Origin of the sequence: Clavibacter capsici, from assembly GCF_001280205.1 — a bacterium.
GTDB lineage: Bacteria > Actinomycetota > Actinomycetes > Actinomycetales > Microbacteriaceae > Clavibacter > Clavibacter capsici.
Genome location: NZ_CP012573.1, coordinates 1,872,734 through 1,929,289 on the forward strand (window position 1 = coordinate 1,872,734; position 56,556 = coordinate 1,929,289).

At 72.0% G+C, this 56,556-nt stretch carries 53 protein-coding genes, 4 tRNA genes and 1 pseudogene (2 of these 58 only partly in view); 14 read left to right on the plus strand and 44 right to left on the minus strand.

The window, feature by feature from the left end; all coding sequences use genetic code 11:
* The 14 genes from secF to AES38_RS08830 form a co-directional block, all read right to left on the minus strand.
* Positions 1–752, minus strand: the 5' portion of a protein-coding gene (gene secF / locus AES38_RS08765; RefSeq protein WP_053774643.1) for a protein translocase subunit SecF. 259 nt of this gene lie to the left of the window's left edge; only the first 752 of its 1,011 coding nucleotides appear in the window; its start codon is at positions 750–752; its stop codon lies beyond the left edge, outside the window.
* A complete protein-coding gene (gene secD, locus AES38_RS08770) occupies positions 752–2,560 on the minus strand; it encodes a protein translocase subunit SecD (protein WP_053774644.1) in 1,809 nt (602 codons plus the stop codon). Before secD ends, secF begins: the two co-directional genes overlap by 1 nt.
* A gap of 129 nt (positions 2,561–2,689) precedes the next feature.
* Complete coding sequence (gene yajC, locus AES38_RS08775) at positions 2,690–3,079, minus strand: preprotein translocase subunit YajC (RefSeq protein WP_242430910.1); 390 nt, start codon at positions 3,077–3,079, stop codon at positions 2,690–2,692.
* 76 nt (positions 3,080–3,155) lie between these two features.
* A complete protein-coding gene (gene ruvB, locus AES38_RS08780; RefSeq protein ID WP_053774646.1) occupies positions 3,156–4,235 on the minus strand; it encodes a Holliday junction branch migration DNA helicase RuvB in 1,080 nt (359 codons plus the stop codon).
* Positions 4,232–4,876 carry a Holliday junction branch migration protein RuvA gene (gene ruvA, locus AES38_RS08785; RefSeq protein ID WP_053774647.1) on the minus strand — a complete coding sequence of 215 codons (645 nt, stop codon included), beginning with the start codon at positions 4,874–4,876 and terminating at the stop codon, positions 4,232–4,234. Before ruvA ends, ruvB begins: the two co-directional genes overlap by 4 nt.
* Positions 4,877–4,893: 17 nt before the next feature.
* Positions 4,894–5,502: a crossover junction endodeoxyribonuclease RuvC gene (gene ruvC / locus AES38_RS08790; protein WP_053774648.1), complete on the minus strand. Its 609-nt coding sequence runs from the start codon at positions 5,500–5,502 to the stop codon at positions 4,894–4,896.
* A 51-nt stretch (positions 5,503–5,553) separates the two neighbouring features.
* A complete protein-coding gene (locus tag AES38_RS08795; protein ID WP_043669748.1) occupies positions 5,554–6,321 on the minus strand; it encodes a YebC/PmpR family DNA-binding transcriptional regulator in 768 nt (255 codons plus the stop codon).
* Between the two features lie 76 nt (positions 6,322–6,397).
* Positions 6,398–7,027 (minus strand): pyridoxal 5'-phosphate synthase glutaminase subunit PdxT, encoded by a 630-nt coding sequence (gene pdxT, locus AES38_RS08800; protein WP_053774649.1) that lies wholly within the window; start codon positions 7,025–7,027, stop codon positions 6,398–6,400.
* A complete protein-coding gene (gene pdxS / locus AES38_RS08805; RefSeq protein ID WP_053774650.1) occupies positions 7,017–7,919 on the minus strand; it encodes a pyridoxal 5'-phosphate synthase lyase subunit PdxS in 903 nt (300 codons plus the stop codon). Before pdxS ends, pdxT begins: the two co-directional genes overlap by 11 nt.
* Before the next feature lie 13 nt (positions 7,920–7,932).
* Positions 7,933–8,532 carry an HIT family protein gene (locus tag AES38_RS08810; protein WP_053774651.1) on the minus strand — a complete coding sequence of 200 codons (600 nt, stop codon included), beginning with the start codon at positions 8,530–8,532 and terminating at the stop codon, positions 7,933–7,935.
* Positions 8,520–10,571 (minus strand): threonine--tRNA ligase, encoded by a 2,052-nt coding sequence (gene thrS / locus AES38_RS08815; RefSeq protein WP_053774652.1) that lies wholly within the window; start codon positions 10,569–10,571, stop codon positions 8,520–8,522. The genes AES38_RS08810 and thrS overlap by 13 nt, the downstream gene beginning before the upstream one ends.
* A gap of 138 nt (positions 10,572–10,709) precedes the next feature.
* Positions 10,710–10,784, minus strand: a tRNA-Val gene (locus AES38_RS08820).
* Between the two features lie 13 nt (positions 10,785–10,797).
* Positions 10,798–10,868 (minus strand) — tRNA-Cys (locus AES38_RS08825).
* Between the two features lie 50 nt (positions 10,869–10,918).
* Positions 10,919–10,990 (minus strand) — tRNA-Gly (locus AES38_RS08830).
* Between the two features lie 280 nt (positions 10,991–11,270).
* Here AES38_RS08830 and AES38_RS08835 point away from each other — a divergent pair.
* Positions 11,271–11,343 (plus strand) — tRNA-Val (locus tag AES38_RS08835).
* Positions 11,344–11,382: 39 nt separating this feature from the next.
* Here AES38_RS08835 and AES38_RS08840 read toward each other — a convergent pair.
* Entirely contained in the window at positions 11,383–12,342 is a 960-nt protein-coding gene (locus AES38_RS08840) for a sugar-binding transcriptional regulator (RefSeq protein WP_053774653.1), read from the minus strand.
* Positions 12,343–12,457: 115 nt separating this feature from the next.
* Between AES38_RS08840 and AES38_RS08845 the strand changes: the two genes are divergently transcribed.
* Positions 12,458–14,218 carry a glycerol-3-phosphate dehydrogenase/oxidase gene (locus AES38_RS08845; protein WP_053774654.1) on the plus strand — a complete coding sequence of 587 codons (1,761 nt, stop codon included), beginning with the start codon at positions 12,458–12,460 and terminating at the stop codon, positions 14,216–14,218.
* 127 nt (positions 14,219–14,345) lie between these two features.
* Positions 14,346–14,837, plus strand: coding sequence for a glutathione peroxidase (locus tag AES38_RS08850; RefSeq protein ID WP_053774655.1), 492 nt, complete (start codon positions 14,346–14,348; stop codon positions 14,835–14,837).
* A gap of 37 nt (positions 14,838–14,874) precedes the next feature.
* Here the strand turns inward: AES38_RS08850 and AES38_RS08855 are convergent, their stop codons facing one another.
* Positions 14,875–15,390 carry a mycothiol transferase gene (locus tag AES38_RS08855; protein WP_053774656.1) on the minus strand — a complete coding sequence of 172 codons (516 nt, stop codon included), beginning with the start codon at positions 15,388–15,390 and terminating at the stop codon, positions 14,875–14,877.
* 89 nt (positions 15,391–15,479) lie between these two features.
* On the opposite strand from AES38_RS08855, the gene AES38_RS08860 reads away from it, so the two are divergent.
* Positions 15,480–15,896 carry a YchJ family protein gene (locus AES38_RS08860; RefSeq protein ID WP_053774657.1) on the plus strand — a complete coding sequence of 139 codons (417 nt, stop codon included), beginning with the start codon at positions 15,480–15,482 and terminating at the stop codon, positions 15,894–15,896.
* An 18-nt stretch (positions 15,897–15,914) separates the two neighbouring features.
* Here the strand turns inward: AES38_RS08860 and dhaM are convergent, their stop codons facing one another.
* The 3 genes and pseudogenes from dhaM to dhaK all read right to left on the minus strand — a co-directional run bounded on the left by dhaM (position 15,915) and on the right by dhaK (position 18,306).
* The gene (gene dhaM, locus AES38_RS08865; protein WP_053774658.1) at positions 15,915–16,652 is read right to left on the minus strand and encodes a dihydroxyacetone kinase phosphoryl donor subunit DhaM; all 738 of its coding nucleotides are present in this window, start codon (positions 16,650–16,652) and stop codon (positions 15,915–15,917) included.
* Positions 16,649–17,302, minus strand: coding sequence for a dihydroxyacetone kinase subunit DhaL (gene dhaL / locus AES38_RS08870; protein WP_053774659.1), 654 nt, complete (start codon positions 17,300–17,302; stop codon positions 16,649–16,651). The genes dhaM and dhaL overlap by 4 nt, the downstream gene beginning before the upstream one ends.
* Positions 17,303–17,305: 3 nt before the next feature.
* A pseudogene (dhaK, locus tag AES38_RS08875) lies at positions 17,306–18,306 on the minus strand (dihydroxyacetone kinase subunit DhaK).
* Positions 18,307–18,531: 225 nt separating this feature from the next.
* On the opposite strand from dhaK, the gene AES38_RS08880 reads away from it, so the two are divergent.
* Entirely contained in the window at positions 18,532–19,338 is an 807-nt protein-coding gene (locus AES38_RS08880) for an MIP/aquaporin family protein (RefSeq protein ID WP_172404156.1), read from the plus strand.
* A 29-nt stretch (positions 19,339–19,367) separates the two neighbouring features.
* Complete coding sequence (gene glpK, locus AES38_RS08885; RefSeq protein WP_053774661.1) at positions 19,368–20,885, plus strand: glycerol kinase GlpK; 1,518 nt, start codon at positions 19,368–19,370, stop codon at positions 20,883–20,885.
* Positions 20,886–20,976: 91 nt separating this feature from the next.
* Here glpK and AES38_RS08890 read toward each other — a convergent pair whose 3' ends face one another.
* On the minus strand, positions 20,977–21,723 hold the full coding sequence (locus tag AES38_RS08890) for an SOS response-associated peptidase (protein WP_053774662.1): 747 nt from the start codon (positions 21,721–21,723) through the stop codon (positions 20,977–20,979).
* Positions 21,724–21,769: 46 nt separating this feature from the next.
* Positions 21,770–22,825, minus strand: a complete 1,056-nt coding sequence (trpD, locus tag AES38_RS08895) for an anthranilate phosphoribosyltransferase (protein WP_053774663.1) — start codon at positions 22,823–22,825, stop codon at positions 21,770–21,772.
* A gap of 80 nt (positions 22,826–22,905) precedes the next feature.
* On the opposite strand from trpD, the gene ctaE reads away from it, so the two are divergent.
* The 6 genes from ctaE (at position 22,906) to AES38_RS08925 (ending at position 29,772) form a co-directional block, all read left to right on the plus strand.
* Positions 22,906–23,544, plus strand: coding sequence for an aa3-type cytochrome oxidase subunit III (gene ctaE / locus AES38_RS08900; protein ID WP_081001874.1), 639 nt, complete (start codon positions 22,906–22,908; stop codon positions 23,542–23,544).
* 26 nt (positions 23,545–23,570) lie between these two features.
* Entirely contained in the window at positions 23,571–24,371 is an 801-nt protein-coding gene (qcrC, locus tag AES38_RS08905) for a cytochrome bc1 complex diheme cytochrome c subunit (RefSeq protein ID WP_053774664.1), read from the plus strand.
* Between the two features lie 45 nt (positions 24,372–24,416).
* Positions 24,417–25,526, plus strand: coding sequence for a cytochrome bc1 complex Rieske iron-sulfur subunit (qcrA, locus tag AES38_RS08910; RefSeq protein WP_053774665.1), 1,110 nt, complete (start codon positions 24,417–24,419; stop codon positions 25,524–25,526).
* Positions 25,510–27,141: a cytochrome bc1 complex cytochrome b subunit gene (gene qcrB / locus AES38_RS08915; protein WP_086526434.1), complete on the plus strand. Its 1,632-nt coding sequence runs from the start codon at positions 25,510–25,512 to the stop codon at positions 27,139–27,141. The genes qcrA and qcrB overlap by 17 nt, the downstream gene beginning before the upstream one ends.
* 116 nt (positions 27,142–27,257) lie before the next feature.
* Positions 27,258–28,145 carry a methyltransferase domain-containing protein gene (locus AES38_RS08920; RefSeq protein ID WP_053774667.1) on the plus strand — a complete coding sequence of 296 codons (888 nt, stop codon included), beginning with the start codon at positions 27,258–27,260 and terminating at the stop codon, positions 28,143–28,145.
* Positions 28,146–28,407: 262 nt separating this feature from the next.
* The gene (locus AES38_RS08925) at positions 28,408–29,772 is read left to right on the plus strand and encodes a PP2C family protein-serine/threonine phosphatase (RefSeq protein ID WP_053774668.1); all 1,365 of its coding nucleotides are present in this window, start codon (positions 28,408–28,410) and stop codon (positions 29,770–29,772) included.
* Positions 29,773–29,938: 166 nt separating this feature from the next.
* Here the strand turns inward: AES38_RS08925 and AES38_RS08930 are convergent, their stop codons facing one another.
* The 6 genes from AES38_RS08930 to AES38_RS08955 all read right to left on the minus strand — a co-directional run bounded on the left by AES38_RS08930 (position 29,939) and on the right by AES38_RS08955 (position 35,507).
* The gene (locus AES38_RS08930; protein ID WP_053774669.1) at positions 29,939–30,376 is read right to left on the minus strand and encodes a GNAT family N-acetyltransferase; all 438 of its coding nucleotides are present in this window, start codon (positions 30,374–30,376) and stop codon (positions 29,939–29,941) included.
* 4 nt (positions 30,377–30,380) lie between these two features.
* Positions 30,381–30,797 carry a cytochrome c oxidase subunit 4 gene (locus AES38_RS08935; protein ID WP_053774670.1) on the minus strand — a complete coding sequence of 139 codons (417 nt, stop codon included), beginning with the start codon at positions 30,795–30,797 and terminating at the stop codon, positions 30,381–30,383.
* A gap of 1 nt (position 30,798) precedes the next feature.
* Complete coding sequence (ctaD, locus tag AES38_RS08940; RefSeq protein WP_172403702.1) at positions 30,799–32,544, minus strand: aa3-type cytochrome oxidase subunit I; 1,746 nt, start codon at positions 32,542–32,544, stop codon at positions 30,799–30,801.
* Between the two features lie 12 nt (positions 32,545–32,556).
* Positions 32,557–33,468, minus strand: a complete 912-nt coding sequence (gene ctaC, locus AES38_RS08945) for an aa3-type cytochrome oxidase subunit II (RefSeq protein ID WP_053774671.1) — start codon at positions 33,466–33,468, stop codon at positions 32,557–32,559.
* 122 nt (positions 33,469–33,590) lie between these two features.
* A complete protein-coding gene (gene erpA / locus AES38_RS08950; protein WP_012038530.1) occupies positions 33,591–33,953 on the minus strand; it encodes an iron-sulfur cluster insertion protein ErpA in 363 nt (120 codons plus the stop codon).
* Positions 33,954–34,085: 132 nt separating this feature from the next.
* Complete coding sequence (locus tag AES38_RS08955; RefSeq protein ID WP_053774672.1) at positions 34,086–35,507, minus strand: dipeptidase; 1,422 nt, start codon at positions 35,505–35,507, stop codon at positions 34,086–34,088.
* 40 nt (positions 35,508–35,547) lie between these two features.
* On the opposite strand from AES38_RS08955, the gene AES38_RS08960 reads away from it, so the two are divergent.
* A complete protein-coding gene (locus tag AES38_RS08960; protein WP_081001876.1) occupies positions 35,548–36,141 on the plus strand; it encodes a DUF3043 domain-containing protein in 594 nt (197 codons plus the stop codon).
* 27 nt (positions 36,142–36,168) lie between these two features.
* On the opposite strand, the gene AES38_RS08965 is transcribed toward AES38_RS08960, so the two are convergent.
* From AES38_RS08965 to hisD, 3 genes are read right to left on the minus strand one after another with little or no spacing between them, the layout of a single operon-like run.
* On the minus strand, positions 36,169–37,203 hold the full coding sequence (locus tag AES38_RS08965; protein ID WP_053774673.1) for a quinone-dependent dihydroorotate dehydrogenase: 1,035 nt from the start codon (positions 37,201–37,203) through the stop codon (positions 36,169–36,171).
* 53 nt (positions 37,204–37,256) lie between these two features.
* On the minus strand, positions 37,257–37,730 hold the full coding sequence (gene nrdR, locus AES38_RS08970) for a transcriptional regulator NrdR (RefSeq protein ID WP_053774674.1): 474 nt from the start codon (positions 37,728–37,730) through the stop codon (positions 37,257–37,259).
* A 17-nt stretch (positions 37,731–37,747) separates the two neighbouring features.
* Positions 37,748–39,052: a histidinol dehydrogenase gene (gene hisD / locus AES38_RS08975; protein ID WP_053775745.1), complete on the minus strand. Its 1,305-nt coding sequence runs from the start codon at positions 39,050–39,052 to the stop codon at positions 37,748–37,750.
* Positions 39,053–39,113: 61 nt separating this feature from the next.
* Here hisD and AES38_RS08980 point away from each other — a divergent pair, with 61 nt between their 5' ends.
* Positions 39,114–39,629 (plus strand): flavin reductase family protein, encoded by a 516-nt coding sequence (locus AES38_RS08980; RefSeq protein WP_053774675.1) that lies wholly within the window; start codon positions 39,114–39,116, stop codon positions 39,627–39,629.
* 37 nt (positions 39,630–39,666) lie between these two features.
* Here AES38_RS08980 and dnaE read toward each other — a convergent pair whose 3' ends face one another.
* The 14 genes from dnaE to AES38_RS09050 form a co-directional block, all read right to left on the minus strand.
* On the minus strand, positions 39,667–43,128 hold the full coding sequence (gene dnaE / locus AES38_RS08985) for a DNA polymerase III subunit alpha (protein WP_053775746.1): 3,462 nt from the start codon (positions 43,126–43,128) through the stop codon (positions 39,667–39,669).
* A gap of 128 nt (positions 43,129–43,256) precedes the next feature.
* Entirely contained in the window at positions 43,257–44,174 is a 918-nt protein-coding gene (locus AES38_RS08990; RefSeq protein WP_053774676.1) for an RluA family pseudouridine synthase, read from the minus strand.
* A gap of 132 nt (positions 44,175–44,306) precedes the next feature.
* On the minus strand, positions 44,307–44,960 hold the full coding sequence (locus tag AES38_RS08995; RefSeq protein ID WP_053774677.1) for a DivIVA domain-containing protein: 654 nt from the start codon (positions 44,958–44,960) through the stop codon (positions 44,307–44,309).
* 139 nt (positions 44,961–45,099) lie between these two features.
* On the minus strand, positions 45,100–45,399 hold the full coding sequence (locus tag AES38_RS09000) for a YggT family protein (RefSeq protein WP_053774678.1): 300 nt from the start codon (positions 45,397–45,399) through the stop codon (positions 45,100–45,102).
* Positions 45,400–45,466: 67 nt separating this feature from the next.
* The gene (locus AES38_RS09005) at positions 45,467–45,964 is read right to left on the minus strand and encodes a cell division protein SepF (RefSeq protein ID WP_053774679.1); all 498 of its coding nucleotides are present in this window, start codon (positions 45,962–45,964) and stop codon (positions 45,467–45,469) included.
* Positions 45,965–46,011: 47 nt separating this feature from the next.
* The gene (locus tag AES38_RS09010; RefSeq protein ID WP_081001878.1) at positions 46,012–46,743 is read right to left on the minus strand and encodes a YggS family pyridoxal phosphate enzyme; all 732 of its coding nucleotides are present in this window, start codon (positions 46,741–46,743) and stop codon (positions 46,012–46,014) included.
* Positions 46,740–47,879, minus strand: coding sequence for a cell division protein FtsZ (ftsZ, locus tag AES38_RS09015; protein WP_053774680.1), 1,140 nt, complete (start codon positions 47,877–47,879; stop codon positions 46,740–46,742). The genes AES38_RS09010 and ftsZ overlap by 4 nt, the downstream gene beginning before the upstream one ends.
* A gap of 137 nt (positions 47,880–48,016) precedes the next feature.
* The gene (locus tag AES38_RS09020) at positions 48,017–49,159 is read right to left on the minus strand and encodes a cell division protein FtsQ/DivIB (protein ID WP_244629146.1); all 1,143 of its coding nucleotides are present in this window, start codon (positions 49,157–49,159) and stop codon (positions 48,017–48,019) included.
* A gap of 248 nt (positions 49,160–49,407) precedes the next feature.
* Positions 49,408–50,838, minus strand: a complete 1,431-nt coding sequence (gene murC / locus AES38_RS09025; protein ID WP_053774681.1) for a UDP-N-acetylmuramate--L-alanine ligase — start codon at positions 50,836–50,838, stop codon at positions 49,408–49,410.
* Positions 50,839–50,877: 39 nt separating this feature from the next.
* Positions 50,878–51,978 (minus strand): undecaprenyldiphospho-muramoylpentapeptide beta-N-acetylglucosaminyltransferase, encoded by a 1,101-nt coding sequence (gene murG, locus AES38_RS09030; protein ID WP_053774682.1) that lies wholly within the window; start codon positions 51,976–51,978, stop codon positions 50,878–50,880.
* Positions 51,975–53,261 carry a putative lipid II flippase FtsW gene (gene ftsW, locus AES38_RS09035; protein ID WP_053774683.1) on the minus strand — a complete coding sequence of 429 codons (1,287 nt, stop codon included), beginning with the start codon at positions 53,259–53,261 and terminating at the stop codon, positions 51,975–51,977. The genes murG and ftsW overlap by 4 nt, the downstream gene beginning before the upstream one ends.
* Positions 53,218–54,762, minus strand: a complete 1,545-nt coding sequence (murD, locus tag AES38_RS09040) for a UDP-N-acetylmuramoyl-L-alanine--D-glutamate ligase (protein ID WP_053774684.1) — start codon at positions 54,760–54,762, stop codon at positions 53,218–53,220. Before murD ends, ftsW begins: the two co-directional genes overlap by 44 nt.
* A gap of 2 nt (positions 54,763–54,764) precedes the next feature.
* On the minus strand, positions 54,765–55,874 hold the full coding sequence (gene mraY / locus AES38_RS09045; protein ID WP_043675665.1) for a phospho-N-acetylmuramoyl-pentapeptide-transferase: 1,110 nt from the start codon (positions 55,872–55,874) through the stop codon (positions 54,765–54,767).
* On the minus strand, positions 55,868–56,556 hold the end of the coding sequence (locus tag AES38_RS09050) for a UDP-N-acetylmuramoyl-tripeptide--D-alanyl-D-alanine ligase (protein WP_053774685.1). The gene runs 721 nt beyond the window's last position; the window shows 689 of its 1,410 coding nt (coding positions 722–1,410); its start codon lies off the right edge, out of view — the gene reads right to left on this strand; its stop codon occupies positions 55,868–55,870. Before AES38_RS09050 ends, mraY begins: the two co-directional genes overlap by 7 nt.

Here is a 56,556-nt window from a genome sequence, read left to right on the forward strand (position 1 = left end):
GTGTTGATGGACCGCACCAGGGTCTGGTTCACGGCGAGGTTCACGGACTGCGCGAACGTGCGCCGTGACTCCTGCCCGTCCTCGGCCGTGTTCTCGCGGATCTTGTCGAACACCACGACCGTGTCGTAGAGCGAGTACCCGAGGATCGTCAGGAAGCCGATCACGGCGGCCGGCGTCACCTCGAAGCCCGTGATGCCGTAGATGCCGGCGGTGAGGACGAGGTCGTGCAGCAGGGCGACGATCGCCGCGACCGACATCTTCCAGGTGCGGAAGTACACCGACATGACGACGGCGGCGAGCACGAGGAACACCACGAGGCCCCACAGCGCCTGGCGGGTGATGTCCTGGCCCCACGACGGCCCGATGAAGGACTCGGTGACGCTGGACGTCTCGACGCCGTACGCGGTCGCCAGCGCCTGGCGGACGGCCGAGCTGTCCTCCGGCTGGAGCTGGTCGGTCTGCACGCGGACGCCGTCGCTGCCGACGGACGAGATCCGCGCGGGCACGGGCGTCACGGTGGCGACCGCGTCGCTCGCGATGTCCTGCGACTGCGACTGCACGCCGCTCACCGTGTACTCGGATCCGCCCGTGAACTCGATGCCGAACGTGAAGCCGCCACGGACCAGGGGCCCGAGGATCGAGATGAGGATGCACACGGCGGCGATGCCGTACCAGAGGCGGCGGCGCCCGACGATGTCGAACGAGCGCTTGCCCGTGTAGAGGTCGTTGCCGAACTCGGAGAAGCCAGCCATCAGTCGTCCCTGCTCGTGTCGTCGGCCCGCGGCGCGTCGATCGTCGCGGTCTTCGTGGATCCGGGCGCGCGGCCCTCCGCCGCCTTGCGCTCGGCGATGGTCTGCCGGCGGGCGGCCTCCTTGGCGGCGGCGGCTCCCCGTCCCGAGGTGGCGGTGGGCGTGCGGAAGGTGGCGCGTCCGCGGTAGACCGCGCCGAGCGCCCGCGGGTCGAGTCCGCTCATGCGGTGGCCCTCGGCGAAGAAGCGCCGGTTCGCGAGCAGCTGGAGGATCGGGTGCGTGAAGAGCGACACCACGATGAGGTCGATGATCGTCGTGAGCCCGAGCGTGAGCGCGAAGCCCTTGACGTTGCCGACCGCGAGGATGAACAGCACCGCGGCCGCGAGGAAGTTGACCGTGTCGGACGCGATGATGGTGCGCAGCGCCCGCTTCCAGCCCTGCTCCACGGACGAGACGAGGCCGCGCCCGTCGCGCAGCTCGTCCTTGATGCGCTCGAAGTAGACGATGAACGAGTCCGCGGTGATGCCGATGGCCACGATGAGCCCCGCCACCCCGGCGAGCGACAGCCGGTACCCCTCCCGCCAGCTGAGCAGCGTGATGAGGAGGTAGGTGATCACCGCGGCGATGACGAGCGAGGCGACGGTGACCATGCCGAGCGCCCGGTACTGCACCAGCGAGTAGAGCACCACCAGCGCGAGCCCGATGAGGCCCGCGATCAGGCCGCTCGTGAGCTGCGAGGAGCCCAGCGTGGCCGAGATGACGTCGGAGCTCTGCAGCGTGAAGCTGAGCGGCAGGGCGCCGAACTTGAGCTGGTCGGCCAGCGCCTTGGCGCTCTCCTGCGTGAAGTTGCCCGTGATGGAGGGCTTGCCGTTGGTGACGACGCCCTGCGTGACCGGCGCCGAGATGACCTCGTTGTCGAGCACGAACGCGAACTGGTTGCGCGGCGACTCGAGGGTGATGAGGCGGGTCGACATGTCGCCGAACTGCTTCGTGCCGTCGCCGTCGAACACGAGGTTGACCGACCACGTGCCGGTGCTGACGCCCTGGCTGGACTGCTGCAGGCCGCTCGTGGCGTCGGAGATGGTGCTGCCGTCGACCTCGACCGGGCCGAGCACGTACTTCGCGGCGCCGTCGTCGGAGCAGGCGATGATCGCGCGGTCGGCGGGGGCGGACTGCCCGTCGCTCTCCGGGGCGGTGGCGCAGTCGTACGCGGCGAACTCGGCCTGGAGGCGCGGGGTGACCCACGAGACGTCGCTCGGGCCGGTGGGCTCGGCGGTGGGCTCGTCGGAGAGCGTCGCGGGATCGGGCGTCTCGGCGGCGGCGGGCGTCTCGGCGGCCGGCGTCGAGCCGTCGGCGGGCGCGGAGCCGTCGGTCGGGGTCGGCGTGGGCGTGGGGCCCGCCGATGCGGTGCCGGGCGCGCCCACGAGCACGGGACGCAGCTCCAGCTTCGCGGAGGACTGCAGGCGCTGCATCGTCGCCGCGTCGGGCTCGCCCGGCAGGCTCACGACGATGTTGCTGCCGCCCTGCGTGGTGATCTCCGCCTCGGAGACGCCGCTCGCGTCGACGCGCTGGCGGATGATCGACACCGCCTGGGCGAGCTGCTCGCTCGTGGGGCCGGAGGACGCGCCGTCGAGCTGCGGCGCGAGGATGATCTGCGTGCCGCCCTCGAGGTCGAGCGCGAGCTTCGGGGCCCAGGACCCGTTGCTGAAGGCGACGCTGGCCGCGTTGCCGCCGGCCAGGAGGCCGATGATCACGAGCAGCCAGACGAGCTTGCGCCGGGCCTTGCGTACCGGTGTGGGCGACTTGGCCACCTGGACACTCGACTTTCTTCACGGGACGCCCGCCGCGACGACGCGGTTCCCGGATGGAGGGTGGGAGCTGGCCCGGGCGCGTTCCGGCCCGGGTTCGGCGGGCGGCCCGAGGGGCGCCCGCCCGGTGGGTCAGGGGCGCGCGGTGGGCGCGTCGCCGTCGTCGAGGCGGCGGGCGGAGTCCGGCGTGCCGGTCTCGTCCACGACGTCGGCGGCGGGGGCCTCGTCCACGAGCGCGGACGCGTCGTCGGCGACCGGGGTGGTCGGCTCGACCACGCGCGCGATCGTCTGGCGGTGGAGCTTCAGCACCGTGCCGGGCGAGACCTCGAGGTACGCGAGGTTGTTCTCCTCGTCGAACGACACGAGCGTCCCGTAGATGCCGGAGGCCGTCATGACCTCGGCGCCGGGCACCATCTGCGTCTGCAGCTCGGCGAGGTCCTTCTGGCGCTTCCGGCTGTTGCGGAACATGAAGAAGATGAGCAGCGCCAGGACGGCGAACATGATCAGGGTGAACGGGTCCATGCGGGACGGGCCTTTCAGGGGCTGGGGGTGTACGGACACGACGAACCGGCGACGTTCCGCGGGAGGCCAGCTTGAATCATAAGGCATCGCCGAACAGGGCCTCGGCGGCTCCCGACGTGCCGGACGCCCGAGCGGGAGGGGCCGGTGCGGCCGGCGCCTCGAGGCCGAAGTGCCGCCAGGCGGCCGGCGTCGCCACCCGCCCGCGCGGCGTGCGCGTCACGAGCCCGATGCGCACGAGGAAGGGCTCCACGACCGACTCGATGGTCTCCGCCTCCTCCCCGACGGACACCGCGAGGGTGTTGAGCCCGACGGGACCGCCGCCGAAGCGCGTGAGGATGCCGCGCATCACGGCGCGGTCGAGGCGGTCGAGGCCGAGCGGATCCACGTCGTAGAGGTCGAGGGCGGCGCGCACCGACGCGAGGCCCGCCTCGGTGCCGTGCACGAGCGCGTAGTCGCGCACGCGGCGGAGCAGCCGATTGGCGATCCGGGGCGTCCCCCGGCAGCGGCCGGCGATCTCCGCGACGGCCTCGTGCTCGATCTCGAGGTGCAGCATGCGCGCGGCGCGCTCGATGACCTGCTCGAGCTCGTGCGTCTCGTAGAACTCGAGGTGCGCCGTGAAGCCGAAGCGGTCGCGCAGCGGGCTCGGCAGCATGCCCGAGCGCGTGGTCGCGCCGACGAGCGTGAACGGCGACAGCTCGAGCGGGATCGAGGTGGCGCCCGCGCCCTTGCCGACCATGATGTCGATGCGGAAGTCCTCCATCGCGAGGTACAGCATCTCCTCGGCGGAGCGCGCCATGCGGTGGATCTCGTCGACGAAGAGGATCTCGCCCGGCACCAGTGCCGAGAGCACGGCGGCGAGGTCGCCCGCGTGCTGGATCGCCGGCCCGCTCGTGAGGCGCAGCGGTCGGCGGCTCTCCTCGGCCACGATCATCGCGAGCGTGGTCTTGCCGAGACCGGGAGGGCCCGCGAGCAGGATGTGGTCGGGCGAGCGGTTCTGCATCGCGGCGGCGGTCAGCAGCAGCTCGAGCTGCCCGCGGACCTTGACCTGCCCGACGAACTCGGAGAGGGAGCGCGGACGCAGCGCGCCCTCGAAGGCCAGCTCGGCGTCGGACTCCGGGACGGGGCTCGACGCGTCGCCGTGCTCGATCCCGCTCACCGGTCCGCCGCCTGGCCGGCCGGCGAGGCGCCCGCGGGCTGCTGCGGCCCGAGCATCCCGAGCGCGACGCGCAGGAGGCGGGGCATGTCGGCGGGTGCGCCCTGCTCGGCCGCGGCGGCGGCCGCGTCGTCGACCGCCGTGCGGGCGACGCGCTCGGACCAGCCGAGGCCGATGAGGGCGGTGACGACGTCCGCCGTCACCGTGGAGGCCGCCGAGGCCCCGGTGCGCGCGCGCGGACGCGTGACGACCAGCTTGCCCGCCAGCTGCAGGACGATGAGCTTCGCCGTCTTCGGCCCGATGCCGGAGACGCGGCGGAAGGCGGCGTCGTCCTCCGCGGCGACGGCCTCGGCCATGGCCTCCGGATCCAGGTGCTCGAGCACCGCGAGGGCCGACTTCGGCCCGACGCCCGTGACCCCGCAGAGGAGCTCGAAGGCGCGGAGCTCGTCGGGCTCGGGGAAGCCGAAGAGGGTGAGCGAGTCCTCGCGGACGACGAGGGACGTGAGGACGGTGGCCTCGGATCCGTGCCGCAGCTCGAGCGCGTGCCGCGGCGTCACCGAGACGCCGTAGCCCACCCCGTGCACCTCCAGCAGGAGGGTCTGACCGGAGACGGACAGCACGGTGCCGCGGAGGGAGGAGATCACGACGTCAACCCTACGAGCTAGCGCCGACCCCGCTGCGCACGCTCGGCAGCGAGCCACGCAGCCTGCGCCGCCGTCGGTCCGGCGGCCGCGCCGGCGGCCGACGACGGCGTGCGCGTCGCCGGCGCGGGCGTCCCGGCGATGCCGGCGCGGGACATCCCGGCGCGCCACCCGGCGCAGATCGCGAGGGCCAGGGCGTCCGAGGCATCGGCGGGCGTCGGCAGCTCGTCGAGCCCGAGGATCCGCGCGACCATGGTCGCGACCTGCCTCTTGTCGGCCTGCCCGTACCCCGTGACGGCGGCCTTCACCTCGCTCGGCGTGTGCATGGCGACGTCGAGCCCGCGGCGGGCGGCGCCCACGAGCGCCACGCCCGTGATCTGCGCGACGCCCATCACGGTCGACAGGTTGTCCTGCGCGAAGACGCGCTCGATGGCGACGACCGACGGCCGGTGCCGGTCGACGAGCTCCTCGATGCCGTCGCCCACCGCGAGCAGGCGGTGGTGCAGCTCGTCCGTCGGGCTGGTCCGCACGACCTGCACGGCGACGATCCGGGCGGAGCGGTCGGCGAACACGTCGACCACCCCGACGCCGCAGCGGGTCAGGCCGGGGTCGATCCCGAGGATCCGCACGGACGGGCCGCTGCCGCCCGCGCCGCTCCCCCGCGCCCCGGCGATGAGGACCTACTCCTCGTCGTCGTCGTCCAGCGCGGCCTGCACGTCGGCGGGCACGTCGCTGTTGATGTAGATGTTCTGGACGTCGTCCAGGTCCTCCATGGCGTCGACGAGCTTGTTGACCTTGCGCGCGGTCTCGAGGTCGACCTCGACCTTGACCTGCGGCACGAACTCGACGTCGGCGGAGTCGTAGTCGATGCCCGCCGCCTGCAGCGCCTCGCGGACCGCGACCATGTCGCTCGGCTCGCACTGGATCTCGAACACCTCGCCGTGGTCGGTCACGTCCTCGGCGCCCGCGTCGAGCACCGCCGCGAGCACGTCGTCCTCGGTCGGGGTCTCCGCGTGCGGCACCGCGAGGACGCCCTTGCGGTGGAAGTTGTAGGCGACGCTGCCCGGGTCGGCCATGGTGCCGCCGTTGCGGCTCATCGCCGTGCGGACCTCGGCGGCCGCGCGGTTCTTGTTGTCCGTGAGGCACTCGACGAGCATCGCGACGCCGTTGGCGGCGTACCCCTCGTACATGATCGTCTGGTAGTCGACGACCTCGCCGAGCAGGCCCGCGCCGCGCTTGACGGCGCGGTCGATGTTGTCGTTCGGGACGCTGGTCTTCTTGGCCTTCTGCACAGCGTCGACGAGGGTCGGGTTGCCGGACATGTCGGCCCCGCCGATCTTGGCCGCGACCTCGATGTTCTTGATCAGCTTCGCGAACGACTTGGCGCGACGCGAGTCGATGATCGCCTTCTTGTGCTTCGTGGTCGCCCACTTGGAATGTCCGGACACGGGTGGTTCTCCTAACGCGGCGTCTGCTCGCTGTCAATGATGGACCATCGGGCGGCCCCGCCGAGGGGCCGGCAGGTCAGAGGGTGCGGCCCGACTCCTCGACCATGTCGAGGAAGAGGCGGTGGAAGCGGAGGTCGCCCGTGACCTCCGGGTGGAACGAGGTGCCGAGGAGCGCGCCCTGGCGGACGGCCACGACGCGGCCGTCGTCGAGCGCCGCGAGGGCGGATGCCGCCGGTCCGACGGAGGCGACCACGGGCGCGCGGATGAAGACGGCGTGCACGGGCGGATCCCCGAGCTCCGGCACGTCGAGGTCCACCTCGAACGACGCCGTCTGCGACCCGAACGCGTTGCGGCGGACCGACACGTCGAGCCCGCCGATGCTCCGCTGCCCGTGGATCGCGTCGACGATCTCGTCGGCCAGCATGATCAGGCCCGCGCACGTGCCGTAGACGGGCAGGCCGTCGTCGATGGCGTCGCGCAGCGGCCCGGCGACGCCGAGCTGCCGCGACAGCTTGTCCATGACGGTGGACTCGCCGCCGGGGATCACGAGGCCCGAGATGCCCGGGAGGTCCTTCGGCTGCCGGACGAGGCGCGTCCGCGAGCCGAAGCCCTCGAGCACGCGGACGTGCTCGCGGACGTCCCCCTGGAGGGCGAGGACGCCGACGACCGGACCGTCGCCCTGCGGAGCCGCCGTGCTACCAGCCACGCTCGGCGAGGCGGTGCGGGGCGGGGACGTCGGCGACGTTGATCCCGACCATGGCCTCGCCCAGCCCGCGCGACGCCTGGGCGATCGCGTCGGGGTCCTGGTAGAGCGCGGTCGCCGTGACGACGGCCTTGGCGCGCGCGGCCGGGTTGCCGGACTTGAAGATGCCGGATCCGACGAACACGCCGTCGGCGCCGAGCTGCATCATCATCGCGGCGTCCGCCGGGGTGGCCACGCCGCCCGCGGTGAACAGCACGACGGGGAGCTGGCCGGTCTGCGCGACCTCGAGCACCAGGTCGTAGGGCGCCTGCAGCTCCTTCGCCGCGACGTAGATCTCGTCGTGCGTGAGGGCGCTGAGGGCGCGGATCTCCGACTTGATCGTGCGGATGTGCTTGGTGGCCTCGGACACGTCGCCCGTGCCGGCCTCGCCCTTGGAGCGGATCATGGCCGCGCCCTCGGTGATGCGGCGGAGCGCCTCGCCGAGCGTCGTGGCACCGCAGACGAAGGGGACGGTGAAGCCCCACTTGTCGATGTGGTTCACGTAGTCGGCCGGGCTCAGCACCTCGGACTCGTCGATGTAGTCGACCTCGAGGGACTGGAGGACCTGCGCCTCGACGAAGTGGCCGATGCGGGCCTTCGCCATGACGGGGATGGAGACCTCGGCCTTGATCTGGTCGATGAGGTCGGGGTCGCTCATCCGGGCGACGCCGCCCTGCGAGCGGATGTCGGCGGGGACGCGCTCGAGCGCCATGACGGCGACCGCTCCCGCGTCCTCCGCGATGCGCGCCTGCTCGGCGTTGACGACGTCCATGATGACGCCGCCCTTGAGCATCTCCGCGAGTCCGCGCTTGACGCGGCTCGAGCCGACCTGTCCGGGGGTGTTGGTGTCAGTCATTGTGGTCCCTATCCTATTCGCCCGCGGGGGCGGGCCAGGCTGCTGCGATGGATGCGCGGACGTCGCCCAGCAGCTGCGGCAGCGCCTTGGTCTTCGCGATGATCGGCAGGAAGTTCGCGTCCTGCCCCCACCGCGGCACGATGTGCTGGTGCAGGTGCTCGGCGATGCCGGCCCCCGCGACCTGCCCCTGGTTCATGCCGATGTTGTAGCCGTCGTTCCGCGACACCTCGCGGACGACCCGCATGGCGGTCTGCGTGAGCGATCCGATCTCGGCGACCTCCTCCGGGCTCGCGAGGTCGTAGGTCGCGATGTGGCGGTACGGGCAGACGAGCAGGTGCCCGCTGTTGTACGGGAAGAGGTTCAGCAGCACGAAGGCGTGCTCGCCGCGCGCCACGATGAGCGCGTCCTCGTCCGACATCGACGGCGCGATGCAGAACGGGCACTCGTCGCGGTCCGGCTGCTGCCCCTTCTGGATGTAGACCATGCGGTGCGGCGTCCACAGGCGCTGGAACTCGTCCGGCACGCCCGCGAGGTGACCGGGGTCGTCGACGCGGGCGCCCGTCGCCTCGTCCTCTCCCCCGGGCTCGTGGTCCGACAGGGTCAGACGGGCCACGCGGTCACCACCTGCTCGCGGCGCGCGATGGCGCCCGTGATCCGCTCGACGGCCTCGTCCACGGGCACGCCGTTGACCTGCGTGCCGTCGCGGAAGCGGAAGCTCACGGATCCGGCGGCCCGGTCGTCCTCCCCCGCGATGAGCTGGTACGGCACGCGGAGCTTCGTGTGCGTGCGGATCTTCTTCGGCATGCGGTCGTCCGAGGTGTCGAGCTGCGTGCGCACGCCCGCCGCCCGGAGGCGGTCGAGGACGCCGCCGAGGTACTCCTCGTAGTCCTCCGCCACGGGGATGCCGACGACCTGCACGGGCGACAGCCACACCGGGAACGCGCCTGCGTAGTGCTCGGTGAGCACGCCGAAGAAGCGCTCGATGGAGCCGAACAGCGCACGGTGGATCATCACCGGCTGCGTGCGCGTGCCGTCGTTCGCCGTGTACTCGAGCCCGAAGCGCTCGGGCAGGTTGAAGTCGAGCTGGATGGTGGACATCTGCCAGGTGCGCCCGATGGCGTCGCGCGCCTGCACCGAGATCTTCGGCCCGTAGAACGCGGCGCCCGCGGGATCCGGCATGAGCTCGAGGCCCGTGTCGACCGCGACCTGGCGGAGCGTCTCGGTGGCCTCCTCCCACACCTCGTCGGAGCCGACGAACTTCTCCGGGTCCTTCGTGGACAGCTCGAGGTAGAAGTCGTCGAGGCCGTAGTCCCGCAGCAGCGAGAGCACGAACTCGAGCGTGCCCTTCAGCTCGTCGGCCATGCGCTCGCGCGTGGTGAAGATGTGCGCGTCGTCCTGCGTCATGCCGCGCACGCGGGTGAGGCCGTGGATCACGCCCGACTTCTCGTTGCGGTAGACCGTGCCGAACTCGAACAGGCGCAGCGGCAGCTCGCGGTAGGAGCGCTGGCGCGACCGGTAGATCAGCACGTGCATGGGGCAGTTCATGGGCTTGAGGTAGTAGTCCGCGCCCTGGCGCGTGATCTCGCCCTCGTCGTTCCGCGCCTCGTCGAGGTGCATGGCGGGGAACATGCCGTCCTTGTAGAAGTCGAGGTGGCCGCTCGTCTCGAACAGGTTCGACTTCGTGATGTGCGGCGAGTAGACGAACTCGTATCCGGCCGTCTCGTGCCGACGGCGCGAGTAGTCCTCCATCTCGCGGCGGATGATGCCGCCCTTGGGGTGGAAGACCGCGAGGCCGGAGCCGATCTCGTCCGGGAAGGAGAAGAGGTCGAGCTCGGCGCCGAGGCGGCGGTGGTCGCGCTTGAGCGCCTCCTCGATGCGGCCCTGGTAGGCGCGCAGCTCGTCCTTGGTGGGCCAGGCCGTGCCGTAGATGCGCTGCAGCTGCGGGTTCTTCTCGGACCCGCGCCAGTAGGCGGCCGCGACGCGCGAGAGCGCCCAGCCGTTGCCGACCATGCGCGTGCTCGGCAGGTGCGGGCCGCGGCAGAGGTCGCGCCAGAAGACCTCGCCGGTCTTGCCGTCGACGTTCTCGTAGACCGTGAGCTCGGCGCCGCCGACCTCGACGGACTCGCCGTCCTCGCCGAGCTCCTCGGAGGATCCGCCCTTGAGGCCGATGAGCTCGAGCTTGTACGGCTCGTCGGCCATGAGCTCGCGGGCCTCCTCCTCGGAGACGACGCGGCGCGTGAAGCGCTGGCCCTGGCGGACGATGCGCTCCATGTTCTTGGAGATGGCCTTGAGGTCCTCCGGCGTGAAGGGCTCGGCCACGTCGAAGTCGAAGTAGAAGCCGTCGGTGACGGGCGGCCCGATGCCGAGCTTCGCCTCCGGGTTGATCTGCTGCACGGCCTGCGCCATCACGTGGGCAGCCGAGTGGCGGAGGATCGCGAGGCCGTCCGGCGAGTCGATGCGGACGGGCTCGACGACGTCGCCGGGCGCCACGTCGGCCGCGAGGTCCTTGAGCTCGCCGCCGATGCGCATGGCGACGACGGCGCGGTCGCTGAACAGGGTGAACCCCGTGCCCGCCTCCGTCGCCTCGACCGGCGCGGTCGTCTCCGCGGGCGCGGCCTCGTCGTGGATCTCGGGCTGGGCGGCGTCTACCACTGCGGGCTCCTTGCGGGACGGGAACGGAACCGATCCAGACTACCGGCGCGCGACGCGGCCTCCTCGACGGGAGGGGCGCGGCGGGCGCGGGGCGTCCCGGGAAAAGCAGAAGGCCCCGGTCTCCCGGGGCCTTCTGGGTGGTGAGCGATACTGGGATCGAACCAGCGACCTCTTCCGTGTCAGGGAAGCGCGCTACCGCTGCGCCAATCGCTCATGCACTTGCTCGAGGTGGGGACGGGATTTGAACCCGCGTGGACGGCTTTGCAGGCCGCTGCCTCGCCTCTCGGCCACCCCACCACCGGTGGTTCCCACCTTGTGAAAGGGACCCCCTTCGGGGCCCCTGTTCGAGCGGATGACGAGATTCGAACTCGCGACCCTCACCTTGGCAAGGTGATGCGCTACCACTGCGCCACATCCGCATTTCGCTCGCTGCTCCCGGCTTCCCGGCAACCCTGCGTGCTCGATGACTCTAGCCGATCTCCCGTCGCGGGTGCAAAACGGCGCCCCGCCGACGTGCCCGGAAGCCCCGTTCACACGCCCTCTCCCCCGTGTTCACGCGGATCGGGTGGACGGGCCCTCCGACGCCGTCCGGGCGTGTCGCGGTGCGGTCGACCTTGGGACCCTCTCGCGCGACCCGGGTGACCGCGACGGCCCCCGCGGTATGGCATCATGGATCCGCACCGTCCGCGGTGCGAGCACGGGCGATTGGCGCAGTTGGTAGCGCGCTTCCTTCACACGGAAGAGGTCATCGGTTCGAGTCCGGTATCGCCCACCGTCATCTCCTCATCCTCCGCGGCTCCAGCGGAGGCCGCTACGCCAGCAGGGCGCGGGCCGTCCCCTCGTCGAGCACGATGTCCGTCACGAGGCCCGCGGCGAGCGCTCCCCGCACGCTGCGGACCTTCGAGGCCCCCGCGACCACGCACACGCGCCGCGGCGCCCTGCGGATCGTCGCCAGGTCCGGTCCGCTCGCCCGCGCGTTGATCGCGATGTCCGCCGACGAGCCGTCCTCGCGGAAGAAGACGGTGGAGACGTCGCCCACCACGCCGTCGGCGTCGAGCGCGCGCTGGTCGGACCTCTCGAGGTACCCGCCCGAGTAGACGTGGCTCGGCACGAGGGCGACCGGGGATCCGACGCCGAACAGCACCATGTCCATCCGCTCCTGCAGCTCGAGGACGCGCTTCGTGCTCCGCTCGCGCCAGAGCGCCTGCTTCGTGGCGGGGTCGTCGAAGAAGGCTGGCACCGGGAACTGCTGCACGGTCGCGCCGTACGCCTGCCCGAAGCGGCGGAGGATCTCGCTCGCGTACATGATCCCGGTCGTCCGCACGTTGCCCGCGCCGTTGAGCTGCACGACGAGCGTGTTGTGGGTGGGCTTCGGCACGAGGTACCGGCTGACGGCGCTGACGGTGGAGCCCCACGCGACGCCGACGACCATGTTCGAGTCGACGTACTGCGTGAGCATCCGTGCAGCGGAGAGGGCGACGCGGTCGACGCGGTCGACGTCGCTCGTCTGGTCGGGAACCGGCACCACGTGCGCGACGACGCCGTACCGCTCGTGCAGCTGCTCGCCGAGCACGGTCGCGAGGTCGAGCGGCGAGCGGATCTGGATGTCGACGAGCCCCGTCTCCCGGGCGAACGACAGGAGCCGGGAGACCGATGAGCGGCTCGTGCCGAGCTCGCGCGCGATCGCCTCCATCGTCAGGTCCTGCATGTAGTAGAGGTGCGCCGCGCGGAGGGCGTCCTGGGTGCGCTCGTGCGCGATGCCGTCGACCATGCCGCGAGCCTTGCACATCCGTGCACGGGCTTCGCATGATCCGTTCGCGAGCGGATGATGGAGGCATCAGCACGCGCACCACGTACGCATCAGGACAACAGGAAGAAGCCTCCTCGTGACCACGTCGAAGAAGACCGACCTGCGGGACAACGTCGCCCGCATCCACGACCGCCCGAGCGCGAAGGTGCTCGTCATCGGCGGCGGCATCAACGGCATCGCGACGTTCCGCGACCTGGCGCTGCAGGGCGTCGACGTGGTCCTCGTCGAGCGCGCCGACTACGGCTCGGGCGCCTCGGCGGCGAGCTCGCACATGATCCACGGCGGCATCCGCTACCTGGAGAACGGCGAGTTCCGCCTCGTGCGCGAGTCCGTCGAGGAGCGCAACGGCCTCATCCGCATCGCGCCCCACTACGTGAAGCCGCTGCAGACGACGATGCCGATCTTCTCCACCTTCTCGGGCATCCTCAACGCCCCCCTGCGCATGCTCACGCACAAGCAGCGCTCCACGAAGGAGCGCGGCGCCCTCCTCATCAGCGTCGGCATGACGCTCTACGACTCCTTCTCGCGCGACGGCGGCTCGGTCCCCCGCCACCGCTTCCGCGTCGGCAAGGCCGCCCGCGAGGACATGCCCGCCCTCAACAAGGACGTCAAGTTCACCGGCACCTACTACGACGCCTCCGTGCACGAGCCCGAGCGCCTCGCGCTCGACGTGCTGAAGGACGGCCTCGGCGCGGGCGACCACGCGCGCAGCGCCAACTACCTCGAGGCCGTGGGCGTCGCGGACGGCGGCGTGAAGCTCCGCGACGTGATCTCGGGCACCGAGTTCGTCGTGAAGGCGGACGTCGTCGTCAACGCGTCCGGCCCCTGGACCGACCTCACCAACGAGGCCATGGGCGGCGAGACGAAGTTCATGGGCGGCACCAAGGGCTCCCACATCGTCGTCGACAACGCCGAGCTGCTCGAGGCCACCAAGGGCCGCGAGATCTTCTTCGAGAACAACGACGGCCGCATCGTCCTCATCTACCCCCTCAAGGGCCGTGTGCTCATCGGCACCACGGACATCGACGCCGACCCGAGCGAGCCGGCCGTCTGCACCGAGGAGGAGGTCGACTACTTCTTCGACCTCGTCAAGCACGTCTTCCCGCAGATCGAGCTGAACCGCGACCACATCGTGTACCGCTACTCGGGCATCCGCCCGCTGCCGCGTCACGAGGACACGGCGCCCGGCTTCGTGTCGCGCGACTACCGCATCGTCGAGACCGAGATCGCGGGACTCGCGGGCAGCAAGGTGCTGAGCCTCGTGGGCGGCAAGTGGACGACGTTCCGCGCCCTCTCCGCGCACCTCTCCACGGAGGCCACCACGCGCCTCGGCGTCGAGCGCTCGGTCGACACGACGGGCATGCCCATCGGCGGCGGCAAGGACTTCCCGTCCTCCAGCACCGCGCGCGCCCGCTGGATCGCCACGCAGGCGGCCCGCGCCGAGGGCATCGGCACCGAGCAGGTCGACCGCCTGCTCAACCGCTACGGCACGCGCGCCACGAGCGTCATCGACGTCCTCTCCGGACAGCCGTCGACGCCGCTCGCGACCGACCCGCAGCTCACGCGCGCCGAGATCGCGTACTTCGCCACGCACGAGGACGCGGTGCACCTCGCCGACGTCGTGCTCCGTCGCACGAACCTCGCGTTCGTCGGCGGCGTGACCCACGAGATGCTCGCGGAGATCGCGGACGTGCTGCAGGAGGCGCTCGGCTGGAGCGACGACGAGCGCGACGACGAGATCCAGGACACCGTCGACACCCTGCGCACCTACCACGGCGTCGACGTCGGCGCGACGAAGGTGGCCGCGGACGCGACGGTCACGGAGTTCGCGAACTAGCACCACGCACGGCGGACCCGATCCGCAACCCGGGAGGCCGGTCGCCGAGAGGCGGCCGGCCTCCTCGCGTCCCGGCCCATCACGTCCGCATGCACCCGCTGTCAGGGGACGGGGCTACGTTCGGGCCATGACCCATCCCCGGCTCGACCCGATCCCGCTCACCACGCTCCAGGGCGAGGAGACCACGTTCGGCGCGTACGCCGACAAGGTGGTGCTCGTCGTCAACGTGGCCTCGCGCTGCGGCCTCGCGCCGCAGTACGAGAAGCTCGAGCAGCTCCAGCGGACCTACGGCGAGCGCGGCTTCACGGTCATCGGGTTCCCGAGCAACCAGTTCCTGCAGGAGCTCGGATCCGCGGAGGCCATCGACGAGTACTGCTCCACCACGTGGGGCGTCACCTTCCCGATGATGGAGAGGGTGAAGGTCAACGGGCGCTCGGCCCACCCCGTCTACGTCGAGCTGACGAAGGCGCCGGACGCCGAGGGCAGGGCCGGCCGCGTGAAGTGGAACTTCGAGAAGTTCGTCGTGACGCCCTCGGGCGCCGTGCACCGGTTCCGCCCGACGGTGGAGCCGGACGCGCCGGAGATCGTGTCGCTCATCGAGGCGGAGCTCCCGGGCTGAGCCCGCGTGCGAGCGCCCGTCGGCGCCTCGGCCGGCCTCAGCGGCGACGCGCCACGAGGCCCGCGAGGTAGGACACCTGACCCGCGTGCTGGAGGTCGTCGGCGAGCACGCTGACGAGGCGGGCGCCGAGCGACACGGGCGGGGTCCAGGCCTCGTCCACGATGCGGTCGAGCTCCCCGGCGTCGAGGCCGGCCAGGTACGCGAGCGTCGTCGCCTGGACCGCGTCGAGGTAGCCGAGGAGCAGCTCCGCGGTGACGCCCTCCAGCGCCGCGACGTCCTCGGACGACTGGCCGTAGCCCGTGGCGGATGCGTCGAACGGCAGGGCGAAGCGGTCCGCCCAGCCGCCGGTCGTCCACTCCTGCTCGGCGCCGGCGACGTCGGCGACCTGCGCGTCCTGGACCCGGGCGAGGTGCCAGACGAGCCAGCCGATGGGGTTGGCCTCGGGATCCGGCCGGTGCGCCAGGTCGTCGGCGTCGAGCCCCTCCACGGCGTCGTGCACGATCTCGGCGATGCGCCCGTAGGCGTCGACGAGCAGGTCGGTGGCGTCGGTCATGGTGCTCTCCTCGGGTCGTCACGCGGTCGGACGCGTCGAGCGCCCGCTCCCCATCCTGCTCCCGGTCCCCGCCGTGGGAGGCTCGGGGGATGACGCGCCTCTCCCCCGACGCCCCGTGGTCGACCCCCGACGACGACGCGTGGTGCCCCTGCACGAGCGGCGACCCCTACGGCGCGTGCTGCGGGCCGCTGCACCGCGGCGATTCCCGGGCGCCGACCGCGGAGCGGCTGATGCGCTCCCGGTTCGCGGCCTACGCACGGGGCGACGCCGCCTACCTGGCGCGCAGCTGGCACCCGTCGACGCGGCCCGCGGAGCTGGACCTCGACCCCTCGATCCGGTGGTTCCGGCTCACGATCGTCCGCACCGCCCAGGGCGGGCCGGATGACGCCACGGGCGTCGTCGAGTTCGAGGCCGCGTACCGGCACAAGGGCGGGCGCGGCAGCCAGCACGAGGCGAGCCGCTTCGCCCGGTACGCGGGATCTTGGGTCTACGTCGACGCGATGTGACGTCCGCGCGTGCGCCGCTCAGGCCTCGCCGAAGCCGGACTCGATGAGCTCCACGAGCGCCGTGACGGCCTCCGCCGCGTCGTCGCCCGTCGCCTCGACCACGACGTGCGCCCCGCGGGTGAGGCCGAGGGCCATGACCCCGAGGAGCGACGCGGCGTTCTGGCCGTTGACCGTGATAGCGGAGGAGTAGGCGGATGCGCGCGTGACGAAGTCCGCCGCGGGCCGCGCGTGGAGCCCGTCCCGGTTGACGAGGACCGCCTCCCCGCGCACGCTGCCCGAGCCGCCGCTCGCGGGAGCTGGCTCCGAGCCGTCGGACCGGGGATCCGGCGCGAGGCCCGCGTCGGCGTCCTCGGCCGCGTCGGCGCTCGCGGCCGAGGCGGCGGCCGCGGCCACGTCCTCCAGCGAGCCGCCCGTCTCGGCGGCGACGGCCGCGGCGACGGCGCCCTCGACGAGCGGGGCCCGCACCACGACGACGCGGGAGGCGGCGTCCTCGTCGAGCATGTCGACGGCGGTCTCGGCCGTGAGGTACGCGGATCCCAGGTCGGCGAGCACGACGACGCCGTCGCCGCCCTCCGCCGCGGCGAGCGCCGCCGTCACCAGGTCGAAGCTCGTGCCGATGCCGGCGTCCTCGCGGGTGCCGTCGCCGGATCCGCCCGCGGGCACGAGCGCCACCGTCGGCGCCATCTGGCGCGCGAGGTCGACGAGCCCGCGCGCGATCAGCGCGCTGTGCGAGACGAGGACGAGGCCGACGCTCACGAGCCGGACCCGTCGGCGTCGCGCGCGGTCGTGGCGGCCGCGCGGAGGATGAGGGCGGACGACTGCGCGCCCGGGTCCCGGTGGCCGATCGCGCGCTCCCCGAGGTAGGAGGCACGGCCCTTGCGCGCGACGAGCGGCTCGGTCTCCCCCGCTCCGCGCTCGGCCGCGTCGGCCGCGGCGGACAGCGCCTCGGCCGCGCTGGAGCCGGCCTCCGCGGCGGCGCGCGCGGCCTCCGCGGCGGGGCCCCACGCGTCCACCATGGTCTTCTCGCCGCGCTCCGCCTTGCCGCGGAGCACGATGCCGCCGACCGCGGCCTCCAGCAGGTCGGCGATCGCGGACGCGTCGAGGGCGGCGCGGTCGGCGACGGCGGCCGACGCCTTGAGGTACGCGGTGCCGAGCAGCGGTCCGGACGCTCCCCCGACCGTGGAGATGAGCGTGGTGGCGATCGCCTTCAGCGCGTCGGCCGGACTCGCGTCGGTCGCGAGGCCGACGAGCTTCGCGGCCACAGCGCCGAAGCCGCGGTCGAGGTTCTCACCGTGGTCGCCGTCGCCGATCTCGCGGTCGAGGGCGATGAGCTGACCGCGCTGGTCGGCGACGACGCGCGCCGCCTCCGCGGTCCAGGAGACGATCCAGTCGGTCCCGAGTGCCATGAGCTACCTCCCCCACCGCAGGGCGGCGGTCTGCACGGGTGAGTCCCACAGCTCGATGAGCTCGTCGTCGAGCAGCAGCACCGTGAGGGACAGTCCCTCCATGTCGAGGGCCGTCACGTAGTCTCCCACGAGGCTCCGGGCGACGGTCAGGCCGGCCTCGTGGAGCACGGCGGCCGCGCGGGCGTACGCGATGTGCAGCTCCGACAGCGGCGTCGCGCCCATCCCGTTCACGAGCAGGAGCACGCGGCTGCCCGCGGGCGCCGCGAGGTCCTCGAGCACGGGGTCCAGCAGGCGCTCGACGATGGCGTCGACCGGCTCGAGCGGCAGGCGCACGCGACCGGGCTCGCCGTGGATCCCGATGCCGATCTCCATCTCGTCGTCCGCGAGCACGAAGCTCGGCTCGCCGGCGTGCGGGACGGTGCAGGCGCGGATGGCGACCCCCATGCTCCGCACCCGGGCGACCACGCGCTCCGCGATCGCCGCGACGCCGTCGAGGTCGTCGCCGCGCTCGGCCGCGGCCCCGCCAGGCGCTCGACCAGCACCGTGCCCGCGACGCCCCGACGCCCGGCCGTGAAGAGCGAGTCGGTGACGGCGACGTCGTCGTCGACCACCACCGTCCGCACGCGCACCCCCTCGGCCTCCGCGAGCTCGGCCGCGGTCTCGAAGTTGAGGACGTCGCCCGTGTAGTTCTTCACGACGTGCAGCACGCCCGCGCCGGCGTCCACCGTGAGCGTCGCGGCGACGATGGGATCCGGCGTGGGGCTGGTGAAGACCGGCCCGGGCACGGCGGCGTCGAGCATGCCGTGGCCGACGAACCCGGTGTGCAGCGGCTCGTGCCCGCTGCCCCCGCCGCTGACGAGCGCGACGCGGCCCGGCCGGGTGGGCGCGGCCCGGCGGACGTACAGCGGATCCGCGCTCAGCGTCACGAGGTCGGCGTGCGCCGCGGCGAACCCCGCGACCGCCTCCTCGGCGACGGTCCTCGGATCGTTGACCAGCTTCTTCATGCGGGCTCCTCGCGGGTCGCGGGCGGCGCGCGGGCCCCCGGGCGTCCGAGCCGGATCGAGGACGGGACTCGGTCGGCGGCGACTCGGGTGCATGCCCAACATACGCCCGGGTCCCGGCGCGGCACAGGGCGGCGGGACCCTCACGGAGGGGCAGGGATCCGCGTCGCGCAGCGGCTCGCCGCGGCGGGATGCCCCGTTCACCGGCAGTAGATTGGGGCCACCGCAATGTTGCGGCAGAGGTCGTACCCGCGCCTCGACGAACGATCGGAGCACCACGCAGTGGATCTTGGAGTCATCTTCCTGTCGGAGACGGTGGGCACAGCCCTCCTCGTCCTCCTGGGATGCGGAGTCGTGGCGAACGTCGCGCTCATCAAGTCGAAGGGGCTCGCCGGCGGCACCCTCATGGTCAACTTCGGCTGGGGCCTCGCGGTCTTCGCCGGCGTCACCGTCTCGTACGCGTCCGGCGCCCACCTCAACCCGGCCGTCACGCTCGGCCTCCTCGCCGCCGGCAAGATCGACGACGTCGCGAGCGTCCCCGTCTACATCGCCGCCCAGATGGTCGGCGCGATCATCGGCGCCGTCTTCTGCTGGCTCGCCTACAAGCAGCACTTCGACGAGGAGCCCGATGCGGCCACCAAGCTCGGCGTCTTCTCGACCGGCCCGTCCATCCGCAACTACGCGTGGAACCTCGTCACCGAGATCATCGGCACGTTCGTGCTCGTCATCGTGATCCTCGGCTTCAGCCTCGCGAACAACCCCGACGCGGACGCGGCGACCCCCGCCGGCCTCTCGGCGCTCGGCGCGATCCCCGTCGCCCTCCTCGTGGTCGGCATCGGCGCGTCCCTCGGCGGGCCGACCGGCTACGCCATCAACCCGGCCCGCGACCTGGGTCCGCGCATCGCGCACGCGATCCTCCCCATCAAGGGCAAGGGCGCGAGCGACTGGTCCTACGCCTGGGTCCCCGTCGTCGGCCCCGCCATCGGCGGCCTGCTCGCCGGCCTCGCGTCCTACGCGCTGCTCCCCATCCTCTAGACCACCCGACCCCTCACAGGAGAGACCACATGAGCGAGAAGTACATCGTCGCCATCGACCAGGGCACCACCAGCACGCGGGCCATCGTCTTCGACCACGCCGGATCGATCGTGTCCACCGGCCAGCTCGAGCACGAGCAGATCTTCCCCCGCGCCGGCTGGGTCGAGCACGACCCCATGGAGATCTGGCGCAACACCCGCGAGGTCATCGGCCAGGCCCTGTCCAAGGCCGACATCACCCGCCACGACGTCGAGGCCGTCGGCATCACCAACCAGCGCGAGACCGCCGTCGTATGGGACCGCACCACGGGCAAGCCCGTCTACAACGCCATCGTCTGGCAAGACACCCGCACCCAGAAGATCGTCGACCGCCTCGCGGCCGACGGCGGCGTCGAGCGCTTCAAGCCCACCGTCGGGCTCCCGCTCGCCACCTACTTCTCGGGCACCAAGATCGTCTGGATCCTCGAGAACGTCGAGGGCGCCCGCGAGAAGGCCGAGGCCGGCGAGCTGATGTTCGGCACGACCGACACCTGGGTCCTCTGGAACCTCACCGGCGGCACCGACGGCGGCGTCCACGTCACCGACGTGACCAACGCGTCGCGCACCCTCTTCATGGACCTCGAGACCCTCCAGTGGGACGACGAGATCCTGAAGGCGTTCGACGTGCCGCGCTCGATGCTCCCCGAGATCAAGAGCTCCTCCGAGGTCTACGGCCAGGTCGAGTCCTCCAGCCTCCTGCGCGAGGTGCCCATCGCGGGCATCCTGGGCGACCAGCAGGCCGCCACGTTCGGCCAGGCGGCGTTCGACCAGGGCGAGTCGAAGAACACGTACGGCACCGGCAACTTCCTGATCTTCAACACCGGCACCGACATCATCCACTCGCAGAACGGCCTCCTCACCACCCTCGGCTACAAGCTGGGCGACGCCGAGCCGCACTACGCGCTCGAGGGGTCCATCGCCGTCACGGGCTCGCTCGTGCAGTGGATGCGCGACAACCTCGGCCTCGTGTCGAGCGCCGCGGAGATCGAGACGCTCGCCGCCACGGTCGAGGACAACGGCGGCGTGTACTTCGTCCCCGCCTTCTCCGGCCTCTTCGCGCCCTACTGGCGCTCGGACGCGCGCGGTGCGCTCGTCGGCCTCACGCGCTTCGTCAACAAGGGCCACATCGCCCGCGCGGCGCTGGAGGCCACGGCCTTCCAGACGCGCGAGGTGCTCGACGCGGTCAACGCCGACTCCGGCGTCGACCTCACGGAGCTCAAGGTGGACGGCGGGATGATCGCCAACAACCTGCTCATGCAGTTCCAGGCCGACATCCTCGGCGTCCCGGTCGTCCGCCCCGTCGTCGCGGAGACCACCGCGCTCGGCGCCGCGTACGCCGCGGGCCTCGCCGTCGGGTTCTGGAAGGACCTCGACGACCTCCGCAGCAACTGGCAGGAGGACAGCCGCTGGACGCCGGACATGGACGACGCCGAGCGCGAGCGCCAGCTGCGCCTGTGGAAGAAGGCCGTGACGAAGACCTTCGACTGGGTCGACGAGGACGTTCAGTAGACCGCGTCCGCACGATCCGCACGCCCCGTCGCCCTCGGTGACGGGGCGTGCGGCGTCTCCGGGCGACTCGCGGCCCGGCCCGGTCGGCGGATCAGATCAGCGTCGGCTGCCCGCCGGCCTCCGGCGCGTCGCCCAGCGGCTCGACGAGGTCCGGCCCGTCGTTGCGCACGCTGTTCACGCGGGTGGACACGAGCCGCGGCACGAGGTGCGGCTCCGGCAGCGACCCGAGCAGGTGCCGCACGTCGTCGACGGCCGTCGTGCCCGCGTCGAGCCAGTCGTCCAGGCGGTCGGGCGGGACGATGACCGGCGTGCGGTCGTGGATGTGCCCGAGCGCGTCGCTCGCGGCCGAGGTGATGATGGCGAGGCTCCGGAGCCAGGCGCCGGGCTCCCCGTCGGCGACCGCGGGATCGCGCCAGTGCTCGTACACGGCGGCGAAGGCCAGCGGCCGCTCGTCCTCCCCGTGCAGGTAGACGGGCTGCTTCCCCGCCGCGGTCGCCTGCCACTCGTAGTACCCGTCCGCGGGCACGACGGCGCGCCGGGTGAGCACGGCCTTCCGGAACGTCGGCTTCTCGGTCACCGTCTCGACGCGCGCGTTGATGAGCGGCGGGCCCTGCCGGGTCCTCGCCCACGGCGGCACGATCCCCCACCGGGCGTCGGTCAGCACGCGGTGGACAGGTCCGTCGGCGTCGTCGCGCGGTCGCCGGTCGGCGACCATCCTCACCGTGGTCGTCGGGGCCACGTTCCAGGACGGCGGCGGATCCCCGCCCTCGACGTCGTCGACCGACCACTCCCCGACGAGGTCGCCCGTCGCCCGCGCCACCACGAATCTCCCGCACATGCGCCCATCATCCCCCGCACCCGCGACGTCGTCCGGGCGGCGTGGATCACGCCCGGGTGGCGGCGCCCCACTCCTCGAGCTTGGCGGCCGCGCGGCCCGAGTCGACGGCGTCCGCGGCGACGGCGAGCTTCTCCCGGAGGCGTCGCGCCATCGGCTGCTGCACGCGGGTCGGGTCGTCCATCAGGTCGAAGGCCTCCAGCCCCGCCGCCGCGTTGAGCAGCACCACGTCGCGCTCGGGCCCGGGCTCGCCGGCCAGCACGCGCCGGATCACGTCCGCGTTCCCCTCCGGCCCCGTGCCGAGGAGCGCCTCGATGGGCGCGCGCGGGATCCCGAGCTCCAGCGGGTCGAGGTCGTGCTCCGTGACCGCGCCGCGGCTGACCTCCCAGATGTGGCTGTGCCCGGTGGTCGTCAGCTTGTCGATCCCGTCGTCCCCCCGGTAGACCAGCGCGGTGGCCCCGCGGGTGCGGAACACGCCGACGAGCAGCGGGACGCGGGAGAGGTCGGCGACGCCCACCGCGGAGGCCTCCGGACGCGCCGGGTTGCAGAGCGGCCCGAGCACGTTGAAGAGGGTCGAGATGCCGAGCTCCCGACGCGTCGCGGCGGCGTGCCGGAAGCCGGGGTGGAAGAGGGCGGCGTGCGCGTAGGTGATGCCCGTCTCGCGGAGCACCTCCGCGACGCGCTCGGGCGCGATCGTGAGGTCGACGCCCAGCGCGGTCAGCACGTCCGACGCGCCCGACGACGAGCTCGCCCCGCGGTTCCCGTGCTTCACGACCGGGACGCCCGTCGAGGCCGCGATGACGGACGCCGCGGACGAGATGTTGAGGACGGCGCCGTAAGGGTCCCCTCCCGTGCCCACGATGTCGAGCGCGCGCGGGTCGACGTCGAGCGGCAGCGCGTCCTCGAGCACCGCGTCGCGGAACCCGACGATCTCGTCGACCGTCTCCCCGGAGGCGCGGAGGGCCACCAGCAGGCCGCCCAGCTGCGCGGGAGTGGCCTCGCCGCGCATCACCTGGCGCATGGCCCACGTGGACTCGGACACCGACAGGTGGCGCCCCTCGATCAACGTCGTGATGAGGGCGGGCCAGGTGGGGGCGGAGGGCATGCGGATCAGCCTAACGAGAGGCTGGATCGGATCTCACGGGCGGCCCGGGTGGGCATCGGGCGTCGTCGGCCTGGGTCATAATGGAACCTGTGACGACCACCTCAATCTCCCCTGCATCCACCGCGCCGGTGGTGAACCGGCCGAACACGGTCGCCGTCGGCACCATCGTGTGGCTCGGCAGCGAGGTGATGTTCTTCGCGGGCCTCTTCGCGATCTACTTCACCCTCCGCTCCACGTCCGGCGCCCTCTGGGAGTTCGAGGCCGGCCGCCTCAACGTGCCCTTCTCCCTCGTGAACACGCTCATCCTCGTGTCGAGCTCGTTCACCTGCCAGTTCGGCGTCTTCGCGGCGGAGCGCCTGCAGGCGCGGGCCACCGGCTGGAAGCCCAGCCAGTGGGGCACGGTCGAGTGGTTCTTCCTCACGTACGCCCTCGGCGCGATCTTCGTCGTCGGCCAGATCTTCGAGTACGCCACCCTCGTCACCGAGGGCATCACGCTCAGCAGCAACGCCTACGGCTCGGCGTTCTACATGACCACCGGCTTCCACGGCCTCCACGTCACGGGCGGCCTCATCGCCTTCCTCCTCGTCATCGGGCGCATCTTCGCCGTCCGGTCCATGGGGCACAGGGAGGCGACGAGCGCCATCGTCGTGTCCTACTACTGGCACTTCGTCGACGTGGTCTGGATCGGGCTCTTCCTGGTCATCTACGTCCTCAAATAGCACCGAGCGGGAGCAACAACCACAGCATGAGCACCACGACAGCACGCGCCCGCCGCACCGGCCGCCGCAGCCCCCTGACCACCGTCGCCCTCCTCGCGATCGGCCTGCTCTTCACGGGTGGCGCCTACGCGCTGATCCAGACGGGCACCGCATCCGCGGAGGTCGACCTCAAGTCCGCGCAGACCATCGACGAGGGCCAGAAGCTCTTCGGGTCGAACTGCGCCACCTGCCACGGCATGGACGCGACCGGCACGGGCGTCGCCCCGAGCCTCATCGGCGTCGGCGCCGCCTCCGTCGACTTCCAGGTCGGCACCGGCCGCATGCCCCTCCAGGGCACCACGGTCCAGGCGGAGGAGAAGCCGACGCAGTTCACGGACGACCAGGTCAAGGAGCTCGCCGCCTACGTCGCCTCGCTCGCCCCCGGACCGGCGATCCCGGCCAGCCAGTACCTCGACGGGCAGGGTGATCCCTCGAACGGCGCCGAGCTCTTCCGCATCAACTGCGCCATGTGCCACAACGTAGCGGGGGCCGGAGGCGCCCTCACCGAGGCGAAGTTCGCCCCGAGCCTCAAGGGCGTGGACCCGGTGCACATCTACGAGGCCATGGTCACCGGCCCGCAGAACATGCCGGTCTTCAACGACACCAACATCTCCCCCGAGGACAAGCGCGACATCATCACGTCGCTCCAGTACATCGAGCAGAACAGCAACGTCGGCGGCGCGGACCTCGGCGGGCTCGGCCCGGTCTCCGAGGGGCTGTTCATGTGGATCTTCGGCCTCGGCGGCATCGTCGCCCTGACCGTGTGGCTCACGGCCCGGTCCAACTGACGCCCGCATCGATGACACGCACCAGAACACACGAGAGGCACGCACATGGCACACGACGATAAGGACGAGTCGGGCGTCGTCCCCGCGGGCTACGACGCCGGCGAGCTCGAGTCCGCCGGCCGTGACGTCGTCCTCCCGGGCGGCACCGCCGTCGCCACGCGCGACGCGTTCCCGAACCCCGGCTTCCCGGAGCACCGCCTCCGCGTCACCGACAAGGACCCGAAGAAGGCGCGGACGGCCGAGCGCGTCGTCTACACCTGGTTCTACCTGTCCATCGTCGGCAGCGTGTTCGCCATCGGGGCCTACTTCGGCTTCCCGATCTACGCGGACGACCCGGGCAGCGTGCGCCTCAACAACCTGTTCCTCGGCGTCGGCATCGCGCTCGCGCTGCTGAGCCTCGGCATCGGCGCCATCCACTGGTCGAAGGCGCTCATGAGCGACCACGAGCTGATCGACGAGCGCCACCCGCAGGGCGGCTCTCCCGCCACGCAGGCCCGCGCGGTCGAGATCTTCGCCCAGGCGAACGAGGAGTCCGGCTTCGGCCGCCGCTCGCTCATCCGCAACAGCCTCATCGGCGCCCTGGTCGCGTTCCCGCTCCCGGCGGTCGTGCTCTTCCGCGACCTCTACCCGGGCAGCGCTGAGGAGCCCGCCTCCGCCCTCAGCCACACGCTGTGGAAGAAGGGCGAGGTCCTCACCCGCGATCCGTCCGGCACGCCCATCAAGGCGTCCGACGTGACGATCGGCTCCGCGTTCCACGTCATCCCCGCGTCCCTCATGGATCTCGAGGAGGGCAAGCTCGAGGAGAAGGCCAAGGCCGCCGTGCTGCTCATGCGCCTGCGCCCCGAGGACCTCGTCGAGACGCCCGAGCGCAAGGGCTGGTCCTACGACGGGATCGTCGCCTACTCGAAGGTCTGCACGCACGTGGGTTGCCCGGTGGCGCTCTACGAGCAGCAGACGCACCACCTGCTCTGCCCCTGCCACCAGTCCCAGTTCGACGTGACCAACCACTGCGAGGTCATCTTCGGACCGGCCAAGCGGCCCCTGCCGCAGCTGCCCATCGCCGTCAACGACGAGGGCTACCTCATTGCACAGAGTGATTTCACCGAGCCCGTAGGGGCGAGTTTCTGGGAGCGTCGTGGTGACTACAACAGCTGATCCGACCACGACGGGTGCCGCCGCGCCCGCCGCCAAGAGCGGGGGCGGCCTCACCGCCGCTGCCGCCACCTACCTCGACGAGCGCACCAGCGTCAGCGTCGCCGTCAAGGAGTTCGGGCGGAAGATCTTCCCGGACCACTGGTCCTTCATGCTCGGTGAGGTGGCGCTGTACAGCTTCGTCGTCATCCTGCTGACGGGGTCCTGGCTCACCTTCTTCTTCGACCCCTCGATGGCGGAGACGCACTACGCCGGCTCGTACGCGCCCCTCAAGGGCGTCGAGATGTCCGTCGCCATGTCGTCGTCGCTCGACATCTCGTTCGACATCCGCGGCGGCCTGCTGATGCGGCAGATCCACCACTGGGCGGCGCTGCTGTTCGTGGCGTCCATCGGCCTGCACATGCTCCGCATCTACTTCACGGGTGCGTTCCGCAAGCCGCGCGAGCTGAACTGGTTCATCGGCTTCGTCCTCTTCATCCTCGCGATGGCCGAGGGCTTCACGGGCTACTCGCTCCCCGACGACCTGCTCTCCGGCAACGGCCTGCGCATCATCGACGGCATGGTCAAGGGCATCCCGGTGATCGGCACCTGGATCTCGTTCCTCCTCTTCGGCGGCGAGTTCCCCGGCACCGACATCATCCCGAGGCTCTACACGCTGCACATCCTGCTGCTGCCCGCGATCCTCGTGGCGTTCCTCGCGCTCCACCTCCTCTTCGTGGTCGTGCACAAGCACACCCAGTTCGCCGGCCCCGGCCGCACGAACGAGAACGTGGTCGGCGTGCCGGTGCTCCCGACGTTCGCGGCCAAGGCCGGCGGCTTCTTCTTCGTCGTCTTCGGCGTGATCGTGGTCATGGCGTCGTTCTTCACGATCAACCCGATCTGGAACTACGGCCCCTACGACCCGTCGCCGGTGTCGGCGGGAACGCAGCCCGACTGGTACATCGGCTTCGCCGACGGTGCCCTGCGCCTCGTGCCGCCGGGACTCGAGTTCGTGCTGTTCGACCACACGTTCTCGTTCAACATCATCCTGCCGATCACGGTCCTGGGCCTGTTCATCGTGCTCGTCGCGCTCTACCCCTTCATCGAGGCGTGGATCACGGGCGACAAGCGCGAGCACCACATCCTCGACCGCCCGCGCAACGCCCCGACGCGCACCGCCATCGGTGCCGCCGGCGTCACGTTCTACGCGGTCCTCTGGTCCGCCGCGAGCTCCGACCTCATCGCCACGCACTTCAAGGTGTCGATGGAGGGCGTCATCCACACGCTGCAGGCGCTGCTGATCCTCGGACCGGTCATCGCCTACCAGGTCGCGAAGCGCATCTGCCTGGCGCTCATGAAGAAGGACCGCGAGATCGCCCTCCACGGCGTCGAGTCGGGCCGCATCGTGAAGCTGCCCGGCGGGGAGTTCATCGAGGTGCACGAGCAGCTCGACGAGTACGAGCGCTGGCGCCTCGTCAGCTTCGACGACTACAAGCCGCTCATGATCCGCCCGGACAGCCGTGGACGCATCACGGTCAACCAGCGGGCCCGCGCGGCGCTGTCGAAGTGGTTCTTCGAGGACCGGATCTCCCCGGTCACCACGAAGGACGTCGAGCGCAGCCATGGCGGCCACCACTAGTCACCACCCCCGTCCGCGCTGACCCGCAGACGGGCATCGAGAGCCGGTCCGGCCGAACGTCGGACCGGCTCTCGTGCGTCCACCGTCGGTTCCGGCCACCACCCCGAGGAGCACCCGTGGATCTCGCCCGGCTCGCGTCGTGGCTCCGCTGTCCCGTGTGCGGCGACGAGCTGGAGGCCGATCCCCCGCTCGTGCTCCGCTGCGGCCGCGGCCACGCCGTCGACGCGAACAAGCGCGGGTACGCCACGCTGCTGGCGCCCGGGACGCGCGTCGTCGGGGACACGGCCGAGATGCTCACCGCCCGCGGCCGGTTCCTGGACCGCGGGCACTACCAGCCGCTCGTCGACGCCCTGCTCGAGGCCCTCGGACACGGCGCGTCCGAGCCGCCGGCCCGGCGCATCCTGGACGCCGGCTGCGGCACGGGCCACTACCTGCGCGCCGTCCTCGATCACCAGACCGGGTCGACGGGGCTCGCCGCGGACCTCTCCCCCGCGGCCGTCGCGATCGCCGTCCGCGGTCGCCCCGACGTCGACGGGGTCGTCGCGGACACCTGGGCAGCGCTCCCCCTGCGCGACGGCGTCGCCGACCTGGTCCTCGACGTCTTCGCCCCGCGGAACCTGCCGGAGTTCCACCGCGTGCTCGCCCCGGGCGGGCGGGTGGCCGTGGTCGCCGCGGGCCCCGAGCACCTCGCCGAGCTGCGGGCCTCCGGACGGGCTGTGGGCGTGCAGGAGGACAAGCGGGAGCGGATCCTCGAGGCCGCCGATCCGTACTTCGAGGCGGTCGCCGAGACGCGCGTCCAGCGGGTCCTGCGCCTGACCGACGACGACATCGCCCTCCTGCTGGGAATGGGCCCGTCCGCCCATCACACGGGCGGCCAGCACGTGACCGCCGTCACGACGGAGCCTGGCGTGGAGGCCGACGCGACGGCGGGGAACACCCAGGAGGTCACGATCGACGTCATGATCCACGTGCTGCGTCGACGCGGGACCGCGCCGTCCTCCTGACCGCCTCGCCGCGGCCACGGCCGAGCACCTCCGCTCCCGCCACGTGGACGATGGTCGCGGACTCGATCCTGGCCGACCACCGACGGCCTATTCGTCGAGCGACGGAATGCCGCCCGCGGCGGGTAGCCTCGTTGATGTCACAGTGCTGCTGTCCGGGGGGAAGCGGTCGCCTCGGCATCGACGTCCCCGGCGGGAGCTCCGCTCCCGCGACCGGCGCACCCTCGAGGGTCCCGGTCCGGCCGACCTCGGATCACGGACAGCCATGCTCGACTCCCTCACCCTCCGCGTCGCCTTCGGCGTGACGACGCTCACGCTCCTGCTGCTGTTCGCGCTCGTGACCTATCGCGGCACCAGGTCGCCCTTCAGCTTCTGGTGGTCCGCCGCGCTGGCGCTGTTCCTGGGCGGATCGCTCGCGTACCTGCAGGACGGGACCCCGGGCCAGGTGTGGGGCAACCCGCTCGGGAACGGCCTCATCGTGGCCGGCGCCGCGTCGGTGTGGATGGCGAGCAGGTCCCTGCGCGGGCGCACGACGCCCTGGTGGTGGGTGGTCGCGCCCGCCGCCCTCATCGTCGCCGTGTCGAGCGCCGACTCCCCCGCCACCAACGACTGGTCCGGCGGCCCGCTGTACCTCGCCCTGATGACCACCCTGATCGCCCTGTCGACCCGGGAGATCGCGCTGCTCGGTGCCGGCCAATCGCGCACGCGCTGGCCCCTCATGCTCACCTCGGGTGCGCTCGCGTGCTACTACGCCGCGCGCCTCGTCGTGTTCATCTCCGCCGGGCAGCGGAGCGACCTGTTCACCGGGTGGTTCGGCACGCCCTCCACGACGCTCATCACGCTGATCCTCCTGGTGGTGGTGTCGTTCAGCATGGCATCCCTCAGCGGGGAGCAGGTGGCGCGGGCCCTCGCCGCCCGCGCCGCCCTCTCACGTCAGGAGCTCGTCGACGGGGGCGGCGTCCAACGCCGGCTCCTGCCCCAGACCGTCCCCGACCTGCCGGGCTACGAGGTCGCCGGAGCCTGCGTGCCGAGCGGTGACGTCAGCGGCGACTTCTTCGACTGGCAGCGCACGCCCGACGGGCTCGTGGTCACCCTGGCCGACGTCATGGGCAAGGGCGTCGGGGCCGCGATGATCGCCGCGACGGTCCGGGCGTCCCTCCGCGTCGCCTCGCCCATGCACGACCCGGGCCGCACGCTGTCGGTGGTGGACCGCATCGTCGAGACGGACCTCGACGTCAACGACGCCTTCGTGACCCTGTTGCATCTGCGCCTCGACGCCCGGAGCGGCCGCGTCGACCTCATCGACGCGGGCCACGGTCTCGGCATCGTCTGCCGCGCGGACGGGACACGGGAGCCCATCCCCTCCCTCAACCTCCCGCTGGGCGCGCTGGGGACGCAGGAATGGGTGCCGACGTCCGTGCAGCTGGAGCCGGGCGACCTCCTCCTCGTCTGCAGCGACGGGGTGCTCGACCTCTTCGACGGCACGCTCGCCTCGATGGACCGGGCGGCGCTCACCGCCATGGCAGCCCGCCCGACCGCGCACGCCGCCATCGAGAGCCTCACGTGCCTGGCCGCCGCGACGACGCCACCGGACGACGTGACCGTCGTCGCCATCCGCCGCACGACCTGATGAGGGCGCCACCCGCATCCCCGGTGTGAGGTGAGGGTCGGCGGCGGACGCCAGCCACTGCGGGCCATGCCGACGCTGCTCCCTCGTTCTCCGCCGCAGCGGTGCCGGGTACGCGAGATGCCCGGCCCCCGACGGGGACCGGGCATCTTCACGGAAGCTCTGCCGACTAGCGGAGCAGCTTCTTGTAGAACTCCGCGGTGCGCTCGTAGCCGAGCCGCTTGTAGAACTCGCCGGCGCGGCGCGTGCTCATCGTGATCTGACCGACTCCGCGGTCGCCGCACAGGCGCTCCACCGCGCGGACCAGGGCCGAGCCGGTCCCGCCGCTGCGGGCCTCGGCGTCCACGACGAGCTCCTCGAGGTGGGCGCTGAGGCCGCCGGCGTACAGGAGACGGGAGACGACGAGGTACGCGTATCCGACGACCCGGCCGCCGTCCTCCGCGACCAGCAGCACGTCACGCCCCACGTCCTTGTTCGCGCGCAGGATGTGGAAGAAGGTGACGTCGAAGTCGTCCCTCGTCGCGGGGGCGTTGATCATGTCGAGCTGCTGGCAGAGGGCGAAGACGGCATCCCCGTCCGAGGCCAGCGCGTGCCGGATGTCGACCATGCGATCAGCGGGCGAAGTAGCCGCGGTAGTACTCGTAGGTCCAGCCCACGAGCGCGATGATGGCCAGGCCACCGCCGATGATCGCGATCCAGATGCCCACGGCCAGGCCGAGGAACACGGACGCGGCACCCGCCGCGAGGATCACGGGCCACCAGCTCCACGGGCTGAAGAAGCCGAGCTCCGGGTCGCCGTCGTCGACGTTGGCGTCGCTGCGGTCCTCCGGGAGCTCGCCGTTCTGGGCCGCGTAGAGACGCGCGACGAAGAAGCCGATGAACGCGGCCAGGGCGCCCGAGAGCGCGATGGCCAGCGTGCCGACCCACTCGACGGTGCCCTGGTCGATCACGTGCCAGATCGTGTACGCGGCCGCCGCGATGACGAAGAAGACCGCGAGGACGTAGAAGAGGTTCCTATTGGCGCGCACGTCACTTCACCTTGTCGCTGGAGATGTCGTAGGTCGCGGCGTCGGGAGCGTCCTTCGCCGGGCCGATGCCGACGGGGATGCCGGCCTCGGGGTGGTTCAGGTCGAAGGCGGGGGCCTCCGAGCGGATCCGCGGGATGGACGTGAAGTTGTGCCGCGGCGGCGGGCACGAGGTCGCCCACTCGAGCGAGCGGCCGTAGCCCCACGGGTCGTTCACGGTCACGCGGGGCGCTGTGCGGGCGGTGATCCAGACGTTCAGGAAGAACGGGATCATCGACAGCGCCAGGATGCCGGCGCCGATGGTCGACAGCTGGTTCATCCACGTGAAGTCGTCCTCGGGCTGGTACGTCGCGTAGCGACGCGGCATGCCCATGACGCCCAGCCAGTGCTGGATGAGGAACGTGGTGTGGAAGCCGACGAACAGCAGCCAGAAGTGGACCTTGCCGAGGCGCTCGTTGAGCATCGTGCCCGTCCACTTGGGCCACCAGAAGTAGAAGCCCGAGAACATGGCGAACACCACGGTGCCGAACACCACGTAGTGGAAGTGCGCGACGACGAAGTACGTGTCGGACACGTGGAAGTCGAGCGGGGGCGACGCCAGGATGACGCCGGTGAGGCCGCCGAACGTGAACGTGATGAGGAAGCCGATGGCCCAGAGCATGGGCGTCTCGAACGTGACCGAGCCGCGCCACATGGTGCCGATCCAGTTGAAGATCTTCACGCCCGTGGGGACCGCGATGAGCATGGTCATGAGCGAGAAGAACGGCAGCAGGACGGAGCCGGTGACGTACATGTGGTGCGCCCACACCGTGACCGAGAGGGCCGCGATGGAGATGGTCGCGTAGACGAGCGTCTTGTACCCGAAGATCGGCTTGCGGCTGAAGACCGGGAAGACCTCCGACACGATGCCGAAGAACGGCAGCGCGATGATGTACACCTCGGGGTGGCCGAAGAACCAGAACAGGTGCTGCCAGAGGATGGCGCCGCCGTTGGCCGGGTCGTAGATGTGCGCGTCGAAGATGCGGTCGGCGCCGAGGCCGAAGAGCGCAGCGGCGAGGACCGGGAACGCCATCAGCACGAGGATCGACGTCACGAGGATGTTCCACGTGAAGATCGGCATGCGGAACATGGTCATGCCGGGGGCGCGCATCGTGATGATGGTCGTCACGAAGTTGACCGCACCGAGGATGGTGCCGAAGCCGCTGAGGGCCAGGCCCATCACCCAGAGATTGCCTCCCAACCCTGGCGAGAACGTCGTGCTCGACAGCGGCGCGTACGCGAACCATCCGAACGAGGCCGCGCCGGCCGGGGTGAGGAAGCCGGCGACCGCGATGAGCGAGCCGAAGTTGAACAGCCAGTACGCGAACGCGTTGAGACGCGGGAACGCGACGTCGGGTGCGCCGATCTGCAGCGGCATGAGCACGTTGGCGAAGCCCGCGAAGAGCGGCGTCGCGAACATGAGCAGCATGATCGTGCCGTGCATGGTGAAGAGCTGGTTGTACTGCTCCTTCGTCTCCACCACGTGCAGGCCCGGCTCGAAGAGCTGGGCGCGGATGACGAGGGCCATCACGCCGCCGAGGCAGAAGTAGAGGAACGAGGTGATCAGGTACAGGTACCCGATCGTCTTGTGGTCGGTGGAGGTGATCCAGTTGACCACGACGTTGCCTCGACGCTCGGCCTTGCCCGAGCCGTCGAGGACCTTCGCCTGACCCGCGGGGATCGCGGTGGGACGGTTGAGGGTCGATGTCACGTTTCTGCTGCCCTACTCTTCGGACGACTCGGTGGTGGCCGGCACGTCGGTGCCGGGGAGGTTCTGCAGGCGGTCGTAGTCCTTGCCGAGGTCTCCGGCGAACCCGGCCGCCTTCTGGCGCTCGATGTAGGCGTTGTACTCGTCGACGGAGACGACCTTCACCTGGAAGAGCATGAGGGAGTGGTACTCGCCGCAGAGCTCGGCGCACTTGCCCATGTACGTCCCCTCCTTCTCCGGGATGAACGTCATGTAGTTCGTCTTGCCGGAGATGAGGTCCTTCTTGTACAGGAAGTCGACGACCCAGAAGGAGTGGAGCGTGTCGCGGGTGTTGAGCTCGAGCTCGACCTTGGTGTTGACCGGCAGGTAGAGCGTCGGGAGCTTGTCCTTGTCGATGGAGCCCTGGGGGCCGTTCGGGTCGTCGACCGCCTGGACGCCCTGCTCGTAGGCGCCGCCCTCGATGGGCTGTCCGGCCTCGGTCTCGCCGCCCAGGTAGTTGAAGTCCCAGGCCCACTGCTTGCCGAAGACCTGGACCTTGACCTCGGGCTTGTCGAAGCGCGCCTCGATGGCGGCCTGGTCCTTGGCGGTGAAGGCGAAGAAGCCCAGCACGAGGATGAGCGGCACGATCGTGTAGAAGATCTCGATCGGCATGTTGTAGCGCATCTGCACCGGCAGGCCGGTCTGGCCCTTGCGGCGGCGGTACACGACCGCGGCCCAGATGGTGAGGCCCCAGGTGAGCACGCCCACCGCGAGGAGGACGATCCAGGCCGTGACCCAGAGGCCGATGACCGAGTCGACGTGGTTCGTGGTGCCCGGCTCGGTGGGGAGGAAGCCCTGGAGCTGCTGCTGCGTGCACCCCGCGAGGAGTACCGAGATGCCTATGGCGACGGGGATCGTCAGCCAACGTTGACGGCGAGTGAAGCGCACGTGCAGACCCTTCGAAGAACCGGATGTGACGGGTTCCACCCTACGCGACAGGGAGCCGCCCGAAGGACGACTCCCTGTTCGAAGCCCGGTTTCCCGGGTCGGATCGCTTACCGCTCCATGTGTCAGTGGAACGAGTCGCCGCACGCGCACGAGCCGCCGGCGTTGGGGTTGTCGATGGTGAAGCCCTGCTTCTGGATGGTGTCCTCGAAGTCGATCGTCGCGCCGTCGAGGTAGGGGACGCTCATCTTGTCGACGATGACCTCGACGCCGTCGAAGTCGACCGTGGCGTCGCCGTCGAGCTCGCGCTCGTCGAAGTACAGCTGGTAGATGAGGCCGGAGCAGCCGCCGGGCTGGACGGCGACGCGGAGGCGCAGGTCCTCGCGGCCCTCCTGCTGGAGCAGGCTCTTGACCTTGCTCGCGGCGGTGTCCGTGAGTCCGACGCGGTGGGCCGCCTGGGCGGTCTCGGTCAGCGTGGTGTCGGTCATGAGCACTCCTCGGGTGGTGGGATCTGCGGTCGGGCGACTCCGGTGGAGTCTACGTCGTGCAACCGCGGGAGTCACCCGCGTGTTCCCGCCGTCCCGCGGGGATCCGCCGGGGACCCCGCGGGACGGGACCGCTCAGTCGCGGCGGGCGATGCGCGAGAGGAGGACGGCCTCGCTGAGGATGGCGCGCTGCAGCACGCCGAGGTGCTGGGACTCGTTCGGGCTGTGCGCCCGGGTGTCGGGGTCCTCGACGCCGGTGACGAGGATCTGCGCGGCCGGGAACGCCTCGACGAGGTCGGCGATGAAGGGGATGGACCCGCCGATGCCGGCCTGCACGGGCGCGCGGCCCCAGCCGGCCGTCATGGCCGCCGTCGCCTCGGCCATGGCCCAGCCGGTCGTGTCGACGAGGAAGGGGTCCCCCTGGTCGACGTCGCTGATCTCGACGTGCGCGCCGAACGGGCGGTGGCCCTGCACGTGCGCCTCGAGGGCGCGGTAGGCGTCGGCGGCGGTCTGCCCGGGTGCGATGCGGGCGCTGATGCGCACCGAGACCTCGGGGAGCAGGGTGTTGCTCGCGTTGGCGACCGAGGGCGCGTCGATGCCCGTGACGGTGATCGACGGCTGCGCCCAGAGGCGCGTGAGGATGGGGCCCGTGCCGACCGGCGAGACGCCCGGCAGGAGCGCGGCCTCCTCGGCGAGGCGCGCGTCGTCGTACTCGGGCGTCTCCATCGAGGTGGAGGCGAGGCCCGCGACGGCGACGGAGCCGGCCTCGTCCCAGAGCGAGTCGAGGAGGCGGACCGTCGCCATCATCGCGTCGGGGACGGCGCCGCCGAACATGCCGGAGTGCGAGGCGTGGTCGAGCGTGCGGACCGTGAGGCGGAAGGTGACGTTGCCGCGGAGGGCGATGGTGATGGACGGGGTGTCCACGTCCCAGTTGTCGCTGTCGGCGACGACGATGACGTCGGCCGCGAGGGCGTCGTGGTGCGTCGCGAGGAAGTCGGAGAAGGACCGGGACCCTGCCTCCTCCTCCCCCTCGATGAAGACGGCGAGGCCGAGGTCGAGGTCGTCGCCCTCCGCCTCGACGAGCGCGCGGATGGCCGCGACGTGCGTCATGATCCCGGCCTTGTCGTCCGAGGCGCCGCGCCCGTGCAGCCGGTCGCCGCGGAGGGTGGGCTCGAAGGGCGGGGTCTCCCAGTGCTCATCGGCGCCGGGCGGCTGCACGTCGTGGTGCGCGTAGAGGAGGACGGTCGGCTTCCCGTTCCGCGGCGCGCGCGTCGCGAGGACCGCCGGCTGGCCGTCGTCGCCCGAGGGCGTGGTCGCCCGGTGGACGGAGACGTCGTCGAAGACGCCGAGCCCCGCCAGCAGTCCTGCGACGGCGTCGGCGCTGGCCGCGACATGCGTCGGGTCGAAGGCCGGCCAGGAGACGGAGGGGATGCGCACCAGGGCCGAGAGGTCGGCGATCGTGGTGGGCAGCCCGCCCGCGACGGCCGCGGCGAGCCGGTCGACGGCCTCCTGGTCCGGTGCGGTCACGGCGTCTGCGGAGGTGTCGGGAGGCGTCATGCAGGTAATCTTAGATTCACTCCAGGCAAGGACGAGAGACGTGGCGAAGCAGCACACCCCCGCAGAGACCCCCGCCGAGACGAGCGCCCCGGCACCCGTCGACGGCCGCACGGCCGACGGGAAGAAGGGCCCCACGCCCACCCGTCGGGAGCGGGAGGCCGCCAACCTCCGCCCGCTCGTGCCGCAGGACCGCAAGCTGGCGGCGCAGCAGGCGAAGGAGAAGGCGCGCGAGGCGCGTGCCCGTGCGAACGCCGGCATGGCCGCGGGCGACGAGCGCTACCTCCCCGTCCGCGACAAGGGCCCGCAGAAGCGCTACGCCCGCGACGTCGTCGACGCGCGCTGGAGCGTGGGCGAGTTCCTGCTGCCCGTCATGGGCGTCGTGGTGGTGCTCACGTTCGTGGTGCCGAGCCTCTCGGCCATCCCGCTGCTGTCGATCTACGTGTTCGTCTTCGCCGCCATCATCGACGCGTACCTCACCGGCCGCCGCGTGCGGGCCGCGATCGCCGAGCGCGTCGGCGCCGACCGGGTCGAGCGCGGGATCCGCTGGTACACGGGCATGCGCACCATCCAGATGCGCCCGATGCGCCTCCCCAAGCCGCAGGTGAAGCGCCGCGCGAAGGTCACCTTCGGCTGATCCCCGGCCGCCGCGGCGCCCGCGTCGTCAGCGGGCGCGACGGATCCGCAGGAGCCCGGCGTTCACCGACCGGGCCCATAGCGGACCCCGGTAGAGGAACGCCGTGTAGCCCTGGACGAGCGTCGCGCCCGCGTCGATCCGCGCCTGCACGTCCTCGGCGGTGTCCACGCCGCCGACGGAGATGACGCACGCGTCCTCGGGCAGCGCACGACGCAGGATCCCGAGCACCTCGAGGGAGCGCGCCGCGAGCGGCGCCCCCGAGAGGCCGCCGGCACCGGCGGCCTCCACGACCGCGGCGTCCGTGCGCAGGTCCGCGCGGGAGAGCGTCGTGTTCGTGGCGATGACGCCCGCCAGGCCGAGCTCCGTCGCGAGCTCGGCGATCCGCTCGACCTCGGCGTCCTGCAGGTCGGGCGCGATCTTGACCAGGACGGGCACGCCGCCGGCGGCGTCGCGGATGCTGGTGAGGAGCGGCCGCAGCAGCTCGATCTCCTGCAGCCCGCGGAGACCCGGGGTGTTGGGCGAGCTGACGTTGACGGCGAGGTAGTCGGCGACGGGCGCCACCAGCCGCGTCGTGCGCACGTAGTCGGCGACCGCGTCCTCGACGGCGACCACGCGGGTCTTCCCGATGTTGACGCCGATGACGGGCCGGTCGCGCCGGGAGCGCAGGCGGCGGAGGCGGTCGGCGAGGGCCGTCGCTCCCCCGTTGTTGAAGCCCATGCGGTTGATGACGGCGCGGTCCTCGATGAGGCGGAACAGGCGCGGGCGCGGGTTGCCGGGCTGGGCCTCGGCGGTCACGGTGCCGACCTCGACGTGGCCGAAGCCGAGCTGGCCGAGGCCGAGCACGGCCTGAGCGTCCTTGTCGAAGCCCGCGGCGACGCCGAACGGCGACGGGAAGCGCAGCCCGAGCGCGTCGACGGCGAGCGACGGATCCGGTGCCGTCAGCCGACGTGCGATCCAGCCGAGGCCGGACGGCGGGAGGAGGGCGATGGCCGTGGACGCGAGGTGGTGGGCGTCCTCCGGGTCCATGCGCGACAGGACCGTGCGGAAGAGGAGGGGATACATCGGCACCAGGCTAGCGGGTGCGGGACGACCCTCCGGCGGCCCTGCGGGCGGGCTCAGACCGCGTCGACGTCGGGGGCCGCGGCGTGCGCGACGCGCAGCTGCGCGATGGCCGACTCGAAGTCGTCGAGCGAGTCGAAGCCCTGGTAGACGCTGGCGAACCGGAGGTACGCGACCTCGTCGAGCTCGCGCAGCGGCGGCAGGATCGACAGCCCGATGTCGTTCGCCTCGATCTGCGACGCCCCGGTGGCCCGGATCGCCTCCTCCACGCGCTGCGCGAGGACCGCGAGGTCGGTGTCGGTGACGGGACGCCCCTGGCACGCCTTGCGGACGCCGGTGACGATCTTCTCCCGGCTGAAGGGCTCGACCACGCCGTTGCGCTTGATCACGCTGAGGCTCGCCGTCTCCGTGGTGCTGAAGCGCCGGCCGCACTCGGGGCACTGCCGGCGCCGTCGGATCGACAGCCCGTCGTCGCTCGTGCGGGAGTCGACGACGCGGGAGTCGGGGTGGCGGCAGAAGGGGCAGAACATCGTGTGGCCAGGATACGTCAGCGCGTGAGGCGCGCCGTCACGGCGTCGCCGTGCGCGGGCAGGTCCTCGGCCCGGCTGAGCGCGACGATCATCGGCTCGGCCTGGCGCAGGGCGTCGGCGTCGTAGCGCACGACCTGCTGCGGGCGGAGGAACGTGTACGCGCCGAGTCCGGATCCGAAGCGTGCCTGGCCGCCCGTGGGCAGCACGTGGTTGGATCCGGCGAGGTAGTCGCCGAGGCTGACCGGCGAGTGCGGGCCCAGGAAGATCGCCCCAGCACTGTGCAGCTGGCCGAGCAGGGCGTCCGGGTCGGCGGTCTGCACGGACAGGTGCTCGGGGCCGTACGCGTCGCTGTAGCGGCACGCGGTCGCGAGGTCGTCGACCACGAGGATCGCCGACTGCGGGCCGGTGAGCGCCTGCCCGACGCGGCCCGAGTGCCCCGTGGTCGCGGCCAGCGCCTCGACCTCGGCGTCGACGGCGCGGGCGAGCTCGGGCGAGTCGGTGACGAGGACGGACGCGGCCATCTCGTCGTGCTCCGCCTGGCTGACGAGGTCGGCGGCGACGAGGCGCGCGTCGGCCTGCGCGTCGGCGATGACGAGGATCTCGGTGGTGCCGGCCTCGGAGTCGATGCCGGTGACGCCGCGGACGACCCGCTTGGCCGCCGCGACGTAGATGTTGCCCGGCCCGGTGACGACGTCGACGGGCTCCAGCCCGATGTCGGCGACGCCGTGCGCGAAGGCGCCGATGGCCCCCGCGCCGCCCATCGCGTAGACCTCGTCGACCCCGAGGAGGCCGGCGGCGCCGAGGATGACGGGGTGCACCGATCCGCCGTGCGCGGCCTGCGCGGGCGATGCCAGCGCGATGCTCGCGACGCCGGCGACCTGCGCGGCGACGACGTTCATCACGACGCTCGACGGGTAGACGGCCTTGCCGCCGGGCACGTAGAGGCCCACCCGGCGCACCGGCTGCCAGCGCTGCACGATGGTCCCGCCCGGGACGACCGTGGTCGTGGTCTCCGGCGGGACCTGCGCCGCGGAGCCGAGCCGCACGCGGCGGATGGCCTCCTCGAGCGCGGCGCGGACGGCGGGGTCGAGCCCGTCGACGGCGGCGGAGATCGCCTCGGCGGGCACCCGCAGCGACGCCGGGCGCACGCGGTCGAGCCGCTCGGCCTGGTCCAGGAGCGCGGCGCTCCCCCGGGTGCGCACGTCCTCCACGAGCTCGCGGGCGACGTCCAGCGCGACGGCCACGTCGGTGACCGGACGCGGGAGGAGGTCGAGCAGGTCGGCGGTGCTGGGCGTGGTGCCGCGGAGGTCCTGGATGCGCATCATGACTCCGGAAGTCTACCGAGCGGGCGCCGGGCGGATCCGGCGGCTAGCGTCGGGGGGCATGGACGCGCACCCCGCCACCACGCTCTCCGAGGCCCCGGGCCTGGCCGCCTTCCGCGCCGCGTTCCGGCGCCACGCCGCGGGCGTCGCGGTCGTCACGACCCGCGACGCCCAGGGCTCCCCCGTCGGCTTCACCGCGACGTCGCTCGCCTCCGTCTCGGCGGATCCGCCGCTCGCGAGCTTCAGCCTCGCCCGCACGGCCTCGAGCGCCGCGGCGATCGCGGTCGCCGACCACGTCGCGATCCACGTGCTCGGCGCCCGCGACCGGCACCTGGCGGAGCGCCTCAGCGGGCCGGCGGCCGAGCGCTTCGCCGGGGACCACTGGTCCCCCGGCCCGCACGGCCTGCCCGTGCTCGCGGGCGGGACGGCGCTCCTCGTCGCCCGCATCGTCGAGCGGGTGCACGTGCACGACGCGATCGTGGTCGTCGTCCGGATCGAGGACGGCGGCGCGGGCATCGACGACGAGCCGCTCGTCTACCACGCGCGCCGCTACCTCCGCCCGGGCTCCGAGGCCTGAGCGCCGGCAGCCGCGCGCGGGACGCGCGAGCCGCGGGTCAGCCCAGGCAGTTCGGCCCGAGCAGCGACTTCAGCTCGCCGTAGAGGTCCGCGCTCACCGTGACCGGGTACGGGATCTCGAAGACGCGCCCGTTGTCGCCCTTCACGAGCTGCAGCCGCACCTCGGTGTCGCCCGAGTGGCGGATCAGGACGTCGTTCAGGCCCATGACGGTCTCGGTCGTGGCGCGGTTCTCCGCGAGGCTGATGAGCAGCGGCCCGGAGCCGAGGCTCTGCCCGAGGTCGGGCTGGAACATCGAGAACGCGTGGATGTTCATGCCGTCGTCGCGCGTGGACACGCGTCCCCGGATCACCACGACGGTGTCGCTCTGCAGCGCCGGCGCGAACTCCTGGTACGCCTTGCCCATGAACATGCAGGTGATCTCGCCGCCGAAGTCCTCGAGCTGCACCATGCCGTACTGGTTGCCCGAGTTCCGCGCGGTGCGGTGCTGCACGCTCGTGAGGAGCCCCGCGAGCGTGACCGTCTCGCCGTCCATCGACGCGTCGGTCGCCAGCAGCTCGGCGATGCCGGTGGACGCGAGCTTCGCCAGCGGGATCTCGAGCCCGGCGAGCGGGTGGTCGGAGACGTAGAGGCCGAGCATCTCGCGCTCGAAGGCGAGCTTGTCGCGCTTCGCCCACTCGGGCCGCTCGGGCACCTTGCGCGCGTGCTGCGGCTCGTCCCACAGGCTGTCGAAGTCGAAGCCGACCTGGCCGTTCATGGCGGCGCGCTTGTCGCTGACGGAGGCGTCGATCATGCCCTCGTGCACCTCGAGCAGCGCCCGCCGGGTGTCCCCCAGCGAGTCGAACGCGCCGGCCTTGATGAGCGACTCGACCGTGCGCTTGTTGGCGACGGGCAGCGGGACCTTCTTGAGGAAGTCGTCGAAGGACTCGAACGCGCCCTGCTCGGTGCGCGCCCCGCGGAGCGCCTCGACGACGTTCGCGCCGACGTTCCGGACCGCGCCCAGGCCGAAGCGGATGTCGGCGCCGGCGGCGGCGAAGAACCCGATGGACTCGTTGACGTCGGGCGGCAGCACCTTGATGCCCATGCGGCGGCACTCGTTGAGGTAGAGCGCCATCTTGTCCTTCGAGTCGCCGACGCTCGTGAGGAGCGCCGCCATGTACTCGGCCGGGTAGTGGGCCTTGAGGTACGCGGTCCAGTACGAGACGACGCCGTACGCCGCCGAGTGCGCCTTGTTGAACGCGTAGTCGGAGAACGGCAGCAGGATGTCCCAGAGCGCCTTCACCGCGGCCATCGAGTAGCCGTTGTCGATCATGCCCTGTGAGAAGCCGGCGAACTGCTTGTCGAGCTCGGACTTCTTCTTCTTGCCCATCGCGCGGCGGAGGAGGTCGGCCTGCGCGAGAGTGAAGCCCGCGAGCTTCTGGGCGACCGACATGACCTGCTCCTGGTACACGATGAGGCCGTGCGTGGTGCCGAGCACCTCGCGCAGCGGCTCCTCGAGCTCCGGGTGGATCGGCGTGATCTCCTGCAGCCCGTTCTTCCGCAGCGCGTAGTTCGTGTGCGAGTTGGCGCCCATGGGGCCGGGACGGTAGAGCGCGATGACGGCCGAGATGTCCTCGAAGTTGTCCGGCTTCATCATGCGCAGGAGCGAGCGCATGGGCCCGCCGTCGAGCTGGAAGACGCCGAGCGTGTCGCCGCGGGCGAGCAGGTCGTACGCGCCCTGGTCGTCGAGGCCGAGGTCCTCGAGCACCAGCTTCTCGCCGCGGTTCGACTCGATGTTGTTGAGCGCGTCGTCGATGATCGTGAGGTTGCGCAGCCCCAGGAAGTCCATCTTGATGAGGCCGAGGGACTCGCACGCGGGGTAGTCGAACTGCGTGACGATCTGGCCGTCCTGCTCCCGCTTCATGATCGGGATGATGTCGATGAGCGGCTCGCTCGACATGATGACGCCGGCCGCGTGCACGCCCCACTGGCGCTTGAGGTTCTCGATGCCCTGCGCGGTCTCGAAGACCTTCTGCGCCTCGGGGTCCATCGCGAGCACCTCGCGGAAGTCGCCCGCCTCGCGGTAGCGCGGGTGGTCGGTGTCGAGGATGCCGGACAGCGGGATGTCCTTGCCCATGATCGCGGGCGGCATGGCCTTCGTCAGCTTGTCGCCCATGGAGAAGGGGTAGCCCAGCACGCGGCTGGAGTCCTTGAGCGCCTGCTTGGCCTTGATGGTGCCGTAGGTGACGATCTGCGCCACGCGCTCGTCGCCGTACTTGTCGGTCACGTACCGGATGACCTCGCCGCGGCGACGGTCGTCGAAGTCGACGTCGAAGTCGGGCATGGAGACGCGGTCGGGGTTGAGGAACCGCTCGAACAGGAGGCCGTGCTCCAGCGGGTCGAGGTCGGTGATGCCCATCGCGTACGCGACCATCGAGCCGGCACCGGATCCGCGGCCGGGGCCCACCCGGATCCCGTTCTCCTTCGACCAGCCGATGAAGTCGGCGACGACGAGGAAGTAGCCCGGGAAGCCCATCTGCGCGATGACGCCGACCTCGTAGTCGGCGCGCTTGCGCACGTCGTCGGAGAAGCCCCGGGGGTAGCGCCGGACCAGGCCGCGCTCCACCTCCTTGACGAACCAGGTCTGCTCGCTCTCGCCCTCGGGCACGGGGTAGCGCGGCATGTAGTTCGCGGACTCGTTGAACTGCACGTCGCACCGCTCGGCGATGAGGAGGGTGTTGTCGCACGCCTCCTCGTGGTCGCGGAAGAGGTGGCGCATCTGCTGCGCGGTCTTGAGGTAGAACTCGTCGGCGTCGAACTTGAACCGGTTCGGGTCGTCGAGGGTGGTGCCCGACTGCACGCAGAGGAGCGCCGCGTGGCTCGTCGCGTCGTGCTCGTGCGTGTAGTGCAGGTCGTTCGTGGCGACGAGCGGGAGGTCGAGGTCCTTGGCGAGGCGGAGGAGGTCGCTCATGATCCGGCGCTCGATGCCGAGGCCGTGGTCCATGATCTCGCAGAAGTAGTTGCCCGCCCCGAAGATGTCGCGGTAGTCGCTCGCGGCCTTCACGGCCTCGTCGTACTGCCCGAGGCGGAGCCGCGTCTGCACCTCGCCCGACGGGCAGCCGGTGGTGGCGATGAGCCCCTTCGCGTAGGTGCTGAGGAGCTCGCGGTCCATGCGGGGCTTGAAGTAGTAGCCCTCGAGCGAGGCCCGCGACGACAGCCGGAAGAGGTTGTGCATGCCCTCCGTGGTCTCGGCGAGCATCGTCAGGTGCGTGTAGGCGCCGGATCCGGAGACGTCGTCCCGGCCGCCGTCCCCCCAGCGCACGCGCGTGCGATCCCCGCGATGCGTGCCCGGCGTGATGTAGGCCTCGGTGCCGATGATGGGCTTCACGCCCGCGGACTTCGCCTGCTTCCAGAAGTCGTACGCGCCGAACACGTTCCCGTGGTCGGTGATCGCCACGGCGGGCATCTGCTGCTCGGCGGCGGCCTGCACGAGCGGGCCGACGCGGGCCGCTCCGTCGAGCATCGAGTACTCGCTGTGGACGTGGAGGTGGACGAACGAGTCGTTGCGGGGCACGGGTCTCTTCTACTGGTCGTGTCGAGGGTGGGGCCATCATAGGCAGGCCCAGGATGGCCTCGCGGGCGTGTCGCGGGTCAGTCGCGGAGGACGTCCAGCGCGTGCTGCAGGTCGGCCGGGTACGTGCTCGAGAACGACGCGCGGTCGCCCGTGGCGGGGTGCGTGATCTCCAGGCGCATCGCGTGCAGCCACTGCCGGTGCAGGTCGAGCTGGGCGGAGATCGTGGGGTCGGCGCCGTACATCGCGTCGCCCACGCAGGGGTGGCGCTGCGCCGCCATGTGCACGCGGATCTGGTGGGTGCGGCCCGTCTCCAGGTGCACCTCGAGCAGCGCCGCGCGGCGGAACGCCTCGAGCGTCTCGTAGTGCGTGACGGACGGCTTGCCGTCGGCCGTGACCGCGAACTTCCAGTCGCTGCGCGGGTGGCGGCCGATGGGCGCGTCGATCGTGCCGGCGAGCGGATCCGGATGCCCCTGCACCACCGCGTGGTAGACCTTCTCGACCTCGCGGTCGTGGAACTGGCGCTTGAGCTCCGTGTAGGCGCGCTCCGTCTTCGCGACCACCATCAGGCCGCTCGTGCCGGCGTCGAGCCGGTGCACGATCCCCTGCCGCTCCTCCGCGCCCGAGGTGCTGAGGCGGAAGCCGGCGGCGGCCAGGGCGCCGAGCACCGTGGGGCCGGTCCAGCCGACGCTGGGGTGCGCCGCGACGCCCACCGGCTTGTCGACCACCACGATGTCGTCGTCGTCGTGCACGATGCCGAGGTCGGGGACGGCGAGCGGGACGACCGACGGCTCCTGCTTGGGCTGCCAGCTGACGGCGAGCATGGATCCGCCGACGAGCCGGTCGGACTTGCCGGCCTCGCGGCCGTCCTGCGTCACGCCGCCGGCCTCCGCCACCTCGGCGGCGAAGCTGCGCGAGAAGCCGAGGAGGCGGGCGAGGCCCGCGTCGACGCGCTGCCCGTCGAGCCCGTCGGGGACGGGGAGGGTGCGGTGCTCCATCGGGACCTCTTCCGGTGCGGTGCGGCGGTTCAGGGTGGTGCGGGGGTCGCGGAACGACGACGGCGACGCGGGACCCCGTGGCTCGGTGGAGCCGGGTCCCGCGCCGCCGTCGGGCGCGCGGGTGGTGCGGTGCTAGTTGCCGAACGAGGCGGTGGCGGGCGCCTCGGAGGAACCGGCGGAGTCCAGCTCGCGGAGCTGGCCCTCGATGTAGCCCTTGAGCTTCGTGCGGTACTCGCGCTCGAACGTGCGGAGCTCGTCGATGCGGCCCTCGAGGACCTGGCGCTCCTTCTCGAGCACGGCGGTCTTCGAGCGCTGCTCGGCCTCGGCCTCGGCGGCGATGCGGGCGGCGGTGGCGTGCGCCTCGGCGACGAGCGCGTCGCGCTTCTCGATGCCCTCGCGGACGTGCTCCTCGTGGAGCTTGCGGGCGAGCTTGAGGAGGCTGCTGGTGCTGGAGGTCTCGTCGTCCTCGTCGACCGCGGGGGCGGCGGGCGCCTGGGCGACGACGGGAGCGGGGGCCGGCTCGGGCTCGGGCGTGGGCTCGGGCTCCGCGACGACGGGCGCCTGCTCGACCGCGGCGGGCGCGGGGGTGTCGATGACGGTGGTCGCGGCCGGGGCGGACTCGCCGGACGAGAGGCGCTGGCGCAGCTCCTCGTTCTCCTGGGTGAGGCGGCGGAGCTCGACGACCACCTCGTCGAGGAAGTCGTCCACCTCGTCCTGGTCGTATCCCTCGCGGAACTTGGTCGGCTGGAAACGCTTGTTGACGACGTCTTCAGGAGTGAGAGCCATGGCCTGCCACCTCTTTTGTGCGTAGAGCGGGGTCCGCGGGCGCGGACGGGGATTCGGGACAACGTGCGGTCCAACGCTACCAGCGGAACGCGTCGCTCCGGGGACCCGGGAACGGATCGGCGCAGCGACGGTGCCCGCCTCAGCGCATCAGGCCGCTGGCGACGTTGAACAGGATGATGGCGACGAGCATCGTGATCATCCAGCCGAAGTCGAGCGCCACCGGGCCGAGGCGCAGGGGCGGGATGAGGCGGCGGACGAAGCCGATCGGCGGGTCGGTCACCGTGTACGACGCCTCGGCGACGATGAGCATCGCGCCCCGCGGGCGCCACTGGCGGGACAGCGACTGCACCAGGTCGAGGACGAACCGGCCCCACATGCAGATGATGAACGCCAGGAGGGCGAACCACAGGACGGTGGCGACGATGTTGACGAGGATCACGGGGACAAGTATGGCGGGCGCCGATGGGAGGTCCCGTCGGCGCCCGCCATCTCGGGGGCTCGGTGGATCAGCGTCCGAAGAAGGAGGCCTCGACCTCGGCCTCGGTCGCCGACTGCTCGCCGGACACGGCGACGTGCGACGGCGACAGCAGGAACACCTTGGCGGTGACGCGCTCGATCTTGCCGTAGAGGCCGATCGACAGGCCGCTCGCGAAGTCGATGAGGCGGCGCGCGTCGTCGTCCGTCATCTGCGAGAGGTTGATGATGACCGGCACGCCCTCGCGGAAGTTCTCGGCGATGACCTGCGCGTCCTTGTAGGCCTTGGGGTGGACGGTGAGGATCTCGTTCATTTCAGCCGGCGCCGCATTCCTTGTGGTGGTCGAGCTCTTGTGCAGGGGGGTGACGGGTGCGCGCTTCGCCTGCTGCTGCTGGGGAGCCGGGGCGGGCGACGGGACCGCCTGCACGGGCGACTGCTGCGGCGTGGGCTGCTGCTGCGCCTGCTGGTACTCGAGCTCCTCGTCGGCGAGTCCCAGGTACACCATGGTCTTGCGAAGTGGGTTGGCCATCATTCCTCTTTCCGGGTCGGCCTCCGAACCGGACCGCACTCCCGACATTAAGGGCCGCCGGGTCGCTTTCCCGTGATTGCCGATCCGATCCGAAGGTGTGTCGCGCCCTCGAGCAGCGCCTCGCGGAGGTCGCCGGACATGCCGGCGGAGATCGCGCGGGCGTCGGGCAGGATCCGGCGCACGTCGTCGGAGATGCCGCGCAGGCGGGCGAAGGCGCGGCGGGGCTCGCCGTCGTCGGGGGCCACGGCCATGACGCCGAGGACGTCGATGCCGGCCGCGGCGGCGGCGTGCTCGGCGAGGGCCTCCGCCTCCCGGGGCGGGACGCCGCCGCGGGCCGGGTCGTCGGTGAGGTTCACCTGCAGGAAGACGCGCGTCGCCTGCTCGTCGGAGGCCAGCGCGTCCACGAGGGACGGCCGGTCGACGGAGTGGATCACGGACGCGTAGCGGCGCACCTGCCTGGCCTTCTTGCCCTGCAGCTGGCCGACGAAGTGCCAGGCGACGTCCCGGCCCGCGAGCTCGGCGGCCTTGCCCTGCGCCTCCTGGTGGCGGCTCTCCCCGAGGTCGCGCACGCCGAGGTCGAGGAGGGCGCCGAGGAGCGACACGGGCTGGAACTTGGTGACGACGATCGTGGTCACCTCGTCGGGCGCGCGGCCGGCGTCGCGGATCCCCTCGGCCACCTGCGCCTGCACGGACGCCCACCGCTCGGCGAGGCCCGGGTGGGCCTCGCCGGGGTGGACGTCCGACGCGTCCGCGCCGCCGGTCAGCGCAGCGTCCGTCACTTCAGGAAGTCGGGGATGTCCAGGTCGTCGCCGTCGTCCTCGAACGTCGGGTCGCTGGCCGGCACGGAGGCGACGGGCGCCTCCGCCTGCGGGCGCGCGGGCGCCTGCTCGAGGGCCTCGGGAGCGGCGACCGCTCCCCCGCCCGCCGCGACGAAGCCGCTGCGGCGGTTCTCGACCTTGGCCGACGGCTCGCCGCCGTCGAAGCCGGCGGCGATGACGGTGACGCGCACCTCGTCGCCGAGGGTGTCGTCGATGACGGCGCCGAAGATGATGTTGGCCTCGGGGTGCACGGCCTCCTGCACGAGCTTGGCCGCGTCGTTGATCTCGAAGATGCCGAGGTTGGATCCGCCCTGGATGGAGAGGAGCACGCCGTGGGCGCCCTCGATGCTCGCCTCGAGCAGCGGTGACGCCACCGCGAGCTCGGCGGCCTTGATGGACCGGTCGGCGCCGCGCGAGGAGCCGATGCCCATGAGCGCGGACCCGGCGCCCTGCATGACCGACTTGACGTCGGCGAAGTCGAGGTTGATGAGGCCGGGGGTCGTGATGAGGTCGGTGATGCCCTGGACGCCCGCGAGGAGCACCTGGTCCGCGGTCGCGAACGCCTCGAGCATGCTGATGCCGCGGTCGCTGATCTCCAGCAGGCGGTCGTTCGGCACGACGATGAGCGTGTCGACCTCGTTCTTCAGCGTCGCGACGCCGAGCTCGGCCTGGGCCGAGCGGCGCTTGCCCTCGAAGCCGAACGGCTTCGTGACGACGCCGATGGTGAGCGCGCCGATCGACTTCGCGATGCGGGCCACGACGGGCGCGCCGCCGGTGCCGGTGCCGCCGCCCTCGCCGGCGGTGACGAAGACCATGTCGGCGCCCGCGAGGGCCTCCTCGATCTCCTCCGCGTGGTCCTCGGCGGCACGACGGCCGACCTCGGGGTCGGCGCCCGCACCGAGGCCGCGGGTGATCTCGCGGCCGACGTCGAGCTTCACGTCGGCGTCGCTCATGAGGAGCGCCTGCGCGTCGGTGTTGATCGCGATGAACTCCACGCCCCGCAGACCGAGCTCGATCATGCGGTTCACGGCGTTGACGCCGCCACCGCCGATGCCGACGACCTTGATGACGGCGAGGTAGTTCTGGTTGTTCGACACGACGGGCCTCCGCTAGAACCTTCGACCTCCGGTGGAGGCTTAGAGTTTACTCAGTATGCATTTCCTGATCCCGACGTTAGGGGGCTCGGGGCGGGTGCGACGACTCCCGTGCCGCGTGTCGCGAAGGCCGCCCGGGATCAGGGTCCGGCGACGGGCGCGTCGGGCGCCGAGACGTCGTACGAGCCGACGTCGCCGCGCGCCTTCACGAGCGCCTGGAGCACCTGCGCCTTGTCGGCCGAGCGCTCGCCGCTCCCCCACAGCACCTTCTTGCCGGTGCGCAGGGTCAGCATGACGTCGTCGGTCGTCCGCGCCTGGATGCTGTCGACCTGGGGCAGGAAGTCCGCCGGCAGCGCCACGAGCACCGCGGCGGCCGCCCGGAAGCGCGGCGACGAGAAGTCGGCGCTCGGCAGGTCGATGAGCGGGTAGCCGTCGGGCCGCGCCGTGGCGCGCTCGATGGTGACGCCCGCGGGATCCACGAGGTCGAAGCCCGCGCCCGACTGGATCACGGCCACGGGGGTGCGCTCGACGATGCGGATCACGAGCGTCGACGGCGGACGGCTCTCGGTGCTGTAGCTGCGGATGAGGGGGAACGCGCGGAGCTCGTCGCCCACCCGGTCGAGGTCCACGAGCGGCAGCGGAGTGCCGACCTGGTCGGACAGGGCCGCCTGGATGCTCGACGGCGACACGCGGTCGGCGCCCTCGACCTCCACCGTACGGAGCGCGAGCAGGGGCGAGTAGACGGCGACGCCCACGACGATCGCGAGGACGAGGAACGCGCCGAGCGTGCCGAGGAGCCCCGCCCGGCGGCGTCGGGCGCGCTGCGTGAAGCGCCGGACCTCCTGGCGCTCGTAGCGCTGCCGCTCGCGGCGGGCGCGGCGGAGCTGCCGGCGCGCCTCGGCGTCGCCGGTGGCCGCGCTCGCGGGACGCGCGGGTCGATGGGCGCGCGGCGTCGGCTCCGCGTCCCCCTCGGCACGGGGGCGGCGACGCAGGGGCTTCGCGGCAGCGGCCCGGGCTGCGCCGGCGGCCTCCGCGGCGCCGCGTGCCCGTCGGCCGAGGCGTCCGGCCAGACCTCCCGTGCGGGCAGCGGCGGGCTCCCGACCGGTGCTCGGTGCGGGGGGCGCGGTGACGGGCGCCTGCGCGAGGTGCGGGAGGACGATCGGCTCGGTGTCCGGCTCGTCGTCGTCGCGCCAGTCGGCACGCGGGCGCGGGGGCTGCTGCTGGGGTCCCCGTGCGGACGCGGGTGCGCCGGCGCCCGTGCTCGGGGCCGGAGGCGGGGTCACGGGGCGCGGCGCGGCCGGGCGCGGGGACACGGGACGCGGCGTGCTCGGTCGCGGCGGGGCTCCGGCGCCCGGGCGCGGGGTCCCGGTGCTGCCGCCCGTGGCCGGCGTCGCGTCGGACGGCACCGCAGGTCGGGATCCGCGGCGGCGCGGCGCGGGCGCGTCGCCCTCGGCGGGGCCCGCGCCGGCGCCGGGTCCTCCGGGCGCGGGCTGGCGCGGGACCCGGGGCCGGTCGAAGCCCTCGGGCCGCTTCACTCGCGGGGCCGGGGGGACGCGGCGGGCTCGTCGGACGCGGCGGTGCCCTCGAGCGCGCCGACGACCTGCGGGATGATCCGGTACACGTCGCCGCAGCTCAGGGTCACGATGAAGTCGCCGTCGCGCGCGATCTCGGCGGCGCGGTCGGCGGCCCGCTGCCAGTCGGGCAGGTAGTCGACGCGGCTCGCGTCCTGGAAGCGCTCCGAGACGAGGGCGCCGGTCACGCCGGGGATCGGGTCCTCGCGGGCGCCGAAGACGTCGAGCACGATGGTGTGGTCGGCGAGCTCCTCGTAGACGCGCGCGAAGTCGCCGGCCATCATCTGCGTGCGGCTGTAGAGGTGAGGCTGGTGCACGGCGATGATCCGACCCTCCCCCACGACCGTGCGGGCGGCCTCGAGGGCGGCGCGCACCTCGGTCGGGTGGTGCGCGTAGTCGTCGTAGACGCTCACGCCGCGGACCTCCGCGTGCAGCTCGAAGCGGCGGCCGGTGCCGGAGAAGCCGGCGAGGCCCGCGATCGCGTCGTCGGGATCCACGCCGAGGCCGACGAGCACCGCGTAGGCGCCCGCGGCGTTGATCGCGTTGTGGCGGCCGGGGACGCGGAGCGCGGCGCGGCGGGCGACGCCGTCGTGCGTGATCGTGAAGGCGACGGGACCGTCGGTGACGATGTCGGAGATGCGGACGTCCGCGGCCGGGTCCTCGCCGAACGTGACGACGCGTCCCTCGATGCGCGCGGTGACGCGACGGGCGCCGGGGTCGTCGCTCGAGATCACGACGAGCTCGGACGCGGCCGACGCGAAGCGGACGAACGCGTCGTCGAAGGCCTCGTGCGAGCCGTAGTGGTCGAGGTGGTCCGCGTCGACGTTGGTGATGAGCGCGACGGCCGTGTCGTAGAGGAGGAACGAGCCGTCGGACTCGTCGGCCTCCACGACGAAGAGCTCCTCGGACCCGGGGGCGCTCGAGACGCCGATGCCGCCGATCACGCCGCCGTTGACGAACGACGGGTCGCGGCCCGCCTCGAGGAGCGCGGTCACGATCATGCCGGTGGACGTGGTCTTCCCGTGCGCGCCCGCGACGGCGACGAGGCGCTGGCCGCTGATGAGCCAGGCGAGCGCCTGCGAGCGGTGCAGGATCGGCAGGCCCCGCTCCTTCGCGAGCACGTACTCGGGGTTGTCCTGCCAGAGCGCGCCCGTGACCACGAGCGCCTCGGCGTCGCCCACGTGCGCGGCGTCGTGGCCGACGTGGATCTCCGCGCCGAGCTCCCGGAGCGCCTGCACGGCGTCGGAGTCGCGGGAGTCGGATCCCGTGACGCGGTGGCCCGCGGCGAGGAACAGGCGCGCGATGCCGCTCATGCCGGACCCGCCGATGCCCACGAAGTGGACGCGGCCGAGCTCGGTCGGGATGTCCATGGTCAGGTCGGGTGCGATCACGTGCGGTCTCCTCGGGAGGGTGGGAAGCGGGGCGGGCGGTCAGCGCCGCGCAACGGGCCCGGACGGGCGGGCGGCGAGGGCGTCGCGGACGAGGTCGGCCATGCGGGCGGCGCCGTCGCGCGTGCCGACGGACGCGGACGCGTCCGACATGCGGGCGAGCGCCGCCGGGTCGGACAGGAGCGGCAGCACGTGCGCGAGCACCCAGTCGGGCGTGAAGTCGGCGTCGGCCACGACGATGCCGCCGCCGGCCGCGACCACGCCGCGGACGTTGACGGCCTGCTCGCCGTTGCCCACGGGGTACGGCACGTAGACCGCGGGGACGCCGACGGCCGTGAGCTCGGAGAGCGCACCGGCGCCCGCGCGCGAGACGACGAGGTCGGCCGCCGCGATGGCGAGCTCCATCCGGTCGGAGTAGCCGACCACGTGGTAGCGCTCGACGCCCGGGTCGGTGAACTCCTGGGCGCCGCCGACGATGTGGAGGATCTGCGCGCCGGTGGCGGTGATGCGCTCGGCCACCTGCACGACCGTGCGGTTGAGGCTGCGTGCTCCGGTGGATCCGCCCGTGACGAGGAGCGTCGGCCGGTCGGCGTCGAGGCCGAGCTCGGCGCGCGCGGCGGCGCGCACGGCATCGCGGTCGAGGGTCGCGATCTCCCGGCGGAGCGGCATGCCGACCACCTGCGCGCGCGGCAGCACGGTGTCGGGGAAGGTGATCCCGACCGCGGTGGCCACGCGCGCGCCCAGGCGGTTCGCGAGGCCGGGCGAGGCGTTCGCCTCGTGCACGACGACCGGGACGCCCGAGCGGCGGGCGGCGAGGTAGGCGGGCGCGGCCGCGTAGCCGCCGAAGCCCACGACCACGTCGACGCCGCGCTCCGCGATCATGCGGCGGATCTGCGCGACGGCCCGCGTGAACGCCGGCGCGAACGCCACGGCGGCCCGGTTCGGCCGACGCGGGAAGGGCAGGCGCGCGATCGTGAGCAGCTCGTAGCCCCGCGCCGGGACGAGCCGGGACTCGAGCCCCTCGCGCGTGCCGAGCACGAGGATCGTCGCCTCCGGCTCGCGCGAGCGCAGCTCGTCGGCGACCGCGAGCAGCGGGTTGACGTGGCCCGCCGTGCCGCCGCCGGCCAGCAGGTAGACGGTCACGAGCGCATCCCGATGACGGCCGGGATGACGTCCGGCGACTCCTCGGTCGTGGGACGCCGGGCGAAGCCGAGCACGATGCCCATCGCCACGAGCGTGGTCACGAGCGACGAGCCACCCGACGACACGAACGGCAAGGGCACCCCGAGCACCGGCAGCAGGTTGAGCACGACGGCGATGTTGACGAAGGCCTGCACGATGATCCAGGTCATGACGGCGCCGGTGGCGACGCGCGCGAACGTGTCGGTGTTGGCGCGGATCACGCGGATGAAGCCGATCGCGAGCACCACGAAGAGCAGGATCACGACGATCGCGCCGATGAGGCCGAGCTCCTCGCCGATGATGGCGAAGATGTAGTCGTTGTCGGCCTCGGGCAGCCACATCCACTTGGCCTTCGAGTTGCCGAGCCCGACGCCGAAGACCCCGCCGGCCGCCAGCGCGTAGAGGCCGTGCGTGGACTGCCAGCAGCCGCCCGCGTAGTCGCACTGCCCGGTGAGGAACTCGGTGACGCGACGCATGCGGCTGTCGCTGATGACGGTCATGAGGACCGCGAGCACGGAGCCGATGGTGAGCATGAGCGTGAGCTTGCCGATCGGGATGCCCGCGAAGAAGAGGGCGCCGAGCACGATGCTCGCCATGATGATCACGGTCCCGAGGTCGCCGCCGAGCGCCACGAGCCCGACCGAGCCGCCCGCGACGGGCAGCACGGGGATGAGGATGTGCGGCCAGGTGCGCAGCAGGTGGCGCTTCCTCGCGAGGATGAACGCCAGCCAGATCACGAGGCCCACCTTGATGAGCTCGGCGGGCTGGAAGGTGGTGCCGGCGATGCGGATCCAGCCGATGTTCTCGCCCACCTTCACGCCCATGGGGCCGAAGACGAGCAGCTGCACGGCGGAGGCCGCGAGCAGGAGGACCCACGCCCAGCGCTTCCAGAACATGGGCGGGACGAGCGAGACGAGCAGCATGAGCGGCACGCCGATGAGCGCGAACATGCCCTGCTTGAGGAAGATGCCGAAGAAGCCTCCGCCGGCGACGAACGAGTCGATGCTCGAGGACGACAGCACCATCACGAGGCCGAAGACCACCAGGAACAGCGTCGTGCCGAGGAGCAGGAAGTAGGAGCCGCTCTCCGCGTGGAAGGCGCGACCGAGGTGGATCCGGGCGGCGAGGCCGCGACGCTGCGTCCCCTCCTGCGCGTCCTCGGCGGGAGGCTGGGTGCGCGGGCCGCGGGGGCCCGGCGCGTCAGCCGCGCGAGGGATCCGCGTCGTTCTCGGGGGCAGTGTCATCCGCCGCACCTCCCAGGTGGTGGTCGACCGCGGCGCGGAATCGGCGCCCGCGGTCGGCGTAGTCGGTGAATTGGTCCATGGATGCCGCTGCCGGTGCCAGCAGGACGGTGTCGCCCTCGCGGGCCACGTCCGCCGCGAGCCGCACCGCGGTCCGCATGACCTGTTCAGTGTCGCTCTCGGCCACCTCGAGGACGGTGACGTCGGGCGCGTGTCGCCCGAATGCCGCGAGGACCTCGTGGCGCTCGGCCCCGATGACCACGGCGGCCCGGAGCCGGCGCGCGTGGGCCCGGATCAGCTCGTCGAGCTCGACGCCCTTGAGCAGCCCGCCGACGACCCAGACGACCGAGGGGAACGCCGCGAGCGACGCGGAGGCCGCGTGCGGGTTGGTGGCCTTGGAGTCGTCGACGAACGCGACGCCGTCCCGCTCGCCGATCCGCTCGATGCGGTGGCTGTCGAGCTCGAAGCGCAGGAGCGCCTGGCGCACGACGGCGGGCGAGACGCCGTAGGAGCGCGCGAGCGCGGCGGCCGCGAGGATGTTCTGGACGATGTGGGGCGCGGCCAGCCCCACCTCGCGCAGCTCGTCGAGGGTCGTCAGCTCGAGCGCGGACGTGAGGCGCTCCTCGAGGAACGCGCGGTCGCAGAGGATCCCGTCGACGATGCCGAGGTCGCTTGGGCCCGGGGCGTCGAGGCCGAAGCCGATGGCGCGCGCGCCGTCCTGCACGTCGGCGTCGCGGAGCGCGTCCTCGGTGGCGCGGTCGGCGCGGTTGTAGACGCAGGCGACGCGCGTGTCCGCGTAGACCCGGCCCTTGGCGGCGGCGTAGGCCGCGCGCGACCCGTGCCACTCGAGGTGGTCGTCGGCGAGGTTGAGGAACGCGCTCGAGTACGGGCGCACCTCGCGCATGTAGTGCAGCTGGTGGCTGGACAGCTCGACGACGAGCACGTCGAAGCCGTCCGGGTGGCGCACCACGTCGAGGACGGGCAGGCCGATGTTGCCGCACGGGACGGCGCGCACGCCGCCCTCCTGCAGGAGCGCGGCCGTGAGCTGCGTGGTGGTGGTCTTGCCGTTGGTGCCGGTGATGGTGATCCACTCGGCCGGCGTGCCGGTCTTGTCGCGCACGCGCCAGGCCAGCTCGATGTCGCCCCACAGCGGGATGTGCGCTTCCGTCGCCCAGGCGGGCAGCGGGTGGGTCGGCGCGTAGCCGGGCGACACGACGACGAGCTCGGGCGCGAAGGCCACGAGCTCCGCGGGGACGGGCTCCTCCTCGGTCGGCCGCACGAGCCGGCCGCCGATCACGTCGAGCAGGGCCAGCCGCTCGGGCGACGCGTCGGAGGCGACCACGAGCACGTCGGCGCCGAGCTCGACGAGCGTGTCCGCCACCGAGAAGCCCGTGCGGCCGAGGCCGAGGACGGCGACGCGGAGGCCGGTCCAGTCGTCATGCCAGCTGTGCAGGGAGTCGGGGCGCGCGAGCGTCCGTCCGTCGTCGAGGGGAGCGTCCGTCATCTCTACTGCGTGATCCATTCCAGGTAGAACGTGCCGACGCCGGCCGCGACCAGCAGCCCGGCGATGATCCAGAAGCGCACGACGACCGTGACCTCCGCCCAGCCCTTCAGCTCGAAGTGGTGGTGGAGCGGGCTCATCAGGAAGATGCGCTTGCCGTGCGTGAGCTTGAAGTAGATGCGCTGCAGGATCACCGAGCCCGCGACGATCACGAACAGGCCGCCGATGAAGACGAGCAGGAGCTCGGTGCGGCTGAGGATGGCGAGGGCCGCGAGGGCGCCGCCGAGGCCGAGCGAGCCGGTGTCGCCCATGAAGATCTGCGCGGGCGAGGTGTTCCACCAGAGGAAGCCGATGAGCGCTCCCACGATGGACGCCGCGATGATCGCGAGGTCGAGGGGGCTCGCCACCTCGTAGCAGCGGTACTCGTTCTGGTAGCTGGAGACGCTGTCGCACGACTGGTTGAACTGCCAGAAGCCGATGATGACGTAGGAGCCGATCGAGAAGATCGAGGCGCCCGCGGCCAGGCCGTCGAGCCCGTCGGCCACGTTCACGCCGTTCGAGGTGCTCGCGACGATGAGGCAGATCCACACGATGAACAGCGCCGTGCCGATGACCGCGCCGAGCGCCATGAAGTCGAGCGGCAGGTCGCGGAACAGGCTGATGGCCGTGGACGCGGGCGTGAGGCCCGAGACGGGGTCGCGCAGCGTGATGGCGAGCACCGCGAACACCGCGGCGACGAGCACCTGGCCGGCGATCTTCTGCCAGCCGCCGAGCCCGAGCGACTGCTGCTTGCGGGTCTTCAGGTAGTCGTCGAGGAAGCCGACGAAGCCGAGGCCCACCATCATGAAGACGACCAGCAGGCCGGACGGGGTCACGGGGTCGAAGCGGATCCCGTCCCACGTGAGCAGGTGCCCCACGAAGTACCCGAAGACGCTCGCCAGGATGATGACGATGCCGCCCATGGTGGCCGTGCCGCGCTTGGTGTGGTGCGACTGCGGACCGTCGTCGCGGATGAACTGGCCCCACTGCAGCCGGTGGAACAGCTTGATGAACAGCGGCGTCAGGAAGAGCGTGAAGACGAGCGAGATGGCGCCCGCGCCGAGCAGGGCTACCACGAGTACTTCTCCCCCAGCTCGTCGCCGAGGAAGCGGAGCCCCGCGGAGTTGGACGACTTGACGAGCACGAGGTCGCCGTCGCGGAGGATCCGGTCGAGGATCTCGCGGGCCTCGGCGGCGTCCTCGGCGAAGATCGACTCGCCGTCCCAGGAGCCCTGCGCGATCGCCTCCAGGTGCAGGCGGCGCGCGGGCCGGCCGACCACCACGAGCTGGCCGATGTTGAGGCGCACCGCGAGGAGGCCCACGCGGTCGTGCTCCTCCTCCGAGAACTCGCCGAGCTCGCTCATCTCGCCGAGGACCGCGACCGTGCGCTGCTCCGGGCCGCGGATCTGCGCGAGCGTGCGGAGGGCGGCCGCCATGGAGTCGGGGCTCGCGTTGTAGGCGTCGTTGATGACGGTGACGCCGTTGCCGCCGAGCACCTCCATGCGCCAGCGCTCGGCGCGCTGCACGGTCTGCAGGGCGGAGACGATGGCGTCGCCGTCGACGCCGAGCGCCCAGGCGCCCGCCGCCGCGGCCAGCGCGTTCGTGACGTGGTGCTCGCCGAGCACGCGGAAGGAGACAGGACGGGTGGATCCGTCGGGCAGGTGCAGCGTGAAGGTCGTGCCCGCGGCGGACGCCTGGACGTCGGTCGCGCGGACGGCCGCGCGCGCGTCCCGGCCGAACCAGAGCACGGGCGCCCGGG

What these genes read in the sequence shown, in the direction of transcription:
- yajC (WP_242430910.1), bottom strand. Translation starts at nt 3,079, where the DNA reads ATGGACCCGTTCACCCTGATCATGTTCGCCGTCCTGGCGCTGCTCATC.
- pdxS (WP_053774650.1), bottom strand. Translation starts at nt 7,919, where the DNA reads ATGACTGACACCAACACCCCCGGACAGGTCGGCTCGAGCCGCGTCAAG.
- AES38_RS08840 (WP_053774653.1), bottom strand. Translation starts at nt 12,342, where the DNA reads ATGGTCGACGGCATCGCGCACGAGCGCACCCAGGACGCCCTCCGCGCG.
- AES38_RS08850 (WP_053774655.1), top strand. Translation starts at nt 14,346, where the DNA reads ATGACCCATCCCCGGCTCGACCCGATCCCGCTCACCACGCTCCAGGGC.
- AES38_RS08855 (WP_053774656.1), bottom strand. Translation starts at nt 15,390, where the DNA reads ATGACCGACGCCACCGACCTGCTCGTCGACGCCTACGGGCGCATCGCC.
- AES38_RS08860 (WP_053774657.1), top strand. Translation starts at nt 15,480, where the DNA reads ATGACGCGCCTCTCCCCCGACGCCCCGTGGTCGACCCCCGACGACGAC.
- dhaL (WP_053774659.1), bottom strand. Translation starts at nt 17,302, where the DNA reads ATGGCACTCGGGACCGACTGGATCGTCTCCTGGACCGCGGAGGCGGCG.
- AES38_RS08880 (WP_172404156.1), top strand. Translation starts at nt 18,532, where the DNA reads ATGTTGCGGCAGAGGTCGTACCCGCGCCTCGACGAACGATCGGAGCAC.
- glpK (WP_053774661.1), top strand. Translation starts at nt 19,368, where the DNA reads ATGAGCGAGAAGTACATCGTCGCCATCGACCAGGGCACCACCAGCACG.
- AES38_RS08890 (WP_053774662.1), bottom strand. Translation starts at nt 21,723, where the DNA reads ATGTGCGGGAGATTCGTGGTGGCGCGGGCGACGGGCGACCTCGTCGGG.
- trpD (WP_053774663.1), bottom strand. Translation starts at nt 22,825, where the DNA reads ATGCCCTCCGCCCCCACCTGGCCCGCCCTCATCACGACGTTGATCGAG.
- ctaE (WP_081001874.1), top strand. Translation starts at nt 22,906, where the DNA reads ATGGAACCTGTGACGACCACCTCAATCTCCCCTGCATCCACCGCGCCG.
- qcrC (WP_053774664.1), top strand. Translation starts at nt 23,571, where the DNA reads ATGAGCACCACGACAGCACGCGCCCGCCGCACCGGCCGCCGCAGCCCC.
- qcrA (WP_053774665.1), top strand. Translation starts at nt 24,417, where the DNA reads ATGGCACACGACGATAAGGACGAGTCGGGCGTCGTCCCCGCGGGCTAC.
- AES38_RS08925 (WP_053774668.1), top strand. Translation starts at nt 28,408, where the DNA reads ATGCTCGACTCCCTCACCCTCCGCGTCGCCTTCGGCGTGACGACGCTC.
- AES38_RS08930 (WP_053774669.1), bottom strand. Translation starts at nt 30,376, where the DNA reads ATGGTCGACATCCGGCACGCGCTGGCCTCGGACGGGGATGCCGTCTTC.
- erpA (WP_012038530.1), bottom strand. Translation starts at nt 33,953, where the DNA reads ATGACCGACACCACGCTGACCGAGACCGCCCAGGCGGCCCACCGCGTC.
- AES38_RS08955 (WP_053774672.1), bottom strand. Translation starts at nt 35,507, where the DNA reads ATGACGCCTCCCGACACCTCCGCAGACGCCGTGACCGCACCGGACCAG.
- AES38_RS08965 (WP_053774673.1), bottom strand. Translation starts at nt 37,203, where the DNA reads ATGTATCCCCTCCTCTTCCGCACGGTCCTGTCGCGCATGGACCCGGAG.
- nrdR (WP_053774674.1), bottom strand. Translation starts at nt 37,730, where the DNA reads ATGTTCTGCCCCTTCTGCCGCCACCCCGACTCCCGCGTCGTCGACTCC.
- hisD (WP_053775745.1), bottom strand. Translation starts at nt 39,052, where the DNA reads ATGCGCATCCAGGACCTCCGCGGCACCACGCCCAGCACCGCCGACCTG.
- AES38_RS08980 (WP_053774675.1), top strand. Translation starts at nt 39,114, where the DNA reads ATGGACGCGCACCCCGCCACCACGCTCTCCGAGGCCCCGGGCCTGGCC.
- dnaE (WP_053775746.1), bottom strand. Translation starts at nt 43,128, where the DNA reads ATGCTCGACGGAGCGGCCCGCGTCGGCCCGCTCGTGCAGGCCGCCGCC.
- AES38_RS08990 (WP_053774676.1), bottom strand. Translation starts at nt 44,174, where the DNA reads ATGGAGCACCGCACCCTCCCCGTCCCCGACGGGCTCGACGGGCAGCGC.
- AES38_RS08995 (WP_053774677.1), bottom strand. Translation starts at nt 44,960, where the DNA reads ATGGCTCTCACTCCTGAAGACGTCGTCAACAAGCGTTTCCAGCCGACC.
- AES38_RS09005 (WP_053774679.1), bottom strand. Translation starts at nt 45,964, where the DNA reads ATGGCCAACCCACTTCGCAAGACCATGGTGTACCTGGGACTCGCCGAC.
- ftsW (WP_053774683.1), bottom strand. Translation starts at nt 53,261, where the DNA reads ATGACACTGCCCCCGAGAACGACGCGGATCCCTCGCGCGGCTGACGCG.
- murD (WP_053774684.1), bottom strand. Translation starts at nt 54,762, where the DNA reads ATGACGGACGCTCCCCTCGACGACGGACGGACGCTCGCGCGCCCCGAC.